Raw genomic sequence first — 57,671 nt, 5'->3', positions numbered from 1 at the left:
TGGGATACAAAAGGCACTAAAATCAAGGCGCTGGAAACCAACAGCCGCGTGACCGAGTATCTGGGTACGCACACGTACGCACCGAAGGAGCTGGCAAGCTTCACCACGTCGGATGGCCAGAAAATTGACATTTCGATTGTGAAGCCGGTTGACTTTGATGCGTCGAAAAAGTATCCGGTTCTGGTGGATATTTACGGTGGTCCCGGCGCGCAGTCGGTTTACAATGAGTTCAATACCGGCGGCTGGCATCAGTGGCTGGCCCAGCAGGGGTATGTGATTGTAAGTGTCAACAACCGGGGCAGCGGGGGCTACGGCCGTGATTTCGAGAAGATTGTCTATGAGCAGCTTGGTAAATATGAAAGCCTTGATTTTGCCGAAACCGCAAAATATCTGGCCACGTTACCGTGGATCGACGGTACCCGCATCGGTATCCGCGGACACAGCTATGGCGGCTACATGAGCAGCTACACCATGCTGACGCATCCGGGTGTGTTTAAGGTGTCGCTGGTCGGCGCACCGGTGACCGACTGGCGGCTTTACGACAGCATCTATACCGAGCGCTACATGGGCCTGATGCCTGAAAATGAGGAAAAATACAAAGCGAGTGCCTCCACGACTTACGCCAAAAATCTGGCCGGTAAGATGTTCATTGCCCACTCGACCATGGACGAAAATGTGCACGTACGCAATACATTCCAGCTGATGAATGCCCTGGAAGATGCCGGTAAAGACGCCGATCTACGGATTTATCCGCCGGGTGCCCATGGTGTTGCCTACAGCGGCACCACATCGCTGTTGCTCTACACGCAATACACCGATTACCTGTCGCGGAATTTATAAGCGGTTTGTACGGGCGACCCCACGTGGTCGCCCTTTTTATTTGCTTGCCCACGTGGGTGCCCTTTTTATTTGCCACATGGGGCGGGGCTTTTAAAAGGGCGACCACGTGGGTGCAAAAGGGCGACCACGTGGGGTCGCCCCTACGGGAGATCAATACAATAGAGGGAGATCATACAATAGACAGACCATCAATAAAATATATCTGATATGCACTTAACTGCCGGCCCGATTACCTTGCTATACGACAATGGATTCCCCCGCTATTTTAAGCTGGGTGACGATGAAGTACTGCGCCGCATCTACTTTGCCCTGCGCAATCAGGATTGGGATACGGCCCGCCTGACTTTCAGTGACGAATCCATTACCAAAAATCCGGAATCGTTCCGCGTCGATTATAACTGGGCGGCCGATGATCTGGGCATGCAGATGAACGGCCACGTCACGATCGAAGGCGCAACCGACGGGACTGTCACCATGAGCTGGTATGGCAAAGCGCTGAATACGTTCTGGCGCAACCGTGTCGGCTTCTGCGTGCTGCACCCGATTGACGGCGTGGCCGGGCAGCCTTGCCACATTCAGCATCCGGAAGGGCATGAATCGGTCGGGGACTTCCCAAGGCTGATTAAGCCTGATCAGCCGTTTCTGAACGTACAGGGCATGCGCTGGCAGACAACTGCCGGCCATGAACTGCAGCTGTCGTTTACGGGCGATGTCTTTGAGACCGAAGACCAGCGCAACTGGTCGGATACATCCTACAAAACCTACTGCACCCCGCAGGACCGCCCTAAACCGGCACAGGTTGAGGCGGGGACGGAACTGTTTCAGCAAATCGTTTTCCGGCCGATTGCCGCAGGCGAAGGTATCACAGCCGCCTCATTTGAATACGCCGTTGAACCACCTGCCAAACCACTGCGGATTGGCTTAGGGCATAACCCGTACGACGGGCCGCTGACCGCTAAAGAAATTGACCGGCTTCGGGCCGTGGGCTTTTCACACCTGCGGACCGATGTGTTTCTGACAAATCCGGCGTGGAAACCGGCATTTGACCGGGCGGTTGCTGATGCCGTAGCGCTTGCTCTGCCGCTGGAAGTTATGCTGTTTTTCGGTGACGATCCGGCGACGGAACTTGCCGGTTGGCTGGCCGAAGTAGCGGCGCAACAAGTTGTGCTGTATACTGTGGCGGTGTTTTGGGAAAAGAACCGGCTGACCGATGATACACTACTGACGGAGGTTGCACCTGCCTTACGGGAGGCCCTTCCCGGTATCTGGATTGGCGGCGGGACAGACGCTAACTTCGTAGATGTCAACCGCAACCCGTTCGACTACGCACAGATTGATTTCGTGACGTACTCAATCAACCCGCAATCGCACGCCACCGACGACCTGACGGTTATGGAAAACATCGGCGCTCAGGCCGATACGGTCCGCTCGGCGCGGGTGCTGTCGGGCGGTAAACCGGTGCACGTGTCGGCGGTGACGCTGAAGGGGCGTTTTAATCCGGACGCGGCCCTGTCGTCAGCACCGGTTGCGCCGCCTGCCGACCACCGGCAGCCGACAGACTTCGCTGCCGGTTGGCTGGCCCAAAGCCTGCAAACGCTCGAAAAGGCCGGCGCCGGTTCGGTGACGTATTTTGAAACACACGGCCCGCGCGGACTGATGGATGCCGACGGAGCCTTTCCGGTTTATGAGGTTCTGGCGGCTTATCACGGCGTAGAATAGGACACAAAAAAGACGTTCCTGGAGCTGACCCGGACGGGCAGAAAAATACCGGGCACGGTCATAGTCTGCTATGATTGTTCCGGTAAATTCCCTGCGATAACAGGCCGTATTTCGCGTTTTTAAACCACAAAGGCGTGAAGCACCGAAGCAGCACAAAGTGAAAAAGAAGAAACTTCGTGCCCCTTATCGTCTTCGCGTCTTGGTGGTAAATGTTTAAACCACAAAGGCGTTAAGCATCGAAGCAGCACAAAGTGAAAAGTAAAAACTTCGTGCCCCTTATCGTCTTCGCGTCTTGGTGGTAAATGTTTAAACCACAAAGGCGTGAAGCACCTAAGCAGCACAAAGTGAAAAAGAAAAAACTTCGTGCCCCTTATCGTCTTCGCGTCTTGGTGGTAAATGTTTACACCACAAAGGCGTGAAGCACCTAAGCAGCACAAAGTGAAAAAGAAGAAACTTCGTGCCCCTTATCGTCTTCGCGTCTTGGTGGTAAAAATAAAATCAACATCCATATGCCAGTTCATTTGCCGATTGTAAGCCCCGAAGAAGCGGTTGCCTGTATCCAGTCCGGAAACCGCGTATTTATTCATAGTGTTGCCCAAACCCCGCACCGGCTCATTGCCGCTATGGTTGCGCAATCCGACCGGCTGCGCGATGTGGAAGTATGCCACATTCATACCGAAGGGCCGCTGCCGTATCTGGAGCCTCAATACGAAGGGATTTTTTACCCGAATTCGTTTTTTATCGGGGCCAATATGCGGAAACAGCTTAATCAGGGGCATGGCGATTATGTGCCGATTTTCCTGAGTGAAATCCCGCTGCTGTTTACCCGCAAAATACTGCCGGTCGATGTGGCGCTGATTCAGGTCTCGCCGCCGGATGCACACGGGTACTGCTCCCTCGGCCCCTCGGTCGATGTGTCGCTCTCGGCTATCGTATCGGCGAAGTACGTGATTGCGCAGATTAACCCGAACGTGCCGCGTACGCACGGAGATGGCATGATTCCGGTCTCGACCATTCACGCGGCCATTGAGGTAGATGATCCGATTTATGAAGTACCGGCAGGAGCCATTTCGCCAATCGAGCAGCAGATCGGGAAAAATGTAGCCAGTCTGGTGGAAGACGGCGCAACCCTGCAAATGGGAATCGGCGGGATTCCGAACGCCACGCTTGCCGAGCTGGTGCACCACCGCAAACTGGGCGTTCATACCGAAATGTTCTCCGATGGGGTCATTGACCTGATTGAACGCGGTGTGATCACGAACGAATGCAAAAAGGTAATTCCGTACAAAACCGTAACTGGATTTGTGATGGGGAGCCGTCGGGTGTATGACTTTATCGACGACAACCCGGGTGTGGCCATGAAGTCGACGGCCTACACCAACGATACGGCCATTATCCGGCGCAATCCGAAAGTAACGGCCATCAACAGCGCCATCGAAGTGGACCTGACCGGGCAGGTGTGCGCCGATACCATCGGCACGTTTCAGTATTCCGGTGTCGGTGGCCAGATGGATTTTGTGCGGGGCGCATCGTTGTCGGAAGGTGGCAAGCCGATCATTGCCCTGCCCTCGGCAACAAAGTACGGGGAGTCGAAAATTGTGCCGTTTCTGAAAGAAGGAGCGGGGGTAACAACGACCCGTGCCCACGTGCATTACATTGTAACGGAGTATGGCATTGCGAACCTGTACGGGAAAAACCTCCGGCAACGCGCCCGTCTCCTGATCGACATTGCACACCCCGATCACCGCGAAGAACTCGAACGCCAGGCTTTCGCCCGCTTCGGCAGAATATAAAGGGATGTACGAATTACGATGTAGTTGAGAGAAGATGTGGATACATACGGCCGAAAGCCATGAAACGTCTACTGGCTTCGCTCTTTCGCTCTTTGTCCGCGCAGCGGCCACTCTTTCACTCTTTAAAAAGAAATGTCCGATATCACAACACGCGCCGATCTTGAGCAACTGATCGGGCAATTTTACGGGAAAGCCATGCAGGATGCAGTTATCGGGTTTCTGTTTACCGATGTGGCCAAACTGGATCTGGCGAGCCATGCGCCGGTTATCGTCGATTTCTGGGAGATGGTATTGTTGGGCGGGACGGCCTACCGGCAGAATCCAATTCCGGTCCATCTGTCCTTGAACCGGCAATCGCCGCTGACGGCGGCGCATTTTGACCGTTGGCTGGCACTCTGGCAGGAAACCGTCGATGAGCTGTTTGCCGGTAACACCGCCGAACAGGCCAAAATCCGGGCCTTGTCCATCGCAACGGTGATGCAGACGAAGATTTATAATGACAAATAAAGCACAGATGTAGCGGCAAGGCATACCCTTGCCGCTACGTTTTTTACGTTACAACGTCTTCTCCACGACGCCACCTTTGCGGCTGTCGACTTCGACGGTATATTTACCGGCGTTGCCTTTTACGACCCAGCGCACTTTGACGAAGCCCATGCCTGGAATGGTCGGTACTTCGATGGTGCCCGGCGTATAACGCTGCTCACGGGTGATGCCCATGTCTTCGTTATCGACGATCATACCAGCCAGCACATTGGCGCCTTTCAGCGTAATATAGTCCGGCCGCTCGATTTTGAACTTCACATCGTGGGTTGAGTGCGTCGGAATAACCCGCTGGTTTACAACGGTCGCCGTAACCTCCGTCAATCCGTTACCCAGTGATTTCGACGTAATGCTTTGCACGTCGAGTTTTGGCGTCTGGAAGGCGTGGAACAGCGTAAAGGCCATGTTCCGGTGCGCATCCTCTTCGAGCATAAAGCCGGGGTGGTTGCGGATGTAGTTTTTCTTAGGCCCACCGATTTCAATGTCTCCGTACTGCGGGTGCTTAAACGGTTTCCAAGGCACATACGCATCATCCATCAGCAGGTACTTGCTGAACTGGTTGAATTCGTCGTTCTGGAACCGGTCATCGTCCGATTTGCGGTTAAACAGTTTGTACGACGTCATCAGCTCGTTGGAGAACGTGAAAATACCGCGTCCCAGCGCAAACCAGTCGATCTCGCCGCCGTATACGGTATACAAATCCTTGTAAATAACGAAGTAGCGATAGCCTGGCAGCATTTTTTCGCCGGCTTTCCCCATGACATCATACACGGCAATGTCGGCCGGTGAGTAGTAAGGCACGTCCTCTTCGGAGCCCGGACCGCGCAGCATCATCCCGCCATAGTTGTGGTAGCTCTGGGCACCGGCAATATTCGGGTGCGCAAAGAAAAACTTCTTAACCGCCTGGGTCTCCGGCAGTGTGCCCGGATAAAACAGCGCCCCCCGCTGGATATAATCCGGTTGCCAGCCCCAGCCCCAGTCGCGGTTCGGGTCGTAAGAACCAACCAGATCTTCGTTGACCAGGCCGTCGCCGTCGTTGTCGAGGCCTTCGTAGCCCAGCATTTCATACTCACCCGGCTCGTCGGGTTTGGCCGGAATCATACGGGTCGGATCGCTCGGGTCCTGTTTCATGCGACCCAGCGGTGATTTGCGGCGCATCATGACAATGTTGCCGTCGCCGTCCAGATCGTCGTATTTGTCCTCGTCGACCTGCCCGTCACCGTCGTCGTCCATCGGCATCATACCCGAGCGTGGTGAGTTCGGGTTGTTCGGGTTGCGGATAAAATCCTCGCGGGCATCGGGGTTGATGGTTGGTGCGATGTAAAATACCTTATCCTGCAACAGCTCCTTGATGTGCGGCTGATCGGCGGCCGTTTCAACCAGATACCAGGCCGTGTACATCGCAATTTCGGAACCCTGCAACTCATTGGAGTGAATGTTTCCGTCGATGTAAAAACCAGGCTTGCGGTCGGCCTTGCCGGTTTTGGCATCCGTGATGACCAGTACCCACATATCCCGCCCCTGAAACGATTTACCCATCGATTCAAGCTTGACGTATTCCGGATAGGCCTTAGCCAGATCCTGACAGAATTTCGTGATCATGCCGTAATCATTGTAGTGATTCCAGCGCATGGGCACTTTCGGGTTTGCCGGTGAACCAACGGCGCGGGTGCCGTCGGACAAGGTGGCAGGCTTATTCTGCTGCGCAAAGGCAGGTATTGATAAGAGGCTGATGGCCAGTAAAAATATCTTTTTCACAGCGGATTATTTAAGCGTTAGTTCGGTTGATTTGATTCCGGTCATAGCATTGCCGGCTTCGAGTGTAACCTTGCCGGCCCCGTTGACCAGGAAATTAACGTCCATTGTTTCGCCCGCGGCCATCGCCCCGCGCAAAATCATCCGGCGACCGGAAAGGATCGTCTGGCCGTTCGCCAGCTTAAGTTCAACCTTCATTTTAGGCACGTACCGGACCCGGTCGCCCATCTCAGAGCCGGTCGGCAGCAGGCCACGGTTCACGACCTGCGCCGATACCCGCGTCAGTCCGTTGCCGAGTGCTTCCGTTTTTACGTTTACAATGTCGATGGCAGGCATCTGGGTAGCAAACGCCGTCAGGAATTTCAGGTGACGGCCGGCGTTGTCGTTCAGGAACTGTACCGGCGGATTGTTTTTGGCAAACGGTGCAATACCGCCAACTTCTGCTTTGCGGCCCGGAAAATCGGGATGCTCAACAGCGGTCCAGTTTGTGAAGGCAGCAGCGACCTTATTGGCATCGGCCCACTTCAGAAAGCGGACATCGTCGTTATCGCCGGTTGCCGGAGCCGGTCCGCGCCCTGTCTGCGCGCGTCCGCGGGCGGTATCGGCAGGGGCAGCGGTTTTCGGCGCCCACCAGCCCGGTGTCGAGAAGCTCAGACGACCGTAATGGTAGTAGGCAGTCTGGGCAAAATTACCGCGTGTGGGCGGCAGAACCGGAGCGTCTTTCAGGCTCGTCTGCCCGTTGTAGAGCTTTGACACCTGATCGCCTACAGTAGCGTCTTTCTCCAGAATACCGGTAATGATGCGGCGGGCGGTTTTGCTGCGGTCGAATTTCGGTGCCTCGCTCAGGTTGTTGTACGGTCCGAAGGTAAATACAGCATACACGTTCGGGGCTTTGTACAGGAAGTCAAGCAACGCACGGTTTTCCGGTTCAGAAACCGGCATTTCGCCCGCGCCCGGTGTAAAAAACGGGTAGTCGAACGTAAAGTTTTTGTCGATGGCTACACCACCGGGGCCGTCTTCGTTGAATTTGCCGTCCTTATCGTTGTCGATGCCTTCGGTAATAAGGATGTACCGGCCGGTTTCGCCTTTTGCCGGATCGGCTTTTACCAGCACACGCGGATCGTCCTTACCCTGAATATACTGACCTGTCGGGTCTTCAATCCGGATCTGGGAGATAATGCCGTCGCGGTTGAGGTCTTCGGCCGGGTCTTCGTTAACGCGGCCGTCGCGGTCATCGTCGGTCTCCTGATCATTGCCGCTCCGCTCAAATTTGAGGGAGGCAAACGCCTGACTTTGAGCGTCAGGGTTGACGAGCGGGAAAATGTACAGGGTTTTGGTATCCAGCAGGCGCTTAACGCTGTCGCTCTGGGAGGTCAGGAGCTTTTCGGCGAGCTGAATGGCCAGTTCGGTACCGGCCAGGTGACTGCCGTCAACGCCGGCTACGATGGCAAGGGCCGGTTTCTGAGCCGCCGCCCCGCGACCGAGTGTCAGGAGCCAGATGTCTTTGCCGCCAACCGATTTACCAACCGATTGTAGGTTAGCTGCGCCATTGGCCCGGGGGCTTAGCGAACGGAGCCGGTTGGTGAGTTGATTGTAATCGGCATACCCTCCGCTACTGTTCGGCGCGGGTTGGGCCATAGCCAACGCACTTGCCAATAAGGCAGGGGCAAGTCCGGTAATGAAGTGTTTCATGTAATCGGGGAAGATTATTTTGAAGGGTACAAGTTTACACAGAATATATATAACCTGTTTCTTTTCGGAGTAAAGAGTAAAAAAAGCAGCGGTCCGGCCGTTCTGCTGAGCAAACGACCGGACCGCTTTTTATATAGCTGTTGAGCAGGTGACTACTCTACTTTAAAGTCTGACTCCTTCAGGCCTTCATTGAAACGAACTTTGTCAATCGACGTTTCGCGGGCACCCTGCGGGGTTTCCTGGATCTGGATCGTCGGGTATTTCAGGCCCTTAAAGTCTTTGTATTTGCTGTACTTAACGGTTTGCAGCATCGGGCCGCCGCCACCTTGACGACCACCGCCCATTCCGCCGCCTTGTCCGCCACCCTGGCCTTGTCCGCCGCCGGGAGCACCGCCCTGACCCTGACCGCCGCCCTGGCCACCTTGTCCGCCGCCACGGCCACCCATACCACGACCGCCCATGCCGCCTTTGGATACGGTTTGTACTTTCAGTCCGCTGGCAACGTCATAAAATTCAGTCCAGCTTACCGAGCCGTCGGCATTGGCGAATGTCACTTTATACGCATCCTGACCATCCACTTTTTCCGTACCGTCGACAGTAGCTTTCAGTCCGAGTTCGGCGTAGTGGGCTTCCGGGAAAAGTGAATTTTGTAAAATATAGCTTTGAGCTGCCGGGCCTTCCATAGCCTGAGTACCGCGCATGCCGCCGGAAGCCGCTTTGGTGCCGTCGGATGTCATTTTCATAACCTCCATGCCGTTCATGTTAATCGTCATAGACGATTTGCTCGGGGCTTTGGCTTTGCGGGTAATCAGAGCCGTGTTGCCGTTGAAATCGGCCGACATTTCGATGCGCAGATCAGTAATGCCTTTGACGAAATCCTTGCCGCCGATGGCTGCAAGGTACTTATCCAGCACTTCGTCGGCAGACGGTGTTTGGGCCATGGCTGTGAAGAGTGCAGCCGGCGTAAGTAAAAGGGTTAAGATGAGCTTTTTCATGTGTTTTAACACTAAAACAAATAAGGGAATACGATTTTGCCAAAGGTAAAAATTCAAGTAAAAACCTGGCAATATTTTGATTATTTATTCCGGTTTAAGTTTAATCGTTTCAGTGAAAAAGCGCAAACTGGGCGAGGTAGATGCCGGCGCCGACTACATAGCCGATCAGGGCCAGCCAGCTGATTTTGCGGAGGTACCAGACAAAGTCTAAATGCTCCATGCCCATAACGGCAACGCCCGCCGCCGAACCGATCACCAGAATACTGCCACCGGTACCCGCGCAGTAGGCCAGAAACTCCCAGATCTTAGCGTCCGGCGGGAACGTCTGTATGTCGTACATGCCCATGGCTGCGGCCACAATCGGGACGTTATCGACTACCGCCGAAACGATACCGATCAGCAGTACAATCAGGTCGAGGTTGCCGACGGCTTTATCAAGCGATTGGGCCAGCGTGGTCAGTACGCCGGTTACTTCAAGCGTTCCTACGGCCAGCAGGATGCCCAGAAAGAACAGAATACTCGGTACGTCGATACGGCTCAGGGCGTAGGCAGCGGTAAACTTTTTCCGCTCAGCCTCATCTTTATCTTTGTGAATGAGCTCCGAAGCCACCCAGATGCAGCCCAGCACCAGCATCATGCCCATGTACGGCGGCAGGTGGGTAACCATCTTAAAGATCGGTACAAACAGCATACCGCCCAGACCAATTGACAGCATCAGTTTCCGGTTGCGGCGGGCTTCTGCCGTTACGTATGGCCGGCTGATCCCTTTCGTTGCAGAGGCTGTAGCAACCTGTGTTTCGGCCGGATAACTGAACGTAAGAATCGTCAGCGGTACCAGGAGCGCGGCCAGACTCGGCACAAACAAGGTCGTGATGATATTGCCGGTGGTTACCTGCCCGCCGATCCAGAGCATGGTCGTTGTTACGTCGCCGATGGGCGACCACGCACCGCCGGCATTGGCCGCAATGATGATCATGCCCGCGATGATTTTCCGCTGCTCCGCATTTTTGACCAGCTTACGGGCCACCGACACCATGACAATCGAGGTCGTCAGGTTGTCGAGCAGGGCCGACAGGAAGAAAGAAAGGAAACAGATAATCCAGAGCAGGGTGCGCGTATTGCGGCTGGCAATACGGTCGGTGATCAGCGTAAAGCCATCGTGGGCATCGATGAGCTCAACAACCGTCATAGCGCCCATCAGGAAGAACAGAATTTCGGAAACGCTGCCGAGGTGTTCGGTCAGTTGTTCTACAACCACGTGGCTGTCGCTTGTCATTAAGGCGTAGGTCGCCCAGCATAACACGCCCGTTATCAGCGCCGTTGCGGTTTTGTTGATCTGAATCGGGTGTTCTAAGGTAATCAGTAAATAACCAAGCAGAAAGATTGTGATGAGGGAGATGATCATGTCAGAAGCCGAAGCATACCCCGGCGTACAAATCTGTACCCCGCGGGTGAATGCCGTTGTTACCATTCCCAATAAGGCCAAAAATATTGTCAGATCCAAGCCAGAAAGGACCGACACGGGCCGAAAGACCAATTAAAATGGACTGGTTCAGATACGTAACAGGGGCTGCCAGGGTTATCAGTTTGGTATCATAGCGCGGTACTACCGATATCAGCGTTGGCTGGCGAACCGCCGCCGCCTGACTGCTCAGTACGTTCTGCCGCCAGACAAAACCTATTCCGAACTTATCGGTGGCCTGTAGGTCGGCGGTCAGGTTGAGGGCTGTCGGCAGGGTCATTCTGAAACGCCCGAGGCTGGTAGCCGGCGACAGATTCAGTTTTTCGCGGACGACATTGGCTACCTGTTCAGGGCTGGTAATGTTGACGTTGTTAAAGTCGCCCGGGGTGAATTTGACATTCTGCTCGTTAACGTCATACGACTCACCGTTATAAAAAATCGTACCGACGTCGGTCAGGCTCAGGCTTAGCTGCCAGACCGGCTGATCGTCTTCGACCTGATTCATGATCGCAATACCAAAATCGGCGCCCACACCTTTGCCGGGCACATTACCCGAAAAAAAGGTACTCATCGTCAGCCGTTTGTTTTGCAAATAGTTTGTAAATGCCATACGGGCATTAATCTGACTGACTTGAAGGTAGGGGTTATTGGGCGGGGTTGGCTCCGATTGCAGGGAATAATTCAGCTGGTCGTTGACCAGATAACCGGCGGTAAATCCGCGCAGGTATTTCAGGGTTGCACCGGCCAATACGCGGACTGCATCCGTTTCCGCAATGGGTTTGGCATAGGTCAGGGCATATTCCGAATACACGTTGGCCCCTATGTTAAACCGGTTATTCTGGTTTGGAATGCTGTACAGCGCATTATCGGCAAGGCTGGCACGGATCGCCGACAGTAAGTCTTCCGACGCACCCAGTACCTGAGCGGTACCCCGCAGGCGGGTACTCAGGGTCAGACTGGCATCGCCGCCAACGGGTAAACGCAGGGCAGGACCCCGTAATTCGCCCCAGACCGTTACGTTTTTAGGCTGGCCGTCGAGAATTTCCTTCGTGTAGGACGGTTTAAAGTCAAGGGATCCGTCAGAACGTTTGTACTGATCGGGAACATTGTTTGTCAGCAAGGTCAGGATCGAGTACGGCGCCTGATACCGGACAAAGTTGTTATTAACATGAATATTAGCCGCGGCTATATTCAGATCAAACTTATGCGGAGAGTCGGCGGATAAGGCCGGATTGATATAGGTGCGATGTGTGCCGCTACGCGGATTAGTCGACAGTCCCAGAAAATTTTGAGCCGGGCTTGCTGTTGCGAGAAACAACAGGCCCGGCCCCAACAAAAGCCTTACATTCATGCCTCAGGCGTTTTTTTGCCCCAAAATAAGTAAATCAGTAGCAGTTGGCAGCAGCTTCAGGGAATATTTTGTCATATTTACTGATGCTACTGCCGGAACCACTGCCACTGTACCACACCACTATTATACACCTTCAGCTTCTACTTGTTTGACTTCGGGCACCAGACGGGTCATCAGATTTTCGATACCTGCCTTGAGAGTCAGTGTCGACGATGGACAGCCGCTGCACGCGCCCTGAAGTAATACCTTCACAATGCCGGATTCCGGTTCGAAGGAATAAAAATTAATGGCTCCTCCATCTGATTCAACTGCCGGACGAATATATTGTTCGAGCACCGCCTTGATTTTTTGAACGGTTTCTGAGTCTGCATCAACCCGTACCGAGTTAGCATCAACCGTACGCTGGGCAAAAACCGGCTGCTTCTCATCGAAGTATTGCTTCAGAAACTGCTTTACCTCAAACATAATGTCATCCCACTCGGTCACATCATCCTTGGTAATGGTAATAAAATTGCCGGCAACAAATACCCGCCGCACAAAGTCAAAGCCAAACAAGGCAACCACAAGAGGAGAGGCTTTACCGTCGAGCAGGGCGTCACCTGGCTCGGCATAGTCGAATGAAAGTCCGTCGGGCACGAGTTCGACGTTCAGCACAAACTTCATTGAATTGGGATTCGGGTTTTGCTGCGCGTAAATCGATATAGGACGCTGGAGAAGATCGTTCATTGTCGGGGAATTGTAAAATCGCTTCGTATTTTCCGGTTCGGCTTACCTGACCTCAGGTTGAAACCGGCAGGACAGGAAGTTGTCTCAGTCAGAAACACACGCCCGGGCAATTTAGTTGCCATGTTCTATACGAAAAATCCCGCATGGGATACCATGCGGGATTTTTCAGTACCGTATGTCGGGTCGTGGCTGCTTATTCAGCAGGTACGATGTGAACATACGAGCGGTTGCTGCGGCCAGCCTGGAATTTAACCACGCCGTCAACCAGAGCAAACAGGGTATGGTCGCGGCCGATGCCTACGCCTTCACCCGCGTGATGTTTTGTACCGCGCTGACGCACGATGATGTTACCGGCGATAGCTTTCTGACCACCGAACAATTTAACGCCAAGGCGCTTGCTTATCGAGTCGCGGCCGTTCTTGGAACTACCTACACCTTTCTTGTGTGCCATTTTGTTTTGTGTTTAAGGCTTAACGTGTGTTAAGGCCAAACGTTACAGAGTTATATCTTCGATTAACACCTTCGTCAGGTACTGACGGTGGCCGTTTTTCTTTTTGTAGCCTTTCCGGCGTTTCTTTTTGAAGACGATTACTTTTTCGCCTTTCAGGTGTTCAACGATTTTCGCCGTGATAGAAGCACCTTCAACTACTGGAGCACCTACAGAGATGCTGCCTTCGTTATCAACAAGGAGAACTTTCACCTTGTCGGATGCAAGCACAGCGTCAGCATCACCCTCTAAACGGTGTGTATAGATAGAGCGACCTTTCTGAACTTTGAACTGCTGTCCTGCGATCTCTACGATTGCGTACATGATTCGTGTATAATTTTGGAAATGAGGGTGCAAATATAGGGAAATCTATTGATTAAGGCCAGTGTAAAGGCAGAAAAAAACTATTATAGGCGCGGTACGTGTAATATAATGCTCCGCACCAACAGTACGGACCCGTTAAACGCTAATTAGCAGCCTGTAACGGTCCTTTTGCATAGGTTCCTGCCTGTAGCCGGCGCTTTACAAAAACCTGCCGGCGGCGGGCCACTTCGACCTCATCGCCGTTGCTCAGCAACAGCCGCAGCCGCCGTGGCTGACTGGGTGTCGACAGTACAGCACGGATGTGCTGCGGGTTGACAATAGCATCTTTCCGGACCCGTATAAAATCAACCAGTTGTTCCTGATACCATTTGAGTGTGTAGGCGCTCATGCGCGTCGGTTTTCCCTGTTGATAAATGCGGGTGTAGTTCCAGTCGCCTTCCAGCCAGATAATGGACTGGGCGGCGATAGCTTGTTTGTCGAAGCGGATGTAGCTGGCAGAGGTTGTCGTGGTGTTTATCATATGCTTTAGGGGATTGTGTTTCAGGAAAAAGAGGCCGTATTTATGGACGTAGTATGCCGGAGCTACCGGACATGTATAGTGAGGGGGCAACGGATCGTGTACTCATGGGCCGGTTCAGTAAGTGAAATGCGTTAAAACCAGATGGCTGGCGCTTGCAGGAGAAGCGCTTACACGATGTAAAGTTTGGACAAGATCAGACGGGATGCTATCCCCCAATCGGGGGATTTATTCGGCTTTTTGACGAAAAGGGCCGGCCAGAGTGCGCCGATACGCTTTGGGCACTATTCGTGTATGCTGTGGAGCGGCAGGTACTCGTTTGCAAAGGCAATCAGTTCGGAAAGATGGGTAATCTCCAGCTTGCGGTAAATATTTTTCCGATGCGAACGCACCGTTTCATAACCAATGTGTAATTGGGCAGCCACTTGCAGGCTGGACAGCCCCTGCCGGATCAGGGTGATAATTTTCAGCTCGGTCGGGGTAAGTTTAAATTGCCGGATAAAAAAATCCTCTTCATGCGAGCTGATCAATTCTCCTTGCGGGAAACTGGTTTTTCCGTCATATACATCATGAATTGTTCGTATAATAAGGTCAATCCGCTCGTGCTTAAGGAGATAGCCTGCTACACCGATCTGGCGACATTGATCAATAAATTTGCGGTAGCCATACATTGTCAGCATAATGATGCGGATGGCGGGATAGGCGTCAAGTAACTGACGGGCGCAGCTAAGCCCGGTTTGCTGCGGGAGATTTATGTCCAGTAGCACCACATCCGGCTGTGTGCGGTGTACCGCCGGTAAAACATCATTTCCACGGAATACCTGCCCGACAACCTCAACAAGTGTGCCGGCATCAGAAAGCTGGAGGACTAAGCCGTCATTGAATAATATGTGGTCATCAACGATCAGAACGCGTATACGGGTTGTGTATTTCATCCGGCTGTGTGGGATAGGGTATATCAACAAAAACCGTGGTGCCTTCAGGGCTGGTGTCTACTGACAGTTTACCCCCCACCCATTTTGCCCTTAAAGATACATTTTTAAGTCCGATTCCGGACTTTGTATGAGCATGCACGTTGTCAAATCCTTTACCATTGTCTTCAACGGTAATATTGAGGTGTGTATGATGGTAGACAAGCTGCACAAAAGCTACGGTTGCCTGACTGTGTCGGACGACATTATGCATCAGTTCCTGAATGAGCCGGTAGATGATGAGTTCATGGGCGGGCGGGAGCGACACTCTGGTGCCGGACATTAGAAAGCAGAAACGAATACCGGATGTAGCGCCAAGGCGTCGTGCTACTTCTTCGAGCGCATCGGTTAATCCGAGATCGTGGAATTCGACCGGCATGAGGTTGTGGGAGATTGTTCGTATATCGTTAATCACTTTGTCCAGAATAGTTTGTGCTGCGGAGTTTGTGTTTAGGTATCCCCGCAGACTGGCTAATGTAGCCCCGACATCATCATGCAGGTCGGCTGCCAGCCGTTGTCTTTCTGTTTCCTGAGCGCTGATAATCTGTATATTCCGCAGGCTGCGTTCATTGTTTAATTGCCAGTCAGCTATTAAAGCTTTCTTTTTTTGCTGGTTCGCATAGAGTAACAAACCCAACAGCAGGAAGGCCAGCACCAGTGTGATCATCAGGAAAAGCAGTGTACGTTCATGAGCAGCGTTTTCAGTTTGGAGCTGTTTATTGTAAAGCGTCCGGATTCTGAGGTCTTTTTCCTGTACGCGTAGTTTCGTTTCAATTTCAGTAAACTTCTGACTCAGGTTATCGCGGCTGAGCGAGTCTTTTAACTGCTGATACTGCCGGCTGTGAACAAGTGCCTGCTGATAATTGCCCAGACCTTCATAAATCCGTGACATGGTTTCGTGGTGGGCAACCACATCGAACAGAGGGCGGTGAGGAAGTATGCGGCTATAGAGTGTCTGGTAATGCAATGCTTTTGGAAAGTCTTTTTTGTTACGGAGGAAGTACTGCCCCGATTCGTAAAGGACAACATGCAACAGATACCGCGCATAAGTACCCTGATCCGGATGAGTACGTTTCAGAAATGCCTCAAAATAAGCACGGGCTTCGTTGTCATGGCCCAGATGCAGGTTACAGATACCCAGATAGGCAAGATTAGTCCGGCGTCCTTCCATGTAGCGCAGATGTGGGCCGTCGGCATACTGCTTATAGAGAGCGGCCTGTTTCCGGTAATAGAACAGCGCTTTGCCGTATTGACCTTTGTGAATATGAAAATCACCCAGGTAATTGTATACCTGGTGTATTAATTCCGGATCATGTGTTTGCTCCCCGATCGCCAGCGCTGTTTGCATATCCTGCATGGCCTTATTCCACTCGTTCCTGGTGTTGGCCTGAACGTAAACCAGATCGACAGCCAATTCAATCAAGGCCAGCCCGAGCCGGTGCTGCATGTGTAATTGCCGGAACTGCTGAACGGCCTTCATCCGGAGGGGATAAGCGTCATCCGGTCTATGGTGGATATTAAGGGCGACTGATGCCTGCCAGTTCAGCGAAATGGCCATTCCCTCTTTCCAGCTATGGCGCCGGGCCAACCGGGTCAGTGAATCGGTAGTGAGTATAGCAAGACGCGCTTCTGCTGCGGGCGCTAACCCACGCTGTACTTTTTGATAATACAATGTCTCAAGCGTAAAGAAAATGGCTGTGTCGCGCGGGAACGAAACGGGTTGCCTGGATAGGGTATTGAGTTTAGTTGTTAGCCGGTTGATGAAAATCTCCCGCTCGGGTGGTTTCAGAAAGATAGGTTCTCCGGAAACCGAAAGAGCGAACAACCATGGTAAAAGTCCGCTAAGACAGAAGGCTTTCGTGTGCATATGATTTCTTGTGTGGGAATTCAGGACAGGTTCTGTGTGAGTGACAGTAAAGTACAAAAAAATACTAACCCTTCTGTTCGTTAGCGGGTGAACTAAGCAAAACAGAAGGGTTAGCGGATCATTGTCTGACGGCAAAACAGATTTACCGTGCGATCCAGATCACGCGTTGGGCGACCGGTGTTGTAACTTTCAGATAAAACGAACCATGTTGCGGGCCAAAACGCAGGGTATGCTGTTCGCTGGCACCTGCCTGCTCAGTGGTAAATTCATCCACGAGTTTATTTTCCGGATTGTACGCCTGTAACTGGAGACGTTGACCGGCCGCTCCCTCAACGGTAACGGATACCAGCTCGCCGGATGTCGGGTTACTGCTTAACCGGACCTTCAGGGCAGTGCCCGCTGATATGCCGGCTTTGTTTTTTGGAGCAATCAATCCTCTGGTACATTCCGACGAGACGCCGGTAGCGAATACCCCTGTAGGTAGCCCCTGATTATACACGGTCAGCGTGTAATTTCCCGGCTCAGTGATGCCGGTGGCCTGCACGTTGTACGTGCCGGGCGTCCGGAATACGTTGCTGTATACATAACCTGACGGTCCGCTGAAGGTAAACTCATTGCCCGTAGCAACCGCCGATAAGCCGGCCGTCGACTGTGGCTGGCCGGTTTCAGGACAAGACAGCATGTCGGACGGCACAAATGTATCCGGCACAAGCGGCGCATCAGACGGGTAAACACCTGCGAGCGCTGTTACATAACAGCCGCCGATATTCCGGGTGGCAATGGTATATAAGCCGACCTGATCAACCACAAAAATACCATTTGCGCTGACGGCACTGTACCCGCTCTGGCTGGTGAGGGTGTAGGCCGACGGATTCGCCAGCGATGCAACAATGGTTGCCGACGTACTGCTGCCGCCGATCTGACCCGAGACGGATACCTGCATAAACGTGTTGGTAAAGCTATCCTCGGCGCTGACAATGACCGCCGTAGCAGACTTACAGCCATTGGCTGCCGTAACAGTGACGGCATACATTCCCGGGTTGCCGACAATGGCCGTACCCGAATTACTGATCTGTGTAAAGCCCGGTCCGCTGAAGGCATACTGTACGCCCCCCGCCGCAACCAGCGTTACGGTAGGTACACTACAGGTTAAGGTCGCGTTGACCGGAGCCAGGCTGATGGCCGGCAGTACGTCATTCTGAATAACCGTTGCACTGGCCCCTGCCGTACATCCGTTAGCTCCCGTTACCACAACCGAATACGTACCCGCCTGATTGACTAAGATACTGCTGGTCCGGTCGTTTGTACTGAAGAGATAACCAGTGCCGCCGGATGCCTGCAATGTAACGGTCGGATTGGTACAGGTGATCGTTGCCGATGTTGGGGTTAGTCGTGCGGTTGGTGCCGTTTTGTTTTCGGTAACGGTCGTACTGGCGACAGAATTACAACCGGCCGTATTGGTTAACGTAACGGAATAAACACCGGTGGCGCTGACAGAAATGGCCGCAGATGTTACTCCGGTCGACCACCGTACATTGCCCTCTCCGGTAGCTGTCAGACTGGTTACCGGTGTGGTACAGTTCAGGCTCGTACCGCCTGCAATCAACACACCGGAGCTGGCTGTGTTGCTGCTGATCGTGATTGCCGTGGCAGCCGTACAGCCGTTGAGGGCAGTGGCTGTCAGCGAATACATTCCCGGCGTATTCACAACCAGTGTGTTGCCGGTAGAACCTGTTGACCAACGGAAACCGGTTGCTGACGACAGTGCTGTCAGGGTAATGCTGCGGACTGAACATGTCAATGTACTGCCACTTGCACCGATACTGACAGCCGGAATATCGCTGCTTTGGTAAACCGTTGCGCTGGCGGCAGCAGTACAGCCATTGCTGCCTGTGAGTACAACCGAATACGCCCCGGGCTGACTCACGATAATGCTTTGGCTGGTTGAGCCGGTGCTGAAGCGATAGGTGCCGGTGCCAACTGCCGAAAGCGTTACGCTCGGTACGGCGCAGGTCAGCGTTGCCGAAGAAGGCGCAAGGAGTACCGATGGCGCTGACTGATTGGCCGAAATACTGACAACCGTACTGGACAGACAGCCATTATTGCCCTGTCCGGTAACGGTGAAGTTGCCAGCCTGGCTAACGGTAACCGGATTGCCGGTGCTGGTACCGATGCCTGGTCCGGTAATGGTATAACTGGCTGCGCCGGTAGCTCCTATGGTCAGGGCTGGATTGCTACAGGTTAACACATTGCCATTGGCAGTTACGATACTCAGTGACGGTGATATAGTATTTCCGCTGACAGTGACACTCGTCGTTGAATAGCAGCCTGTGGCCAGATTCAAGGCAGTGACTGAGTATACACCGGCCTGCCCGATCACCGCCGTTGCACTGTTGCCGTTGAACCCGCTGATCGTAAGCGACGGTCCTGCAAAGGTAAACGTATGTGCCGACGGGCTGGTGGTGCCAACAGACAGGCGTACGGTAGGAGAAGCACAGGAAATAAGCCCCGCATTACTAACCTGGAATATATCGAAAGCTGGTAAGCTATTGCTGCCAATGACAGTCAGTGACGACTGACCAGCACAACCGCTGGGGCTCTGCGCTACTACGGTATAGCTCCCGGGCTGTACGGCTGTAAATACACCATTGATACTGCTGACCGAACCGGAAGCGCTAATCAGTAAATACCGGCTGACCGGTGAACCGCTGCTGGTGATGGTTACGGATTGATTGGCGCATGTAACTGTTGCACTTGTGGTATTGATGACAGGAGACGCCAGTACTGTGAAGCTGGTGGCGGCCGTAACCGGACTGCAGCCTCCGCCCACGGTGCAGGTGGCTGATACAAATACAGATCCCGCTGTGGTGGTCGAAACCGGTAATACCGTACCCGTCTGTCCGGTTGACCACGTAATGGCACCGTTGCAGCCGGTGGCAGTCAGGGTAACAGGCGTACTCTGGCAAATCAGCGGCGCGGGGCCGTTGATGGAAAGGGAGGCCGGCGGCGTTATGGTAACAGTGACGACCATTGTTGAAGAGCACAAGCCGGTTGAGCAACCCACCGGAACGTAGCTTGTTCCGGTGGCAGATGTAGACAGGGTAAGGGTGTTGGCTGAAACCGAAGCCTGATTACCGGGGGTATACAACGTGCCGGATGCGCAGAACGCTGTTACCGACAACGGACTGTATTGACAAACAGTGAAGCTGTTCCCGCCGATAAGGGTCGGGGCGGTGGGTTGCGTTACCACTGCCAGGTTTAAAAAGGCCGGAGAACTAAACTGTGCGCCGGTACTACATACAAGCGTGTAGCTATAAGTGCCGGCGTCAGCGTTGGCAGGGATCAGAATCGAATAGGTATTAGTGATACTGGTTGCCATCGGGAAACCATACATAACTGCATTGGTAGAATAAACCAGCGATGCGTTTATCCCGCAACTAACCGTTGCCGTTAACGAATTTCCCTGACAAACCGCTGACTGACTTAGCGCAATAACCGGAGCGGCAACAGACTGAACAACGGAGACCGGGAAAACAAAGCTCATGGAGCAGGTGGTGCCACTGGCCGGGCAGGAAGCTGTGTATGTAGTTGTGCTGGTAGGGGCAACAATGATCGAGGTACCCGACTGACCGGTTGACCATACAGGCGTAGACGCGCAGGTAGCGGCTGATAGGGTAAGCGACTGTCCGGCGGTAATGCTTGTCGAAGGCGTAACTGAGAGCGTACCTGCTGCAATGGTTACCGACACAATTACCGGACTGCTCGAACAGTAATTCCCGTTAGTATTCCGGACGCAGACAAGCGGCTGGTAATAGGGTCCGGTGTTATTCGTTGATAGTTGAACCACATTACCTGATACGTTTAAGGTTGAACAGCAGGGACTGGCAACTGTCGTGTTGACCGGACAGACGGCGGTTACCGAAAACGCTGTATTCTGACAGCGCACATAACTGTTCCCGCCAATAAGGGTCGGGGAGGTGGGTGGTGTCAGTACCGTGAGCGAGACCGTGGTGCCGGTTATTGAGTTCGGGCAGCTGAACTGGTAATTGTTAATACCTATAGACGTAGCGGTCATGCTTTGGACAGTGGTACCTGTCGGGCAGGTAACGGTTGCACTGACAATGCTGTTCAGGCAGACCTCATACTGACTGAGCGTAACGGTCGGGGAGGCCGGAGCTGTGGCGGTTGCTGAGTTGACTGTTCCGCTTACAAAAACGGGAGCTGTTCCGTTTAGTGTAGACCCGTTAAATTGTATTACACTGCCGCTGAACGTACCGGTTGTCGTGCCAGTCATACGCACAAACACCACATTCTGAGTCAGGTTTGGTGCTAAAGTTATAACGCTGGTGCTATACGGGCCAGTGACGTTGTCGCTTATTTCGAAACCGGAAGACGCCAATACATCAATGCCCAGAGGGCCGGCATTTGAAAAAATGGTATAGGCCTGCGGCGCAGATGGGGTGCCCTGGGTAGTTGTGAACGGACTGAGTGCCGATGTGGATACGGACATCGTTGGCCCGGTATTGATGTAGTTAACGTTGACAAAGGTCGTGAGTGTTCCGCTCGTTATCGTTAGCTGTGCTACCCGGCTACTGGCAATGGTGGGGTCCATATCCGGATTGGTAACATAGGTAACTGTAATATCCTGTGCTGTAGTAGACGAGGGAAGTGTAATCGGCGACTGACTGTATTGATTATCCTCTGTACCTGTTCGTTTTATAGTGATTCCCGGAAAGCCTGAGGGCGTTTGTACGATAATGGAATTGTTTAACCCATTGCCATACACCGTAAAAATTTTAGAGGATAGTGTTGCCCATTTCGTTTTAAAGCCCTGACCGATAGTGGTTAAACTGGTTGGCGAGGCCGTGAGTGTACCTGTGGTGGGCACGCTTGTTGTGATCGGGACATTGATACCCGCAGCACCTCCGCCAAACAGACGGAGATTAGCAGGCAAGGATCCTGTTCCATCGCCTCTTAAAAATATAGTTTGTGAATAACCGGAAAACGTAAAAGTTGAAAATAAAGGGTAAAAATTTGTTCCGTTTGTTGAAACAGAAAAACCAGTTGGCGGAGATAAAGTGATCAAACCGTTGGCTGTACCGCCAAGGCTAAATGTACTGGTAAAGGGCGCGGTTGAGCCCGTAAGTGAACCTGGTGTAGCTATAATTTGTGGTACGGCATTTTGTACACTGCTTACGGTTCCGAAAAGAGCGATAGTTTGTGATTGTCCATTAGACGTTGTAACTACCGCACTGCCGGTATAAGTACCCGCCGGTAAGCCGGCTTTCAGGCGAAGCGTAACCCCAACGCCGGATTGTGGGTTTACATTTGACGAAGTGAAGGGATTGGTAAACGATCCGCTTGTACCATCGCCAATGGTTATGTCAAAAGCATTGCCGCTGACATTGGTTGTTAGTGACCACGGACTGGATGCTCCATTCAAAAAAATAACTAAATTATAGGTCGCCGGCCCGCCCCCAGTCACATAACCCATGCTGACAAATGTGGTCGAAGGACTAACAGTAAGCGTCTGTGCGTGGCTTTTTAGTGGAATCGTTATAACCGCAAAAAACAGAGAACAGAAAATCAGAAATTGGTATAAAGGTAGTTTCATGAAACTTGTGGTGTCTTTTTGTGAACGGATAAGTTTAGGGCCGGCTGCCAGGGCTGCGGCGTATCTCGCCAGCGCCGGAGGTGCACGTAGTCGTACGTTGTTAATGAGGAATAACGGGTAAACAGTTTCTGATAACAGCATGATTAATAGCCGGAAAGGTCAATCGTCAGGCAAAAGTCAGTAGCTGTTCTTTGGCGCGCTATCCCCCAATTGGGGGATTTTTTTAAGCGGATACATCGCGTAGTTTTGGGAAAACCGTAGTGATGAAAACCAGCCTTAGATACCTGCATATCTGGCTTTTATGCCTGCTTGTGTATACATGCCCGGCGCAATACCCGCCTTTGCCCGATATCCGGCATGACCGGCGGGTTGAACTAAATTATCTGGATAGCCTTGCCCGGCTGGGTAAAGAGCGGTACCGTCTATTGACTAAGCTACCTGGGTCGGCACTAACGGACAGCTTGCGCTTCAGGACGCTTTTTTTTCTGAGCCGCGTCTATAAGAACTGGTACGGACGCCGCGATAGCGTGATGTACTACAGTGAGCAGATGATCCGTGAGGCCCGAAAAGGTAAGAATCTGTTTTTTGTTGTGAACGGATTGCTGTTGCAGGAAGAGTTTTATCGTGCTGCCGAAAAAGACCCGCCAAGAGCCTTGCGGCTTAATCTGGATATTCTGAAGATGATTCCTTCTCAGCCTGTTTACCGGCAGATCCGCTTTCAGACCAATGTTCGGTTAGGAAGCTTGTATGGTCTGATGAAAGCCTATCCGCTGGCAATTAGCCACATGGAGACCGCACGAGTAGTCGTCTGCCCTGATACACTTACCAGTCCGCGCATTACCTATAGCCTGCTGATTGATCTTGAGCAGCAAATGGGGGCAGTCTATCAGCAGCAAAATAACTTCATAGAGGCCGAAAAGCACTATCGCTCAGCTGAACGGATGTTGTTATACAGTAAATCAATAATTGAACATGGCTATGTATATGATGACCTGGCAGCGCTGTATCTAACATATAATCAGTTTGAGCGCGCCTTGCACTATGCTAAAAAGGCAGAAGCTATATGGAAAAAAGTAAGAACAGCCAATGAATCGCAGGGGTGGGGGACACTGGCTGTCGTGTATGCTGGATTAAAAAACGATAGCCTGGCTACGGTATATGCAATGAAGGTGCTGGCGCTGCCGAAACCGTCCCGCTTTATTCTGGAAGATGCTTACAAAACGCTGTATGAAGTTGCCGAACGAAGGCATAACTGGAAAGATGCATTTCGTTTTTATCAGAAATACAAAGATGTCCGCGATACAATTGATCTCAATAAACGTTCGTCTGAGCTGGCACTCATGCATAAGCAGGAAGAGTATAATAAGCTTGTTATCAGAACACAACAGGGATGGCAGTTGCAGGCGGAGCGATTAAGGAACATAAACAGGCAAACCGAACTGGTACGTTTGCGGGCAGATGCGCAGGCAAAAACCGCCAGACAGGAACGTTTACTGGCGCAGCAACGGACACAACTGCTGGTAATCAGACAGCAAGCCGAGCAAAAAATGCAGCAACAGACATTTCGGGAGCAGGCCTTGCAAAGTGAAAATAACCGGCAGAAGACAGTTGCTGTGTTTGGTGTGGTGTCGGGTTTGCTGGTCACCGGAATATTGATACTTGCGTTGATCGGAGCACAGCTTGCACGGGCAAACGCGCTTACCGAACTGAAACTGGCAGAGACGAAAAACAATGCCAATGTTCAGATACTGAATGCGCAGGAAACTGAACGCCGGAGGATTGCACAAGACCTTCACGACGGTATCGGGGTTTCGCTGATTACCTTACGCGGGAAGCTTCCGGAACAAGATAAGGACACTCAACTGCTGCTTAACCGGCTGATTGACGATGTACGTACGGTTTCGCATAATCTGATGCCGGATGAACTCAATACGCTGGGGCTGATCGGTGCACTGACCGAAACTACCCGACGGCTTGAGCAGGCAACCGACATTGCCTTTGTCTTTCTCTATGCCGGTGATATTGTCACGTTCTCTCCCTCTACTGAGCTTGCGGTTTACAGGGCTGTCCTGGAATTAATGAATAATGTCGTTCGGCATAGTCAGGCAACCGAAGCGATTGTTCAGCTTGTGTATCATACTAACCTGCTCAATATCACCATCGAAGATAACGGGAATGGATTTGTTAATAAAACTGAGGGAAAAGTAACCGGAATTGGCCTGAAAAATGTAGCTTCGCGGGCTGAATGGTTAGGTGGGCAGATGGCTATTGATACGTCAGTACACGGAACGACCATCAGGCTTGATATTCCATATTCATGAGTATTACGCCTACTGAAATGATCCGCATCTTGCTGGCCGATGATCACGCTTTATTTTGTGATGGCCTGACTCTGCAGCTTACGCAGGCAGACCCCTCCCTGAAAGTTGTAGGCCAGGTACTGCGTGGTATTGATGTATTACCGGCCGTACAGCAGTTGGCACCTCACGTTGTGCTCTTAGATATCAATTTGCCTGCTCCTAATGGTATAGAATGCGTCCGGCAACTGGTAGCCGGATTTCAGGAAGTCAAGGCTGTTATTCTGACAATGTATGATTATCAGCGGTTTATTCAGGAAAGCCGTGAGGCGGGTGCTGCCGGGTATCTACTGAAACATACCCATATCGCTGAAATTATCAGTACGATTTACCGCATACAGTCGGGTGAGCGGGTTTTTCCTGAAAAAGCCTTACCAGATTCCGCAAAAGCGGACTCCTCCTTTGTAACAGAGTTCAAACTGACGCCTACCGAAATTAATGTTATCCGGTTAATACGGCAGGGCTTCAGTAGTACACAAATCGGAGAACAGCTGTTTGTCGGGTATGAAACGGTGAAATCACATCGAAAAAATATTTATCGGAAACTTAATATCAAACACCTTTCCGAGTTGCTGGAGTTTGCCCGCGCCCATAATCTTTAGTGTTCCTAAAACGGCATCTTCACCGAGGTCTGAATCAGGTTCGTGGCCGCTTTGGCAATGATTTTACCGTCGGCAGACCGGATGACGCTTTCGGCGTGAATGATGTTTTTGCCGGTCCGGACGGCTTGTGCGGTGGCGGTGATGACCTCACCCAGCCGGGCGGCGTGCAGAAAATCAACGTTCAGGTTTACCGATGTATAGGCGTATTCCCGCCCGAGGGTAAAGACCATAGCCCCGGCAATGTCGTCCAGAATGGCTGCCGCCGCCCCGCCGTGTAACACACCCGCCGGATTCGTCAGCTCTTCGCGGACAATGTAGTCAACCACCAGTTTACCAAATTCGGCCTCCCGTAAAGTACCGTTCAGCCAGCGGCCAACCGGCGACGGACTGTTCGTCATTGACTGGCCGAGCATTGATTGAAAAAAAGTCAGACGGGCATTTGTTTCCATGATAATTCCTCAATTTTAACGGCACAAGTTTAGTTCATGGCTGCTTAACGGCGAAATTTGTACACAAATATATTCCCGTCGAGTCGATATAGTAGTTGGATTTAACCAGGCCAAATGGCGTTCGCTTGCTTATTTTTCTGTACTTTCCTGTGAGGTTTTCGGGAGTTGTGTTACTTTTGGGCGTTTTTTTTAAAAGATCTTCCCCTATACGAGCGGATGAACTATACACTGACGCAAATACCCGAGCGTACCGTGAAACCCCGTCAAAGCGGGTTGACAATGGTCATGGACAAGGGCTTGAGCATACGGCAGGTCGAAGACTTGTTAGCAACATCAGCCAGCTATATTGATATTGTGAAATTGGGGTGGGCAACCTCATTTGTTACCCCGAACCTGACCGAAAAACTGGCGGTCTATCGGGATGCCGGCATTCCCGTTTACTTTGGCGGGACGCTGTTCGAAGCCTTCGTGGTCCGGAATCAATTCGAAGATTATCAGCGCCTTCTGGACCGGTATGGCCTAAAGTACGCTGAGGTGTCTGACGGATCAATTGAGATGCCCCAGGATGTAAAATGTGAATACATCAGCAAACTGGCAAAGCAGGTAACAGTCCTCTCGGAAGTTGGCTCGAAAGACGAAGCAAAGATCATTCCGCCTTACAAATGGATTCAGCTGATGCAGGCCGAACTGCAGGCCGGTGCCTGGAAAGTAATCGGCGAAGCCCGCGAAGGCGGTAACGTCGGTCTGTTCCGGTCGAGCGGTGAGGTTCGTCAGGGGCTTGTGGAGGAGATTCTGACGCAGGTGCCGTTTGAAAGCATCATCTGGGAAGCGCCTCAGAAATCGCAGCAGGTCTGGTTTGTGAAACTGCTGGGTACGAACGTGAATCTGGGCAACATCGCTCCGCACGAAGTGATTCCGCTCGAAACCATCCGTCTTGGCTTACGCGGCGATACATTCTCTCATTTTCTGGATAGCGCAAAGCTGTAATCCACCAATTCACCCGCTGATCGCTACGGCATCGCGCAAACCAATGCAAACCAATGGAGCTGATTAAATCACTGATCGATTTTTTACTACACCTCGACCGCTACCTCGATGCATGGGCCAATGATTACGGCTTGTTACTGTATGCTATCCTGTTCCTGATCGTCTTTACGGAAACCGGTCTGATTGTGATGCCCTTGCTGCCCGGCGACTCGCTGCTGTTTGCTGCCGGTGCCCTTGCTGCCCGCGATACCAACGACCTGAGTGTCGGCGTCATTATTCCGTTGCTGATCGTGGCGGCCCTGATGGGGGATAACGTAAATTATTTTGTCGGGAAGAAACTGGGTGCCCAGATCAAAATGCGGGAGAGGATCCTGTTTTTTAAACGGGAATACATCACGGAGACTGAACAGTTTTACCAGAAATACGGCGGACGGACGGTAATTATCGCCCGGTTCATTCCGATTGTCCGGACCATTGCACCGTTTGTGGCCGGAGCCGGCAGCATGAACTACGGCACGTATATCCGGTTCTGTATCTTTGGTGCTGTTCTTTGGGTGGTGCTTATCACACTGCTGGGCTTTTTCTTCGGTAACATTGAAATTGTTCAGAAGAACTTTGAACTGGTCGTGTTCGGAATCATTGGCTTATCGGTGCTGCCAATGGTCTATGAAGTGGTTAAACGCAAAATGCGTCGTGCCGAAGCTTAGTCAGATTATTTCTGCAAAACCGTAGACTCATGAAAAAAGTATATTTAAGCGATTCCGGCCCGAAAGTAACCGAAGCGATCTATGGCTTCTGGCGCTGGGAAGATAAAGGTGCTGAAACGGTCGGCACCATGGAACGAGTCGTTAACCTGTGCCTCGAACTGGGTATCAATACCTTCGACCATGCCGATAACTACGGAAATGGTGCCATAGAAGGTTATTTCGGCCAGGTCATTAAGCAGAAGTCAATCCGTCGGGAAGACCTTGTGCTCTTCAGTAAGTGCGGTGTCCGGACGTCGGCAGCGGGTTTTACGTATTACGACAATACCCGCGAATACATCACCAAAAGCGTTGAAAATTCACTGCGTAACCTGCAGACGGATTACCTGGATATATTTCTGCTGAATCATCTGGATATGCTGAGCAATCCGGAAGAAACGGCGCATGTGCTGACGGAGATGGTGAATGCCGGAAAAATCCGTCATTTGGGGGTAAGCAACTTTTCGGTATTTCAGCACCAGCTGCTGGAGTCGAGTCTGCTGCAACCGATTGTGACTAACCACATTGAGCTGAATCTGGTAAATACATCGGCCCTCGAAGACGGCCGGATTGACTTCATCAAGCAGCGTTTCAGCAAACCACTCGCATGGGCTCCGCTGGCCGGTGGCCGTATTCTGAGCGGTAACGACCATAAAGCGGTACTGCTGCGGACAAAGCTGGAAGAAATCGGTCAGAAGCACAATGCGAACGTCGAGCAGATTGCGGTGGCCTGGCTGTATCAGCTTGGTACCTTGCCGATCATTGGTTCTTTGTCGGAGCAGCGTATCCGCAACGCCGTAAACGCGGCTGATATTAAGCTGTCGCACGAAGACTGGTACATGCTCTACGATCTGACCATGCTGAAATAATAACGTCTCATACAGAGTATTCAATGGCCTGTTTGTCTGCTTATGCACGACGGACAGGCCGTTTTGTTATAAAAGAAGAGCTGTAAATGGATTTAAAAATGCTTACCACATAGACACATAGAGCACATAAGAGAAACTATGTTTTCTATGTGCCTATGTGGTTAAAAGAGGTAGATCAGGTTTGGAGAAACGCCACAAGTTGAACGCTCATGTGTAAAATCAGCCATGATTATCCACCATCATTTTTCGTGAAACGAATTGGATGTGTTAGGGTAAAAGATTCACTGTTCTCCTTGTTAATACTGGCAAAAGCAGATAATCTTGCCGGAAATTTAACCGGTACACACGCGTATGACACGTTTCGGCCTGATTGGTTTTCCGCTGACCCATTCGTTTTCCCAAAAATATTTTACCGAAAAATTCGCCCGCGAAGGCATCACCGGCTGCCGCTACGACCTGTTCGAAATGCCGGACGTGGCAACAGCGCTGCCCGAACTGCTGGACTTGCCCAACCTGCGTGGTCTCAACGTAACCATCCCGCATAAACAAGCCGTGTTGCCATTTCTGACCCGGCTCGATGCATCAGCCGAAAAAGTAGGCGCGGTGAACGTCATCCGGCTTGAGGACGACGGCTCCCGAACCGGCTTTAATTCGGACTATTACGGTTTCCGCCAATCGCTGGAAGCGTGGATGGGCTTGGAGCATAGGGCGGAGAGCATAGGGCAGGGGGTGGCACACGCTAAGCCCTATGCTCTCCGCTCTCCGCTTCAAGCTCTGGTTCTTGGCACGGGTGGTGCGTCGAAGGCGGTCGTGGCGGCACTGACGGATTTGGGCATCAGCCACAAAATGGTGTCGCGTACCAAAACGGCTGATAACCTGACGTATAGTGAATTGCCGGCAGTCATTGCGCAGTATCAACTGATTGTCAACTGCTCGCCGGTAGGAACTTATCCGAACGTTGATGCCGCGCCGGAATTACCGTATGAGCAGCTGACGGACCGGCACTGGTTGTATGATCTGGTATATAATCCGGCCGAAACGCTTTTTATGAAGAAGGGCCTTGCGCAGGGAGCACACGTCATGAACGGACTGGAAATGCTGATTCTGCAAGCCGAGAAAGCCTGGGAAATCTGGCAAACTAACTAATACGATGATTTTTACGAATACCACGGTTTTTACCGGGAATGATTTAGTATCTAATGTCTTCGTCCGCGTAGCCGATGGCCGGATTACCGAAGTGGCTCCCATACCGGTCGACGGACTAGTTGTTGAGGAGGGTGAAGACGTGGTTGATCTACAGGGTGATTACCTCGTGCCGGGCTTTGTTGACCTTCAGCTCTACGGCGGGGCGGAGACTTTCCTGAACGAATCGCCGACGGCAGACACCGTACGGCATATCCTGGATACACACCGTTCGGCGGGTACTACATCGGTGGTACCCACGCTTTACTCAACGTCGCATGATGTCATTCTGCGGGCGATTGAGGCAGTGCGGGAAGTGCAGGCCGAAGAGCCGTTCGGCGTGTTGGGGCTGCATGTTGAAGGCCCGTACATCAACCCCGTTAAACGCGGTGCCCACAGCGCAAATTACGTGCGGCAACCCGATGAAGACGAGCTGGACGAACTGTTTGATAAGGGTGAGGGGGTTATCAAAATCATCACCATTGCAACAGAAGTTTTTGACGAAATGCAGTTGCTGCATATTCAGACCTACAAGCCTGAAGGATGTCTGCTGTCCCTGGGTCACAGCAATGCAACGTACGAAGAAGCAACGAGTGCCTTTACGGCCGGTATCCCGCTGGCTACGCACTTGTTCAACGCCATGCGTGGGTTTGAGAGCCGTGAGCCAGGCGTTGTCGGGGCTGTTTTCGACCATCCGACGGTTCGTGCGAGCCTCATTGCCGATAGTTTTCACTGTGATCCGGTAGCGATCCGGGTGGCGCACAAACAACTGGGCGACCGTCTGTTCCTGATTTCTGACGCGACTTTTGCCAGTCCGGGCAATCCGGCAGGCCCCCGCGCCAGTCTGGATTTTGAAGATTTTATCATCCGGTACGAGCAGGTAGAGCCTGGCCTCGGACGATATACCAACCAGGAGGGTAAACTGGCCGGTTCGTCGATTACGCTCTTGGATGCGGTAAAGGTCTGTGTCGAAAAGGCACGGCTACCGTTAATGGATGTTTTACGCATGGCCTCGACCACGCCGGCCGAAATCATTGGGATGGGCCATCAGCTGGGCAAAATTGCACCGGGCTACATGGCCAACCTCGTGCAGATCGACGCGAATCTGGGAATAAAAGGCGTCTGGGCCGTGTAACGATTGCTGGTTATTGGTGGCACGACCGAGTGTCAAAGTCGTGTCACCAATATTCGTCTACAAGGGCTTAACCAGCGTCCACAACTCATCGTCGCCGACCGGTTCGCGGCTGAGCAGCGTACCTTGTATAGTCGGGGCCTTAATGCCGCCGCCCAGCAGGTTCGGCGACCGGAAAACCCGCATCTCATCCCACAGACCGGCATAGAGCAACGAATTCAGCAGCGTGGTGCCGCCTTCAACCAATACCGATTGAACCTTCCGTTTGTATAGGTCAGCCAGTAGCTGCGGCAGAAATTCCTGATCCGGATTGAGTACAATAACCTCGCCCTGCCGGATATCCTGTGGTTGTGTCAATGCGTAGATCAGTGTCGGCTGCGAACCATCAAACAGGTGCAGTGTTGCCGGCAACGTGCCGTTTTTATCGATTACAATCCGGACAGGCTGTTGTTCGGGTTGGGCAGGCCACAGGCGTACGTTGAGCCGTGGGTTATCGTGCCGTGCCGTATTCGTGCCAACCATAATGGCATCTTCTTCCGTACGCCAGCGATGCACAAACCGCTGCGCCATCGGCCCCGAAATCTGCACTTGCCGGAAGTCAGGGCCAGCTAGATAACCATCGGCAGTCTCGGCCCATTTGAGCAGAATAAAGGGTCTTTGCTGCTCCATCACCGTAAAGAAACGGGCATTTAACCGGCGCCCCTGTTCGGCCAGCACGCCGGTCATCACCTCAATACCGGCATCGCGGAGTTTCTGAAAGCCTTTACCGGCCACCAGCGGGTTCGGGTCGTCGTTGCAGCAGATAACGCGCTTAACCCGCTTGCTGATCAGCAGATCGGCGCAGGGCGGTGTTTTGCCGAAATGAGAGCAGGGCTCAAGCGTTACGTATACCGTCGATTCGGGCAGCAGTGCTTCGTCTGCCGACGCCACCGACCGGACCGCGTTTACCTCAGCATGCCAGCTGCCGTATTGCCGGTGCCAGCCTTCGCCGATAATCCGTGGCTCCTGTCCCGGCGCTTCGTAAACGATAACACAGCCCACCATCGGGTTGGGGCTAACAAAACCGCGCCCGAGAGCGGCTAACTCAAGGGCGCGGAGCATAAACTGTTCGTGTATTGTCATCCGGCAATTGCCAATGGCCGATTATCAGTACTTATCATCATCATCGTCGTCATCGTCCTGGCCGAAGGCGCTGTCGGGGTTAAACATCGACCCCAGCAAATCCTTAAACTGAAGGCCGGTATCGAGTGCCTTTTTACCAATAAGCGAGTGCTCGGCAATGCCGTGCAGGGCAAACTCCATCATGAAGAGCTTTTCGGTTTTGGTCAGGCGCGGCATCAGGTCATCGACCAGATCGTCAAGGCCGTCGATGGTACGCAGACGGGCTTCATAATCGCGGTTCGGCAGATCACTCAGGATATCCATGGTGTTGCCGTCGCTGAACCAGTCCGTGATTTTCTTGTACGGGTTGCCGCGTTTGTCCTTTTTGGCTTTCTCCGGATTCGGGAAGTACTGCAGAAACTGGTTCCGGATGGCTTTTCCGATCAGGCTTTGTGCCACAATGACCGGCCCCTCTACTTCGCCTTCATAAACCAGCTCGACCTTACCGCAAATCGCCGGTACCACACCATAGAGATCCGATACGCGGACATAGGTTTCCTTTTCACCGTTGATCAGTGCACGCCGTTCGGCAGCCGACACCAGGTTTTCAAAAGCCGAAATGGTCATACGGGCCGATACGCCGCTTTTGGCATCAACGTATTCACTCTCACGGGCTTCAATCGCCACCTGTTCGATCAGATCAGCCACGAGGTCATTGGTTTTCACCATGCCTTTCTGCTCGGTCTTGATGATGGCTTCCTGCTGCGTAATTTTCCGCCCGATCTCAATCGACTTCGGATAGTGCGTCACAATCTGGCTGTCGATCCGGTCTTTCAGCGGCGTTACAATACTGCCACGATTGGTATAGTCTTCCGGGTTGGCCGTAAAGACAAACTGAATATCCAGCGGTAACCGGAGCTTAAACCCGCGAATCTGAATATCGCCTTCCTGAAGGATATTAAACAGCGACACCTGAATACGGGCCTGTAAGTCAGGTAACTCGTTGATAACGAACAGGCAACGGTGCGAGCGCGGAATCAGGCCGAAGTGGATGGTCCGTTCGTCTGAATAAGGCAGCTTCAGAGTCGCGGCTTTAATCGGGTCAACGTCACCGATAAGGTCAGCCACCGATACGTCAGGAGTTGCCAGTTTTTCGGTGTACCGGTCGTTCCGGTGCATCCACGAAACAGGCGTCTCATCGCCTTTTTCGGCAATCAGATCGTGTGCAAAACGCGAGAGCGGCTGCAGCGGATCATCGTTTAACTCAGAACCGTCGACCACGGGAATGTATTCATCGAGCAGGTTAATCATCAGCCGGGCAATCCGCGTTTTGGCTTGCCCGCGCAGACCCAGCAGGTTGATGTGGTGCATCGACAAAATGGCGCGTTCTACATCCGGAATAACGGTCTCTTCGTATCCCCAGATGCCCGGGAAGACAGCTTCCTTACGCTTTATTTTTTCGATCAGGTTGTCTCTGAGTTCCTGTTTAATCGAGCGAGGCTGATAGCCTGCTGCTTTCAATTCACCAAGGGTGTTGATTTTGAGAAGTTCTTTTGCTTTCAGGCTTCGGTAGCTCATGCGTTTAAAGATAGTCAACTACCTAACAGTGATTTTCCGGAAATGGTTTTCTGTACGCCCGGGGCGCTGAAATATGTACTTTATCGGCGTATACGGCCATCTGTTGATACATTGCAACCGTTTGTGGAAAATGGTGACGCCGGTCTTCCTGAACCGCTTTCTTTGTAAGGGCATAGACCAACACCCGCTCTGTACCGGTTGTTTTTTGCCTGGATACGTCAGAAGAACGATAGTTTTTATAAATTGCTCAAACACAGATACTAAACCCGATACGAACATGAAAAGGACCGCTTTATCCGTATGCCTGCTACTGGCCGGTTTTTCAGTAATGGCGCAAAGCTGGAAGTCAAGTCAGCACATTTCCGGTATCAACGGCTTGCAGGTAAGCCACGGTATTGACGTGTATTTGAGTCAGGGAAACCGCGAAAGCCTGAGTATTGAAGCTAAAGGATTTGATAAGGACGAAGTAAAAGTAGAGACTCGGAACGGCGTGCTGCGTCTGTCGACTGACCGGTCGTGGGGCTTCAACTGGGGCCGCGACCGGTATGTAAAAGTGTATCTGACGTTTAAACAGCTAAACAATATCCGCACCTCGGGCGGGGCCGACCTGTTTTCAGAAGGTACGTTGTCGTTCGATAATCTGTCGATTGACGCATCCGGCGGTTCAGACGTAAAACTTGATCTGAAGGCTGACCGGCTTGTCGTCGATATTTCGGGCGGTGCCGATGCTAAACTGCGCGGCTCAGCCAAAGTACTTACGGCCGAAAGCTCCGGTGGTGCTGATCTGGATGCGCGGCAGCTGACCTCCGAAATCTGTATGGTAAGCGCCAGCGGCGGCTCCGATGCCTATGTTCAGGCCACGAAGGAAATTAAAATGCGGGCTTCCGGCGGCAGTGATATTTACTACTATGGTTCACCAAAGGTAATTTCAAAAAGCGAATCGGGTGGGGGAGACATCACCCGGCGTGACTAAGGTTGAAAAACATCCGCAGTATGGGCATCCGATAATTGAACAAGACAACCGACCGGCTGTGAACCGGTTTCAAAAGCAGGCCATTAAAGCCGTGCCTAACTGGCGCGGCTTTTACATTTCCGCGGAATGTTGCTAACTTTTTAAGCCAAAAGCCTTCTTCTGTGGTTAGGGACAATGAAGTGTACCATCATTCCTGAACAATACGATTATGCCTTACGTTGACGTCGCACTGGCACTGTATGCCGGTTTTGTGATCTTCGGGTCTTTTGCGCACCTGATCCGGCTGGATTATTGGTGGATCCGTATCTGGGACTTTCCACATCTGCAGCTGGCCATTATGGGACTTATCGGCCTTGCCGCTTATTTGGCAGAGGGCTATGCCGGACAGTGGGGCGGGCTCTGGATACCGGTTGGGCTGGTTGCCGGACTGGGCTACCAGAGCTGGCTGATCTATCCGTATACCCCGCTGAAACCGGTACAGGTGCCGCGTTTTAAACGTATAAAGCAGGAAAAAGAGCGTGTAGAAGCCAACAGTATCCGGATTCTGACGGCCAATGTGTACATGTATAACACGCACATGCCGGAAGTTAAATCGCTGGTAAAGCGCTACGAACCGGATATACTGATGGTACTGGAGGCAAATAATGCATGGAAGCAGGCGCTTGATTCTATCGAAGAGCAGTATCCCTACCGCATCCTGATGCCGCTGGAAAACACGTATGGTATGCTGTTTTATTCAAAGCTACCCATCCGGAACGATGAGCTTCGTTTTCTGATTCAGGAAGATATTCCGTCAATTTATACGCAGGTACAGTTGCCGTCGGGTGTGTGGGTGAATTTTTACGGGGTACACCCGATGCCGCCCAGCCCGACCGAACACTACCGGTCAACGGAGCGCGATGCCGAGCTGGTACTGGTAGGGCGGGAGGCCCGGAAAAAGGCAGGCGCCGTTATTGTGGCCGGTGATCTGAATGATGTGGCCTGGTCACATACTACCCGACTGTTCCAGCGGCTCAGCGGCCTGTTCGATCCGCGCATCGGGCGGGGACTCTACAGTACGTTTCACGCCCGCTATTTTTTCATCCGGTGGCCGCTCGACCATATTTTCGTGTCGCACCATTTCCAGCTATTATCTCTGAAAAAGCTGCCTAACTGTGGGTCGGACCATTTCCCGATTCTGGCTACATTTATGTATGCACCTGATCCGGCCCGTGCGGCAGACCGGCCTGAACCCGAGGGAGATGATCTGGAAGAAGCGCAGGAGAAAGTTGAAAAGGCCCGTGAAGCTGAAGACTAATCTATACCCGTCAGGTACTGTAGCCGGTACCTGGCGGGTATAAACAAAAATCCCCGGGCTCAATGATGGCCCGGGGATTTTGTACCCACCGTAACTTGTACTTAACCTAAAATGAAACCACCTAAAATTGTTTGTACCACTAAAAAAGGTACCGCTATCTTGTTGATTGCCAAGGCAATCTATAGCATTAAGTTCTTTTTCAAACCCCTCGCCCGCGGATTAACCGAAGTAGCACCACGACAATCGCAATCACCAGCAGCACATGTATTAGATTTCCTAATCCAAACCCGCCAAAGCCAAAATACCCCAGCAGCCAAATGATGATCAGTATCACAGCGATTGTATACAAGAGGTTTCCCATAACGTTAACGTTGTTGAGTAAATCAGACTGACGTTGAGTAAATCAGTTTTGGGGTAAGTTCTACCACTCTGTCTCGCTTACAAAGACACATGTAGAAAAAGTTATGCCAACAATAGCCAATAGAGAAGAATTATAGGATATAGAGGGCTAAATACCTTGTAAATCAAACAAAAAGGGCCAAAAAAAATAAATAGTAACCAAATCATACAGCGGGTTTACCCGGCAAGAGTGTAGAAAAAAATCCACATGTGTAGAAACTAAAGTGTGGAGAATCGACGCGGTTGGGGTTTGTTTAATAAAACTTAAACAAGCATAAAGAATATAAAATTATGGCTAACTAGCTAGTATATTGGCATTTAGAAGCGATCAGGTGCTTTTTTTATGTGTACTTACATATTTAGGCACATTATTTAATAACACTATAACGAAGTACCGTAAAATATATGGCTTGTGGAGAGGACAATGGGAATAGGCGCGGGACAGCAATTTAGACCAGCCGTTGTAAGTAATATGAACACCGTAAAACGCGTCCTGATCGTCGATGATGAGGCTGATATTTGTTTATTATTATCAGGCTTACTCCGTCGGATGGGGTATCAGGCAACTTGTGCACATTTTTTAGAAGAAGGGCGTCGCTGCCTTCGGACACAGGATTTTGATGCTGTGTTTCTGGATCTTAACCTGCCCGACGGGCTTGGCTTTGATCTGCTGCCCAACATAAAAGGAACGCATAATGAAACAAAAGTCATTATGATCAGCGCTTTTGACGGGCTTGCAGAAAGAAGACGGGCATCCGAGCAGGGGGCCGACTTTTTTATCGGTAAACCTTTCACACGTAAAACTGTGGAAACTGCTTTACAATCCCTCCAGGTTTAAGTATTTTTGTTTGGCATGTTTAGCGTGAAAAACAGAATCAGGCGAGCCCGTAACGACGCTGATCAATGGCATCATTGGTCCGGTAATGTTATTACGATCCCACGGTACGTACCCTTTCCCCTCATCTGAAGTCCTGCCGGGCAACTGAACGTGGTAAGCGAACGAATCGGAGGTGTGATCGCCGAATGATTTTCAGGAAAAACGTCTTCCACTTCATACCCATCATCACCCATAACATGGAGCGTATTTTAATTATAGACGATAATAGCGACATCTGCTTATTACTTGAGCGGTTTCTGAGCAAGCAGGGTTACAAGACGGCTTCTGCTCTTAAAGGCGAAGACGGCCTTACTTTGCTGCGTAAAGACACATACGGGCTCGTTATCTGCGATTTTAAACTACCCGATATTGATGGCCTTGAAATGCTCCGGCGTATCAAGGTACTGAATCCGGCAACCGCCGTCATTATCATTACCGGCTATTCCGATGTCAGAATTGCGGTACAGGCCGTAAAATACGGTGCTTTCGATTATGTTACGAAACCACTGTATCCCGACGAAATTCTGTATACGATAAAAGGTGCTTTTGAGCGCCGTGCCCAGATGCTGGCACAACCTGCTGCACCGGCAGCTGCGCCGGCGTCCTCTTCGTCTGCGCCAGCGGGAAAATCGGTTGGCCGGCCCGCTAAAACAGCCTCGCTTGCGCCGAATGGCAAACGCTTCATTTTCGGTAAAAGCAAAGCCGCTGAACAGCTCCAGAAACATATTGAGTTGATTGCGCCGACAAATATGTCGGTCATTATCACCGGCGAAACCGGTACGGGTAAGGAATTTGTTGCTAATGCCATTCACCTCCGGAGTAAACGCGGCGACAAACCGTTTGTGGCAATTGACTGCGGTGCTTTGTCTAAAGAGCTGGCAGGTAGTGAGTTATTCGGCCATACGAAAGGCGCTTTTACCGGTGCCCTGAATGATAAAGCCGGTAGCTTTGAGTTTGCCAATGGCGGTACGCTGTTCCTCGACGAGATCGGTAACCTTTCTTACGATAACCAGATCAAGCTGCTGCGTGTCCTTCATGAGCGGAAAATCCGCCGGATAGGTAGTAATCAGGATATTTCGGTCGATGTCCGTATTATCTGTGCAACCAATGAAGACCTGCGCGACGCTGTTCGTCAGGGCCGGTTCCGGGAAGATATTTTTCACCGGCTGGATGAATTCCGTATTGAGCTGACACCTTTACGGGAACGCCGGAGTGACATCATGATTTTTGCTGATCACTTCCTTGAGCTCGCAAACAACCAGCTCGAAAAGGATGTCAAAGGGTTTGAAGATGAAGCCCGTGAAAAGCTGAAAGAGTATTATTGGCATGGTAACCTGCGTGAACTCCAGAACGTTATCAAACGTGCAGTGCTGCTGACTCAGGGTGATTATGTACTGGTAGAGGCCTTGCCGCACGAAATAGTGCATCCGACCTATCTGGTACCTGAGGAGCCTGTTATGCAGATGCCCCAACTGGTTGATACACTGCGTCCGGGAACATCTGTTATTACTCAGCCGGCCAGTAACCTGAAATCTGTTTCTGAAAATGCTGAACGGGCCGCAATTCTGAAAGTTCTTGAGAAAACAGGGTACAATAAAACAAAGGCTGCCGAAGTACTGAATATTGACCGCAAAACCCTCTATAATAAGTTGAAGGCATACGATATACATCTTTAGAATGAATAATTGACAATGAATAATGTATAATGAGAGTTTGCAGTGAATAGACTGACAAGCAGTATTATACATTATTCATTGACGCATTATCCGTTCCCTAATTCAGGCTTACCCCGAGAGAGATCATGCCGACGCCGTTCTTTGCGTTGCCCAGAATAGCGCGTGAGGCGTCTGAATTAGCAATCCGCTGAAGACCCTGGCCGTAACGTACGCCCAGAAATGCTTTTCCGAAATAAATATTCAGGCCGCCCGCTACTCCATAATCGAATTTGTTGAAAGCATCGCGGTTCAGCGTAGCAGTTCCGCTTCCGAAATCGCCGTTAGTGCTGACGTCCGAGTTAACCAGATAAGACGCGTAAGGACCTGCCTGTAACTCTACCGTGTTGCCGAGTTTAAATGTTGCCAGTACCGGCAGCTCGGCATAATTCATCCGGAACGTGTTACGGCCTGTGAAGCCTAAAACATTATAATTGGCCGAAGCACCTTTTGTGGTATACAACAGTTCGGGTTGAATGGCAAAGAATTCGCCGGCCGGAATCTGCGCAAATACACCGGCATGGAAGCCATAGCGTTCTTTCCGGTCATTTGCATTTGCGTTATCGTAGTACAGCGTACTGGCGTTAAAACCGCCTTTAATACCCGCACGGACTTTAGTTGTTGATTGTGCCTGCGTTTCCTGCACGGCCTGTGTGCCGGCAAAAACAACGGCACTCATTAGTAAGGCTTTACTCCAGTTTGTAGCCATTTTGGTGAGAAGTTTTATAGTTTTGAACTAATTCGCTGTCAGCCTTCCCTGTTGCAAATTCGTGCCAGAAACACATGCAGATGCCGGGTAGTTTACCGGAAGGTTTGATAGTCAGGGTTTTACTGATTTTGAAGTACCACTGATCTTTTAACAGACCGGACTGGGGCGGAATCTTTGGCGAGGAGCAGGTTCTACAGTTTGGGGAAGAACACTATCATTAGTGAATGAGTACGATAATGGTTTCCGAACAACAGGGCCTGCCGCTGGCACAGATGTTAGATTTATTACCGGACAGTGTGGTATACTACCAGGCTATCCGTTCTTCTGATAAGGAGCTTGTTGATTTTCAGCTGGTTTATTTTAATCAGCAACTGGCCGCTATGGCTGCAGGGCGCTACGAGGTATCCTTAGGCCTGCGGTTACTGGGCGACAATAAAATACATGAAGCCGAAATAAGGCCGCTTTTTGAACAATATAACGCCGTAATGGCCGGTGGTAAGCTTCTGGAGTACGACTATTTCGACCCTAACCTGCAGGGCTATTTTTCGCTGCGGATTAACAAGCTTAATGACGGCGTACTGGTAAGCAGCCGGTTGATCGACAAGACAGCCTCATTACAGATTGAGCAGCAGGCTACATTGCTCCGGAATGTACTGAACGGCTCAATTAACGGTATCATGGCCTACCGGAGTATCCGGAACGAAGCGGGTAAAATCGTTGATTTCGAATTACAGTCGGCCAACAAGGCCGCAGAAGAGATGCTTGGTCAGCAGGCGGGCGATATTGTCGGCAGAACATTACGCGAACTCTACCCCGAAGAAATTGAGATGGGGCTGTTTGACTGGTATTGTCAGGTGGTAGAGAGCGGTGAGCTAAAACGTACGCAGGCCCGCTATCATGAACCATTCGGCGTCCGCTGGCTTGATTTGTCAGCCAATCCGCTAGACGACGGTGTTGTAGTAACTTTTCTTGACATAACCAGTAGCCGCGGGGCTCAGGAGCAGATTGATAACCAAGCGAATCTGTTCCGGACAATGTCGCAGAGTGTTCCTGATCTGGGGGTCCTGGTCTGTGACCGCGATTACCGTATTCTGTTTGCTAACGGAGATCTGCCGGACATCTTTCTGCCGGAAATCGGGCACTTGATCGGGCATACGCTGGAAGAAACGCTGCCGGCCGAAATGGCGGGTTATGTCCGGCAGAACTTTTCGGATGCCCTGGCTGGCCGCAGCCGTTACATGAACGAAGAAATCGCGGACCAGTATTATGAGGTATTTGTCGGGCCGGTCAACGATTCGGAAGACCGGACGGTAATGGCTGTTGCGACCCTGCGGAATATCACAGCCGTAAAGCGGGCTCATCAGCAGCTGGAAGCATCGGTAAATGAGCTGAAGCGATCAAACCAGAATCTGGAACAGTTTGCCTATGTGGCTTCGCATGATTTACAGGAGCCGCTGCGGAAAATCCAGTCATTCGGCGACGTATTGCGCGACCGGTACGAAGAAGCACTGGGTGATCAGGGAGCGGATCTGATCCGGCGGATGCAGAGTGCTGCCGGCCGGATGTCCGTGCTGATTCGTGACTTGCTGATGTATTCCCGGATTGCTTCGTATAAGGAAGCGTTCGGGCAAATTGATTTGAATCAGGTACTAACCGAAGTGAAAGATGATCTCGAGGCAATAATTACTGACAAAAAAGCAGTTATAAAGGCTGATCCCTTGCCAATAATACAGGGTTCAGCCTTGCAGTTACGGCAATTGTTTCAGAACTTGCTGTCAAATTCCTTGAAATTCAATAGAGCTAATGTACCGCCGGTGATTGAGATCAGAACACAAATCCGGAGTGGTTCCGGGCTTGTTTCCCTACCCGATTCTGATAAGAAAGCAAGTGCATATGCCGCGATAACGGTCTCAGACAACGGCATTGGCTTTGATCCGGCTCAGGCAGAACGAATCTTTCATGTTTTTCAACGATTACATGGTCGCAGTGAGTACAATGGAACGGGTATCGGCCTGGCGATTGTTCAGAAAGTAATCGAAAACCACCATGGTAGTATACAGGCTACGGCGGTGCCGGGCGAAGGCGCTACGTTTACTGTTGTCTTACCATGCCGGTAGCAGAGAATAGGGAGTACTAACGGATTAACTTGCTTTACAACAGTTATTTAAAGAAAACGCCATCACAATATGTTAATATTAATTGCTGACGACGATGCGGATGATCGTATGTTCCTGGAACAGGCACTCCGACAGAGTGGCTATACGCATGACATTCGCACAGTCGAAGATGGCGAAGATTTGCTGGAGTATCTCCGGCAGCACGGAAAATACCAGGGGCAGGAAACGCCCTGGCCAACCCTGCTGATTCTGGATCTGAATATGCCCCGGAAAAACGGTTTTCAGGCCCTCTCCGAAATTAAGGATGATCAGCGGCTGCGTCGTTTACCGGTGGTCGTCATGACAACATCGGCCGCCGATGAGGATGTGATTAAAACCTATAACCTCGGCGTTAATTCATTTATCACCAAACCGTTTAATTTTAACAGGCTTGTCGAAATTATCAGCGCACTGAAAGTTTACTGGCTCGAAACCGTAAAGCTGCCGAAATAGACGCGCACAATCTGAAGAACTCAACGTTACTGTATCGCCGCCACCGGGCTGCCGGACCATAAGTGATATGGTACATAGCTTACATACTATGAATCAACTGGAGTTAACACTGGACATGACGACCAAAAAAGACAAAATTAATGTCTTACTGGTCGAAGATGATGAGGATGATTATGTCTTGACCCGTACACTGGTGTCGTCGCGGGAAAATGCCAATATCCGCCTTGACTGGGTGGATAGCTATGCGGATGCACTGAAAGCTGTTTGTAACAACAAATACGACGTTTACCTTGTCGATTACCGGCTGGGTGAGTATACCGGTATTGACCTGATTCAGGAAGCGTTCCGCCACGGTTGCCATGCGCCGATGATTCTGCTGACAGGGCAGGATGATTTCAGCGTTGATCAGTCGGCGCTGGAGCTTGGTGCTGCCGATTATCTGGTGAAAGGCCGGATTGATGCGCAGGTACTTGGCCGCAGCATTCGTTATGCACTTAAGCAGGCGGAAACGCTGGCAGAGCTGTCGAAAAATGAGAATAAATACCGGACACTGTTCGAACGGTCGATGGATGCCATCTTTGTGATGGATAATAAAATGCAGTTCCGTGATGCGAACCCATCGGTGGAGCAGTTACTGGGCTATTCCAGAGAAGAGTTACAGCAGCTGAACCCGGCGCGGTTGTTTGTCGGTCTTGATTTTCTGCGGCAGTTACGCGTAACGGTCCGGGAATTCGGACAGATCAAGGATTTTGAAACAACGCTGATTAGTAAAAACGGGCGCCGGCGCGTCTGTCTGATTTCGGTATGGTCGGTTGAGGATGTATTGGGGCAAACGGACTGGTATCAGGGCATCGTCCGCGATATTACGGAGCAGAAACGGGCGCAACAGGAACTGATTATTGCCGAAAAGCTGAGTATGACCGGTAAAATTGCCCGCAGTATTGCCCACGAAGTACGCAATCCGCTGACCAACCTCAGTCTGGCGCTGGAGCAACTGAAAGAAGAACTGCCGTCGGACGATGAGTACCTGACGATGTATACCGACATCATCAACCGGAACGTTAACCGGATCGGTCAGCTCATTACGGAAATGCTCAATTCATCGAAACCGCGCGAACTCGACCGTAAAGCCCAGAGCCTGAACGATGTCGTACGGGATACAATTGAGCTCGTAGCAGACCGGCTTAAACTGAAGTCGATGCAGTTAATTACGGACTTTACCGAAGAAAACTGTACCGTAATGATTGACCGCGAACAGGTGAAAGTTGCGTTACTGAACGTGTTTATCAACGCTGTGGAGGCCATGGAGCAGAACAAAGGTGTTCTGACCATCCGGACGCGTTGCAGCGACGATGATGAGCTGGTTTGTGTTATGGTATCAGACAACGGAAGTGGCATTACTGAAGAAAACCGTAAGCGTCTGTTTGATCCGTTCTTCACCGGTAAATCGAGTGGTATGGGCCTCGGCCTGACCACTACGCAGAACATCGTAAACAGCCACCGCGGTACTATTGACGTTGAAAGTCAGCTTGGCGAAGGCACGACGTTTAAATTGTGTTTCCCGAAATAAACAATCCCAGACAGGATTGATAATGGTCCGGTTTGTCTGAAAGCAGACAGCCGGACCATTATTTTTTATATCCGGATTTATTGTGTCCGTTAATAATATATAGTGACACTATAGGTTTTATTTACTGAACGTAGAAAGAGTGTGTAATTATCTCCCCAACGCTCCCCGTGAATTCCACAGCCAGAATAAATAATTAAAACAATTCTACAGTATCTGGCACGGATAAAATAAATAATAAGTGCCTTTTAGTCAGGAGGTTATTTATTTTTTGTTACTTCCTGAGGTTATCTCCGTCTACAATGGCACTAAATAAGCTATAGAGTTAATCAAAGAACAATACAGAGAAAGCTATGTGGAGCAATACTCATTTTCCGGCAGCCATGCGATCGCTAAATCCAAGCACACGTGAGAAAGCGATTGAGATAGCAAACTTCCTGATCACAAACGGAGAAGTTGATAAAGCGCAGGCCGTTGTCATCAGCATTGCTGAGGCACGCCGGCTGGCCCGTCAGGCACGGGTGGTTAATGAGCCCGCACCGGCTTACTCCTATACACGCCGGCTGTAACAGACAGTCAACAGCATTATCGTTCACCCGTTACCAACATCGAAAAATAACTTAACTTATGAACTGGAAGAAAAGTATCTACGACACCTTGACAAGCTGTGCCACATTATGTGATGAATCAGCAACGGCCTGTTCAAGAAAAACCGATATCGAAAACTGGTACCGCTATATCTTCCTTAACCTTGACTGTGCAGACGTTTGCCGTCAGGTAGCCATGTTATACGTACGGGGATCAGAAAATACCCGGTTACTGGCAAAAACCTGCATCGAAATCTGTGAAAAGTGTGCAGACGAGGCCGCTAAGTTCTCTACTGAAGAAAGTGCACAGGTGTTTGCCATGTGTCACCAAACTATCCGGAGCTGCGTTTCTATTCTTGAAATGGCTCATCAGGAAAGCATTGAAACCACTAATCCGGCAACAACACCTTCATCTTTGTTTTACGGAATCGACCTCCGCGAAACATTATATAACTAATCGACTGTAAACAGTTCGGGCCGGTTAAGCCGGTTAGGTCTGACATCGATAAAAATATCCGGAAGCAAGGGGTCATGGCAGGTAAGCAGATGTGGAGTGAGATCGTAGTTGCTGCCTGAATGCTGAAGCTGTAGAGGTAAGAATCAATAGCGGACAAAATCCTGCTATGATCCAACCCTTCCGGGTTTTATTACTCAACAGTAAATTACCGGCCTGACGGTCCGTGATTTACGTCTCTCAACGTTATGAATACGCAACAACAAAACAGTGAACACCTTAAAAAAGTCCGTGAACTGATCGACGATATCAAAATCGGTATGATGACGACAGTCGGCAGTGACGGCAAACTACTGAGCCGCCCAATGGCTACCATGCAAGTGGATCAGGATGGGTATCTGTGGTTCTTTACGAAGAAAAACTCTCCGAAAACAGAACAGATCGACAATCATCAACAACTGGTAAACGTCAGCTATGCTGATGTCAGCGATGCGTCGTATGTCTCGGTTTCCGGCCATGCCGAAGAGACAGATGACCGGGCGAAAATTGATGAGCTCTGGTCACCTGTTGCCAAGCCATGGTTTCCGGAGGGAAAAGAAGATCCGGAGCTTACCCTGTTGAAAGTAGAAATGGACACAGTAGAGTACTGGGACTCTACTTCCAGCCGAATGGTTCGTTTGTTTGAAATGGCCCGCGCCATTCTGACCGGCGACACCTACAAGGAAGGAGAAAACGAAAAAGTAGTATTACATTAATTATGGTTCCGAAGGTGAATGTTTACCAGAGCGTTTCACCACATAGCTTCCTCTTTTTAACGAAGCCACTCTGTAAAGGGTGGCTTTTTTTACGGAGCAGCAATTACTGACATGATTGTTAAACAGATTGATATAGGCTGGCAGATCATTCATCAGCAGGCACACGGGCTGCTGGCCTTTCAGCTTGCGCTGTGCTGGAAAAAGCGGCTCAGACCATCGCATTGGGTGGAAACGCTGATTGCCCTGACCGAGCACGACGACGGGCAGGATGTGTGGGCGAAGCGCAATCACCTGACTACTGCCGGTGCTCCGCTCGATTTTAAAATACTGGAATATTCTGTGGAACAATGCCGGAATATGATCCGGATCGGACTGGAAAAAAGCCGGTGGAACGCGCTGATGCTGTCCATGCATACCACATTCCTGTATACCGCTAAACGTGGGCAGGATAAGGCGCTTGATGCCTTTCTGGATGAGCAGGTAAAGAACCAGAAAACGTGGCGTGAAGCCTGTCTGGCGTCTCAGCAGGAAGCGGATTATGCCTATGCGTTCCTGCAATGGTGTGATGCGCTTTCCCTGATTTTGTGTCAGGATCTGCTGCCACCGGATGGCCGTCGCCTCGAAATAAGTAAAGGGCCGGACGGCAAACCCTGTTTTATTTTTCAGCAGCCACAAGGGCAACTTAGTGTAGACCCGTGGCCGTTCGAGCAGGATGCTTTTACCGTGCATGTCGAAGCGTATCAGGTCCCTCAGTTAAGTTTTGCCTCAGATGAAGAATTATACAATGCGATTCACGATTGCGAAGTAGTCCAACTGATGTGGGAGTTCGCAAAAGGGGGATAAAAAAACAGCCCGGGCGTTTAAACGCCCGGGCTGTTTTTCAGGACCTTCCAGGAAGTTATCAACTTCCTGGAAGGTCCTGAAAAAGATACTGCTATTACGACAGACAATGCAGCAACACCGATGATCGGGCCGGTAGGGTAAAGCCTTCGCCGCCACGAACTACTTTCTCTTTCGGATGCACCTGTCCTTTTGCCGTGTCGGCCAGAATATGCCAGCCCCCGCGGCTACCTTTCGGAATGTGGAAGGTCAGGTCTTCCCAGTACGCATTCATGAGCCAGAGCAGCATTTCTTTTTTGCCTTCCTTTTCGCCAATCTGCGTACCATCTTCATTCTGTTCGTCAACGGCTGATCCGTCAATCAGCAGACCAAGACAGCGTGTCTGACCGTTTTCGTAATCAGCTCCTTCCATTGGCTGACCATCGCAGCGCAGCCATGTAATCTGTTCTGTTGTATAGAACCGGCGGCGGCTCAAGAGCGGTGTTTCCTGCCGCAGCGCCGTTAATTGCGCTGTGAAGTCAAATAAAGCCTGTTGCTTGTCGTCCCACTGCCAGTTCATCCAGCTGATTTCGTTATCCTGACAATAGGCGTTATTGTTGCCGTGTTGTGTGCGACCACATTCGTCGCCCATTACCAGCATTGGCGTACCCTGACTAAAGAAAAGGGTCGTCAGGAAATTGCGTTTCTGGCGTTCACGCAGTTCATTGATCGCCTCATCGTCGGTCGGGCCTTCGGCACCGTGATTCCAGCTGAGGTTATCGTTGTGGCCATCGCGGTTGTCTTCGCCGTTGGCGTCGTTATGTTTATCGTTGTAGCTGACCAGGTCATTCAGCGTAAAGCCGTCGTGCGCCGTAATCAGGTTCACGCTATGGGCCGGTGAGCGGCCATCATTGGCATACATATCCGGGCTACCCAGCACGCGGCAGGTCATTTCATGGGCCTTGCCTTCGTCGCTTTTCCAGAAAGCCCGTACAGAATCACGGTAGCGACCGTTCCATTCAGCCCAGCGTACTGGGAAATTACCAACCTGATACGACTGGATATCCCATGGTTCGGCAATGAGTTTTACCGATGCCAGAATCGGGTCCTGGGCCACCGCATCAAGGAACGAGGACACGCGGCCGGTTTCTTCTTCGTCGCGGGTAAGGGCAGGGGCAAGGTCGAAGCGGAAGCCGTCGACGTGCATGTCAGTAACCCAGTACCGCAGGCTATCCATCACCAGCTGCAGCACCCGCGGATGAGTAAGATCCAGCGTGTTGCCCGTACCGGTATAATCCATATAAAACTCCGGCTGTGACTCAACAACGCGGTAATACGACCGGTTGTCAATGCCTTTAAACATCAGCGTCGGACCATACTGGTTACCTTCGCAGGTATGGTTGTAAACCACATCCAGAATGACCTCAATGCCTTCTTTGTGCAGGGCCTTCACCATTTCCTTAAACTCGGTTACCTGACCACCCATCATACCTGATGAGGTGTAGCCGTTGTGCGGCGCAAAGAAGCCGATTGAGTTATAGCCCCAGTAGCTGTCGTTGGCAAACTGATGTACCGGCAATAGCTCAACGGCTGTTACGCCCAGTTTTTTCAGATAACCGATACTTTCCGGCGTGCCCAGCGCTGCATACGAACCACGGATGTTCTCGCTGATGGTTGGATGCTGGTGCGTAAAGCCCTTCACGTGCATCTCGTAAATAACCGACTTATGCAGCGGAATGGCTGGTGGCGTGTCGTCGCCCCAGTCAAATGCCGGGTCCACTACCACACTTTTCGGAGCCGTCGGCCCGCTGTCTGAATCATTGAATACGCGGTGCCGGTTTTCATCCTGACTCATGAAATCATAGCCAAGCAAGGTATCATCCTGCGTGACCGGGGCATTGATAGCCCGCGCATATGGATCAAGCAGCAGCTTATTCGGATTGAAATAGTGACCGTTTTCCGGCTCATAAGGGCCTTCAACGCGGTAGCCGTATAATTGTCCTGGCTTTACATCATCGAGGTAAATGTGCCAGACCAGTTCCGTACGTTCAGTAAGGGGAATGCGGACTTTTTCCTGATCAGGTTTGTCGGCATCGTAGAGGCAAAGCCAGACGGCGGTTGCATTTTCACTAAAAAGAGCAAAGTTGGTGCCCTGACCATCAAAATTGGCACCACGGGGGTACGGCTTGCCCGGTTTCGACTGAATCGATTCCTGCGAAGCGTCTGCAGTTTCTGTATTTTTCATAACGTGTAGCGTTCCAGCCAAACTTATGTTGAGTGTTTGGTAAGAAAACTACACGTTCAGGCAGAATGTTTTATCGTAAGCCGTGTTTATACCGGTTATATTCCCGGAATAATGATTTAATAAACAGGCTTACAATAAAGGTTAATTAGCTTGTCAATTTTGCCGGTCTGTTCGTAAAGATAAGTTGGCAGATAAGCTTTATGATCAGCTGTCAGACCGTAATCAGAAAGTAGAAACAGGCTATACAGTTCGCTCATGTGTGACGGTATCCGTTTCATTTTCTTTCGTTTATCCCTTTGCGCCATATCGGGATCCTGCCAGATTTTATCATTGAAACTGAGTGCCTCTTCCATTTTCTGCTTACTCCATTTGGGTTCAATCAGAAACCGGAAACCAGCGTTTCGGGCGGCCATTAGTTTTTTCCGGCCTTCCCTGAATTCATACCTTGTCTGATTTCGCTGGTTTGTATCAGCAGGATAAATCATGTCGAGCGGAAACCAGATGGTTTCCGGATGCCGGATAGTGACTTCTTTTCCGTTGATTTCCATTTCCCACTCCATCGGTAACCGCTTTTGAATCTCAGCAAGCAGTTTGTCATCCGGTTGGACTGTCGATGGCGTTTGAGCCTGGAGCCGGGTGACAGAGAAACCGGCTGCGAGAAAAAATACACAGACAGCGCGTAGTATCCTGAAATCCATTACCGTGCAATCAATTGATACGTGATGTAAGGAGGTGGGTGTTTTCATAAAATGATTTGAAGGGTGCAAGGGAATAACGCTATGTATCGGGTAATTGATATGCATCAATATGAAATAAAAAAACGCTGAAGAAACCTGTGTTTCTTCAGCGTTTTTCGGGTATAACCAGCAGGTTTACAGCGCTGCCAGTGCCGCCGCTACTGTTTCGGCCAGTGGCGTTGTCGGGTGGCCGATCAGGCTGGATAGCTGATGGCCGCCGTCAAATAAATCGCCTTTGGACGCCGAAACATCCCAGCCGGCAATGGCATGGGTAAATCCTTCCGGAATGCCGAATGAAGCCAGAATCGCTGCGTACTCGCCTTCCGGCAGGTTTTTGTACGGAATGTCCTTTCCGGTCTGTTTCGAAATTTCAGCAGCCAGTTCTGTCAAGGTATAGGCCTGATCGCCGGCGAGTTCGTAGGTTTTGCCTTGATGGCCCTCTGTGGTCAGGACCACTGCGGCTGCTTCGGCAAAATCTTTACGGGCTGCCGACGAAATTTTGCCGTCGCCCGCGCTGCCTAAATATGCGCCCCCGGCCACTGCACCGGCTACCGAACCAGTGTAATTTTCGGTATACCAGCCATTGCGCAGCAATGTGTAGGGGATACCTGATTCAGCCAACAGCGCTTCCGTGGCAAGGTGTTCGCCGGCCAGACTGATGGTTGATGTATCGGCATGCAGCAGACTCGTATAGACAATCCAGGTAACACCCGTTTGTTTGGCAGCTTCAATAACGTTTTTGTGCTGAGCAGCCCGCTTACCGATTTCATTGCCGGAAATCAGAAGAAGTGTATCGACACTGGTCAGGGCAGTCACCAGTGTTTCAGGTTGTTCATAATCGGCTTCGCGTACCTCAACGCCAAGGTCGCCGGCTTTGGCGGCAGAACGTACGAGGGCAACAATGTTTTCGGAAGCTGTTTTCTCTGTTAAATAAGATAATACAAGACGGCCCAGCTGGCCGGTGGCTCCTGTCAATGCTATTTTCATGTGTTTAATTCGTTTAGCGTACTACTGATTTCGATGGCAAATTTCAGCATCAAACGGGGAGTAATAAAGGTAAAAAGCGGTTAAATGATGGTACTTTTGCTCCGTTAGCGGATAAGGTAGCTTCCTCTGAAGTCCGCGGGCGTTTTACCGCTATGTTTCCGGAAATACTTTCCGAAATAGGCAGGATCATCAAAACCAAGTTTATAGCCGATTTCCTTCACTGAAAAGCCGGTATGTACCAGCAGCCGTTTGGCTTCCAGCATAACACGTTCATCAATCAATGCCTTTGGCGATTTACCCAGCGTGCGGAGTGTAGCCGACGTGAGTTTTTTTTCGGAAATATTAAGCCCGCCGGCATAGCTGTTTACTGATTTTTGCACGGCAAACTGACGCTCCAGTAAATCCTTAAACTGAATTGTATAGGCGAGGTGCTGATCCTTTGCTATTTCAGTATAACCTGACCGTTTACGTTCGCGCTCGGCGCTTGTCAGCAGTGCGCTGAGCAGGCTGTGGACAATTTCATATTGATACGCATCATTCTCGTGGGTCAGCTCCGTTTCAATTTCATTAAAAATGGTCTGGAGTGAAGGGATATGTCCTACAGGCAGAGCCGTTGTTTCGAGCAGATCATTAAAAAGAATTGAACTGTGCAGTGAGGCGATATCATCTTCGGTCCTGGCAAAGAAATCGTCGGTAAACAGCAGTATTTTGCCGTCATGCGGGGTGTCGCTGGTAAGGGCTTTTACGCGGTCTTTGTTAATGAATAAGAATGCGTTTTCCTGAATCGTAACCGGCTCGAAATCAATCAGAAATGTGGCTGTGCCTTGCTGTACCCAAACAATATGGTAGAAGGTTGCCCGGTGGGGGCGGGTAATCGATTTATGGTTATGAAGGGTTTTACGGATCGGAATCACCTCAATTTCCATAGGGAGTCCGCCCTTAAAATTAACCTCGGTAATTTTTGACATGAGACCTTGCGCAAACGTATTACAATGAACCGTGAAAAACCTAATATAAGCGGTTGCTGCCAATTCCGGCGGGTGCCGAAAACAAAAAAGCCTGCACCCAAAGGGCGCAGGCTTTCCAATCCCACCATTCACTACACTACCAAGGCTAGACGAGACATCGACGTATGTGCTGATTCGATGCTCTCTTTCTGACGCAGCAGCAACTCACGGGTGCTGGCAGCCAGATCAGTTTCCTGTAAAACAGCCGTATAATCGTTCAGCGCTTCCTGATCGCCGCGCTTACATTCTTCAACTGTTGCTTTATCATCATCGCTCGCAAAAGCGGATTTAATGTTAATCCATGCACGGTGTAAGTTTGATAACACGCTCGTGCTGTTGTCCGGATCGCCGCCTAACGCGCGGACTTCGCGGTCTAATTCCATTGCATACTCTGCACGCTGACGCGACTGAGCCAGAAACAGGCTTTTCAGTTCAGCATCTTTAGCGTTTTCGGCTGCTTCCTGGTATCCTTTTTCGGCGTCGTGGCTACGGGTAAGCAGTTTGTTCAGTGCGTCGAGGATTTCACCCCGTGTTTCTTTAACAGTCATGATTTCGTTGAGTTAATTGTAATTGTTTTGAAGCTTGATAGACTTTATCTACAATTACAACGTAAAAGTTGGATAAATGTCTTGTAATGGCAACTAAAACCTATTATTTGGCCGGGTTATGCCCCCAGTTTTTGAGCGAATAGGCCCAGTTGCTTTCTTCCGGATGCGCCGGTTTCTGCGCAGAGTGTCGCTTGATGTAACTGACTACTGTTTGCATATGCTCGTAGTCGGCAGCATCAAGTTCACTCACCTTCTTTTTCAGAATGTGGATTATTTTTTTACCGGACTTATGGCCGATTGATTCGGTGCTGTCGCCCTTTTTCTGGCCCACAGCCTTTGACTCATCGGTTTTAAGCCAAGATTCAATCTGTTTTGGTGTCATGTTGACCAATTGGTCAAATTTGGCGCGGATGTCCTTTTTTTCTTTGTCGTCTACTGTATTCGTTGCCATACCTACTGTTTTTTGACTTCGCTGGCTGACTTTACTACCTCATTACCATTCTCCTGTCTGATTACCAGCGCAGGTTCGTCGGCTGAGCCTTTTCGCTTTATCTTTTTGCCCTTGATGGTTTTTGTTACATCATGTTCCGACACGTTGGTTACTTTGCCACTGGCAGTACCAGTGGCAAAGTTCCAGGTAACCTCATCTCCTTTCTTCAGAGCTGGCATAACATTACTGATTATAATTAATCAAGTTCACCGTTTTTAGCGGCCTTCTTCATCTTGTCATTGGCGAAGACGGCAATGTCAACCCGGCGGTTTTTAGCCCGTCCTGATTCTGTATCGTTGTCTGCTACCGGCTGGCTTTCACCGTATCCTTTTTCATCAATCCGTGCGTTTTTTACACTTCGTGACTTCAGATACCCTGCTACGGCGTCGGCGCGTCGGCGTGACAGTTTCAGGTTGTAATCGTCGGCTCCGGTTGCATCAGCGTGGCCTTCGATAACGATATCTGTGTCGGGATATTTGTTGAGCGTTTCGGCGAAATCATCCAGCTGCCGTTTTGTGGTGGACTTCAGGTCATATTTGTCCACATCAAACAGAATATCGGAACCGAATGTAATTTTTATGCCTTCACCGACCCGCTCGACGGTTGCGTTAGGTAACTCGCGCTGCATCTCCTCTGCCTGCTTATCCATGCGCCGTCCGATTACTGCCCCTGCTGCGCCACCAACGGTTGCACCCAGGATGGCACCAATGGCCGTATTACCTGATCTCCGTCCAATAACACCACCAATTACTGCCCCTGAGCCCGCTCCGATAGCGGCTCCGCGCTGTGTTTTGTTTGTGTTATTCTTTATGTTTTTGCAGCTCATCAATACATCTCCGGTGACTAAACTAACGGCCAGTGCAACGATGGCTACTTTCTTGCTGTGCTTCTTTGTGATCGTGTCCATAGTGGGGTAATGATTTGTTGATTTACCTGACCAAAGGCCAAATGCTGTACCAAATTTTACCGGATCACGATGTAAAAAAAGCCGATAAAAGAGTAACGTTCTGATCTATAGCGATTTGTGTTTTTGCTGAATGCTCTGAAAGTACGGGAACGGGAATGTGTGCCAAACTGATCCGGATGCATAGCTGAACAGACTTTCCTCATTCTTGTGGAATCAATTCTACAAAAAAAGTAGAGTATTTTAGGGGCTTCGGGAGGACTAATAAGAGGTAACTGCTTATGGGGTGGACTGAAAAAGCTTACCAGATTAACTGCACAACGCCATCATAAAGCCGGAATTTTTCATCGGCAGAGATCACGGGCCAGTTTTCGGCCAGGGCAGTGGCGAGAATTAGCCGGTCGAAGGGGTCGCGGTGCTGTTCGAAGAGAGGAATAAGTTGGTAACTTAAGATATGCGTATCTGTGACAGGATAAATATGGATACGTTCACTATTTAAATCATCAATGAATCCTTTAATACCTCTCCTTATTTTTAGCTTTCCGATTTTTATTTTTATGGCAATCTCAAATAACGAAATTCTGCTAAGAACAATCGTATTATCATTATCCTGAATACAGCGTTTAGCTGTCGAAGAAAGTGCAGAGCTACTTTCAATAAACCAGATTGCTGCTTGCGTATCAAGTAAATATGTCATGTTACATATAATCTTTCAGATCTTCGAGAGGGTCATTGAAATCGTCAGCTATCCATATTTGCCCCTTCATGGATCCTCCTTTTCTACGTTTTCCGGCTTGTGCCGGTTGTTCTGACTCTTCCAGAAAGGTCACAATTACTTTGGCGCGCTTTGTTGCAGGAGGTGTCTCTTCCCAGATGATTTTACCGTCTTCATAAATGGCTTCAATGGTCGTCAACATAGATTTGTTCGTTAGTTCGTCTCCAAATATAACAAAAAAGCAGGACACGTGTCCTGCTTAAAAGTCAATGTCGGTGAACTCGAAATCGCGTTTGAGGGTGATGATACCATCCTGCATGCCGGGGTGGTAAATGATCTCTTCCGGCTGTTCGAGACGCTGAATATTTCCCGTATCCCGCCGTCGGTTGCCGTTGGTATCGATAATAAGCCGGAGCCGGTAACGGCCGGGCTTGAGCTTTGGAAACGAGTAATTCTGTGTATTGTAGGCCGTTCGGATGACCTTGTAGTTTTCGTCGGTAAGCTCAATGATAAAGTTTTTTTCCGGCCGGTTGATGCGCCCCGCAATTAATCCGTAATCATCGGCTTCCAGTACCCTGTATACATATTTCTGCCGTGCCAGTGTGTCATCCTGTATGCTGAAAAACGCACCTTTCTGGATCAGTAAAGTCATTGTGTCGCGCAGGGTGGTGGTACGGGTAATACGTAACCGCGATGAGCGGTTACTCCACGTCAGATTTTCGGCCGTCAATGGCTGGGTTTTGGTGCTGTCGGTGCGGTAGAGCCGGATTTTTGATACATCCGTCCTGGTGACCGGCTTATTAAAAGTGATATTAATCTCTACGGCTTTATCTACGCTTTCGCCCGATTTAGGCGTAACATCGGCGTTCAATTTTACCTTGTCCTTTGCGCGTGATTTCAGTGTCGAGAAATAAAGCCGTTCCTTAAACTGGTTGCGGTTGCCGGTCGAGTCTTCCGTCGTAATCAGTACATGGACGGTATCTGTCGCCGCTTTGGCGGGCTGTTTGTAAAGCCGGATGAGGGTAGGGCGTTCCAGAAATGACACCAGCGTATCCGACGGACTGGCCAGTACAGTGGTGTCGCTGATCGATTTCAGGTACCGGACCGAGTAGCTTGCCATACCACTGCTGAATTCCAGCCCGACGGTTTCGTCGGTTCGTTCGCGGCGGCTGATGCGTGGCTTTACGTAACTCTTAAAGGCCTTAAGGTTAATATTGCTCAGGTTTTTGTTCAGGTCGATCACCGAATCGCGGAAGGCAATGCGCTCGCCCGGCTGGTTATTAACCAGATTCAGGTCCTTGTCTTCGAACGCATAAATCTGATACAGGTCCGATTTGACGTTTTCGAGCAGGTAATTACCGCTGCTGTCGGTGCGCGCAAAATACTGCGGCCGTTTCCGCTGGATCGGCAACGTATCTTTCGGACTGAATAAACCAACGACCATGCCCAGAATCGGCTTGCGGGTTTCGGCATCTTCGACCGTCCCGCTGATTTGCAGGGAGTCAATGGAATTTCCGGTGCTGAACACGATTTTCGGGTTTTTAGCAATATTCCGTTCCGTAATGTCGCGGATGGCATCGGCAAAGCTGATGGTATAGGTCGTATTGGGCTGGAACGGTTTATTAAAGGTCAGGCGGATACCCTCCGGCATAATTTTGGGCACAAAGGTGTTGCTGTCCTGTGGGGTAATCAGCACTTTCTGCACCAGATTTTCCGCGTTGATGTATTCGTTGAATGTCAGTTCAATAGTTTTGCCCCGGTAATTAAGCTCGCGGTTAGCCGGAATACTTTGCAGTAATACGGGGGCCAGCGAATCTTTTTTGCCACCCGGAGGCTGGGCCACCTGCGCGCACCGGCTCAGCAGGACGGGTAGCGAAAACAGAAAAAGTATAACAAGCAGTCTGTAGTTCATAAATAGCAATCGACTTCGTAGCTGCACCGCGATTAAGCGTTGGCCGGGCAACATCCGGAGTAATCCGGCTACAAAGGTAAACGCTAACCCGACTATTTTTGATGTTAATACTTCTTAAACAAAAAAGCCGCCGGAGAAAACGTACCGGCGGCTTTTTAAATTGAGGTTAGTTTTAACTAGAACGTCGACACGTTGAGGCGGCCGCCGGTAACGGTTTTGCCGGCCAGTGAAGGTGTTGGCGTAGCTGCGTTCAGGATAGCGGCTTTAATCTGGGCCGCTGTAGCTGACGGATTAATGGATTTATACAAGGCCGCGGCACCGGTCACGTGCGGCGTGGCCATCGACGTACCGCTGTAAGAACCATAGGTCGATTTGCTACCGGCTGCCGGAAGCGTTGAATAGATAGCTGAACCCGGAGCACCGATGTCTACCTGCGTAGCGCCGTAGTTTGAGAAGCTTGACAACGCACCGGCACTGGTGATAGAGGCTACCGCAATTACATTACTGTTCGGGTAGTTAGACGGATAATTGGCTACTGCGTCGTTATTGTCACCAATTCCGTCGGTACCACCGTTTCCGGCAGCTGCGATGAATAACACACCTGCCTGATTGGCACGTTCGATTGCGTCCTGAAGTGCCTGCGAGAAACCGCCGCCGCCCCATGAATTATTGGTGGCTACGATGTTCAGACCTTTTTTCTTCAGGTTTGTGAAGTAGTCGATTGCTTTAATTGCGTTGGCGGTTGTTCCGCCGTTTGCGCCCAGAAACTTACCGGAAAGCAGTTTAACGGTCCAGTTTACACCGGCCACGCCCTTGGCATTGCCACCGACTGCACCGATTGTACCGGCTACGTGGGTACCGTGGTCATCGGCCGTTCCGTCAAAAACCGTATTATTATTACCGGCGAAATCCCAGCCATACACGTCGTCAATGTAACCGTTAGCATCGTCGTCTTTCTTGTTGCCGGCAATTTCAAACGGGTTGGTACCGGCATTGGCGGCCAGATCTTCATGGGTATACATATACCCTTCGTCGATAATGCCGACGTAGACCGTATTTGAACCGGTCTTATTATTTGCCCAGGCTGTGATGGCCTGGCTGCCATATACGTTACCGCCGGCTGACATACCCCATAAGTTAGACAGGTACGTATCATTGGAGGTGGCGTTGTGCTGGTAGATGTAATTGGGCTCGGCAAACTCCACTTCCGGAAGTCCCTGAAGTGCATCAATCGCTTCCAGAACATCAAGCGACGTGCTTACCAGCGCGATACCTTCCGTATCACCGCTCTGCTCCATCAGTTTTGTCAGGATCTTCTCGGCAACCTGCCCTTTTACTTTGGTCAATGCGTTCAGACGGCCTGCTAATCCTGCTGTTTTTGAGAACTTTACGATCAGTTCGCCTGGCACATAATTTGCTCCTGCGGCCACGCGTGCGGCGCCTGCCGGGTCTTTGGGGAGCTGAAGCTCAATAGATGATTCGCAGCTATACAGAAAAGCGCTGGTTGCCAGACCGATAGCTATAAGGCCGGCACGTTTAGTAAACATTTTGTGAAGCATAAGATAAGTTTAGGTTTTAATTGCTTTTGCCAAGATAAACAAAAACTTGTTTTGTCAATAGTGACACTAAGAATAGTGAGGTGGTCCGGTTTAGCGGCACACTGAACTTGCAAGTTTAGTATAATACTCCTGCTCAAACTGTTCAGGGCTTTT

51 protein-coding genes (1 of these 51 running past the window's edge) are annotated in these 57,671 nt (G+C 50.8%); 22 read left to right on the top strand and 29 right to left on the bottom strand.

The window, feature by feature from the left end; all coding sequences use genetic code 11:
- From AC23NW_RS31045 to AC23NW_RS31030, 4 genes are all read left to right on the top strand, one after another.
- Positions 1–840, top strand: the end of a protein-coding gene (locus tag AC23NW_RS31045; protein WP_487454421.1) for a S9 family peptidase. Its footprint begins 1,359 nt before the window's first position; the window shows 840 of its 2,199 coding nt (coding positions 1,360–2,199); its start codon lies off the left edge, out of view; it ends in the stop codon at positions 838–840.
- Positions 841–1,047: 207 nt separating this feature from the next.
- Positions 1,048–2,559 carry a D-apionate lactonase family protein gene (locus AC23NW_RS31040; RefSeq protein WP_487454419.1) on the top strand — a complete coding sequence of 504 codons (1,512 nt, stop codon included), beginning with the start codon at positions 1,048–1,050 and terminating at the stop codon, positions 2,557–2,559.
- A 509-nt stretch (positions 2,560–3,068) separates the two neighbouring features.
- On the top strand, positions 3,069–4,352 hold the full coding sequence (locus AC23NW_RS31035; protein ID WP_487454417.1) for an acetyl-CoA hydrolase/transferase family protein: 1,284 nt from the start codon (positions 3,069–3,071) through the stop codon (positions 4,350–4,352).
- 132 nt (positions 4,353–4,484) lie between these two features.
- A complete protein-coding gene (locus tag AC23NW_RS31030) occupies positions 4,485–4,859 on the top strand; it encodes a group III truncated hemoglobin (protein WP_293842570.1) in 375 nt (124 codons plus the stop codon).
- A gap of 48 nt (positions 4,860–4,907) precedes the next feature.
- Here the strand turns inward: AC23NW_RS31030 and AC23NW_RS31025 are convergent, their stop codons facing one another.
- The 12 genes from AC23NW_RS31025 to AC23NW_RS30970 all read right to left on the bottom strand — a co-directional run bounded on the left by AC23NW_RS31025 (position 4,908) and on the right by AC23NW_RS30970 (position 21,996).
- Positions 4,908–6,653 (bottom strand): M14 family metallopeptidase, encoded by a 1,746-nt coding sequence (locus AC23NW_RS31025; protein WP_487454415.1) that lies wholly within the window; start codon positions 6,651–6,653, stop codon positions 4,908–4,910.
- A gap of 6 nt (positions 6,654–6,659) precedes the next feature.
- Positions 6,660–8,342: a M14 family metallopeptidase gene (locus tag AC23NW_RS31020; RefSeq protein WP_487454413.1), complete on the bottom strand. Its 1,683-nt coding sequence runs from the start codon at positions 8,340–8,342 to the stop codon at positions 6,660–6,662.
- Positions 8,343–8,494: 152 nt separating this feature from the next.
- Entirely contained in the window at positions 8,495–9,337 is an 843-nt protein-coding gene (locus AC23NW_RS31015) for a hypothetical protein (protein WP_487454411.1), read from the bottom strand.
- Between the two features lie 109 nt (positions 9,338–9,446).
- Positions 9,447–10,742, bottom strand: coding sequence for a sodium:proton antiporter NhaD (gene nhaD / locus AC23NW_RS31010; RefSeq protein ID WP_293842582.1), 1,296 nt, complete (start codon positions 10,740–10,742; stop codon positions 9,447–9,449).
- A 1-nt stretch (position 10,743) separates the two neighbouring features.
- Positions 10,744–12,150 (bottom strand): DUF5723 family protein, encoded by a 1,407-nt coding sequence (locus AC23NW_RS31005; protein ID WP_487454409.1) that lies wholly within the window; start codon positions 12,148–12,150, stop codon positions 10,744–10,746.
- Between the two features lie 123 nt (positions 12,151–12,273).
- Complete coding sequence (locus tag AC23NW_RS31000; protein WP_487454407.1) at positions 12,274–12,876, bottom strand: NifU family protein; 603 nt, start codon at positions 12,874–12,876, stop codon at positions 12,274–12,276.
- Between the two features lie 193 nt (positions 12,877–13,069).
- A complete protein-coding gene (rpmA, locus tag AC23NW_RS30995) occupies positions 13,070–13,327 on the bottom strand; it encodes a 50S ribosomal protein L27 (protein WP_293842591.1) in 258 nt (85 codons plus the stop codon).
- Positions 13,328–13,369: 42 nt separating this feature from the next.
- Positions 13,370–13,687 (bottom strand): 50S ribosomal protein L21, encoded by a 318-nt coding sequence (rplU, locus tag AC23NW_RS30990; protein WP_293842594.1) that lies wholly within the window; start codon positions 13,685–13,687, stop codon positions 13,370–13,372.
- A gap of 142 nt (positions 13,688–13,829) precedes the next feature.
- On the bottom strand, positions 13,830–14,207 hold the full coding sequence (locus tag AC23NW_RS30985; RefSeq protein ID WP_487454405.1) for a LytTR family DNA-binding domain-containing protein: 378 nt from the start codon (positions 14,205–14,207) through the stop codon (positions 13,830–13,832).
- A gap of 281 nt (positions 14,208–14,488) precedes the next feature.
- A complete protein-coding gene (locus AC23NW_RS30980) occupies positions 14,489–15,139 on the bottom strand; it encodes a response regulator transcription factor (protein WP_487454403.1) in 651 nt (216 codons plus the stop codon).
- Positions 15,102–17,042: a tetratricopeptide repeat-containing sensor histidine kinase gene (locus AC23NW_RS30975; RefSeq protein WP_487454402.1), complete on the bottom strand. Its 1,941-nt coding sequence runs from the start codon at positions 17,040–17,042 to the stop codon at positions 15,102–15,104. The genes AC23NW_RS30980 and AC23NW_RS30975 overlap by 38 nt, the downstream gene beginning before the upstream one ends.
- 142 nt (positions 17,043–17,184) lie before the next feature.
- Positions 17,185–21,996: a beta strand repeat-containing protein gene (locus tag AC23NW_RS30970; protein WP_487454401.1), complete on the bottom strand. Its 4,812-nt coding sequence runs from the start codon at positions 21,994–21,996 to the stop codon at positions 17,185–17,187.
- Positions 21,997–22,919: 923 nt separating this feature from the next.
- Here AC23NW_RS30970 and AC23NW_RS30965 point away from each other — a divergent pair.
- Both AC23NW_RS30965 and AC23NW_RS30960 read left to right on the top strand, forming a co-directional pair.
- Positions 22,920–24,977: a tetratricopeptide repeat-containing sensor histidine kinase gene (locus AC23NW_RS30965; RefSeq protein ID WP_487454400.1), complete on the top strand. Its 2,058-nt coding sequence runs from the start codon at positions 22,920–22,922 to the stop codon at positions 24,975–24,977.
- Positions 24,978–24,994: 17 nt separating this feature from the next.
- Entirely contained in the window at positions 24,995–25,615 is a 621-nt protein-coding gene (locus tag AC23NW_RS30960; RefSeq protein WP_487454398.1) for a response regulator, read from the top strand.
- Positions 25,616–25,620: 5 nt separating this feature from the next.
- On the opposite strand, the gene AC23NW_RS30955 is transcribed toward AC23NW_RS30960, so the two are convergent.
- Positions 25,621–26,064, bottom strand: coding sequence for a PaaI family thioesterase (locus AC23NW_RS30955; RefSeq protein ID WP_293842600.1), 444 nt, complete (start codon positions 26,062–26,064; stop codon positions 25,621–25,623).
- A 216-nt stretch (positions 26,065–26,280) separates the two neighbouring features.
- Between AC23NW_RS30955 and AC23NW_RS30950 the strand changes: the two genes are divergently transcribed.
- The 5 genes from AC23NW_RS30950 to nagA all read left to right on the top strand — a co-directional run bounded on the left by AC23NW_RS30950 (position 26,281) and on the right by nagA (position 30,980).
- Entirely contained in the window at positions 26,281–27,051 is a 771-nt protein-coding gene (locus tag AC23NW_RS30950) for a phosphosulfolactate synthase (protein WP_487454396.1), read from the top strand.
- A gap of 53 nt (positions 27,052–27,104) precedes the next feature.
- Entirely contained in the window at positions 27,105–27,758 is a 654-nt protein-coding gene (locus AC23NW_RS30945; RefSeq protein ID WP_487454394.1) for a DedA family protein, read from the top strand.
- A 29-nt stretch (positions 27,759–27,787) separates the two neighbouring features.
- Complete coding sequence (locus AC23NW_RS30940) at positions 27,788–28,663, top strand: aldo/keto reductase (protein ID WP_293843575.1); 876 nt, start codon at positions 27,788–27,790, stop codon at positions 28,661–28,663.
- A 351-nt stretch (positions 28,664–29,014) separates the two neighbouring features.
- A complete protein-coding gene (locus AC23NW_RS30935) occupies positions 29,015–29,809 on the top strand; it encodes a shikimate dehydrogenase family protein (protein WP_487454392.1) in 795 nt (264 codons plus the stop codon).
- A gap of 4 nt (positions 29,810–29,813) precedes the next feature.
- Complete coding sequence (gene nagA / locus AC23NW_RS30930; RefSeq protein WP_487454391.1) at positions 29,814–30,980, top strand: N-acetylglucosamine-6-phosphate deacetylase; 1,167 nt, start codon at positions 29,814–29,816, stop codon at positions 30,978–30,980.
- Positions 30,981–31,037: 57 nt separating this feature from the next.
- Here the strand turns inward: nagA and ribD are convergent, their stop codons facing one another.
- Positions 31,038–32,099, bottom strand: a complete 1,062-nt coding sequence (ribD, locus tag AC23NW_RS30925) for a bifunctional diaminohydroxyphosphoribosylaminopyrimidine deaminase/5-amino-6-(5-phosphoribosylamino)uracil reductase RibD (protein ID WP_487454390.1) — start codon at positions 32,097–32,099, stop codon at positions 31,038–31,040.
- A gap of 24 nt (positions 32,100–32,123) precedes the next feature.
- Positions 32,124–33,656, bottom strand: coding sequence for a P-loop NTPase family protein (locus tag AC23NW_RS30920; RefSeq protein ID WP_487454388.1), 1,533 nt, complete (start codon positions 33,654–33,656; stop codon positions 32,124–32,126).
- 277 nt (positions 33,657–33,933) lie between these two features.
- On the opposite strand from AC23NW_RS30920, the gene AC23NW_RS30915 reads away from it, so the two are divergent.
- Both AC23NW_RS30915 and AC23NW_RS30910 read left to right on the top strand, forming a co-directional pair.
- Positions 33,934–34,629: a head GIN domain-containing protein gene (locus tag AC23NW_RS30915; protein WP_487454386.1), complete on the top strand. Its 696-nt coding sequence runs from the start codon at positions 33,934–33,936 to the stop codon at positions 34,627–34,629.
- Positions 34,630–34,837: 208 nt separating this feature from the next.
- Positions 34,838–35,926 (top strand): endonuclease/exonuclease/phosphatase family protein, encoded by a 1,089-nt coding sequence (locus tag AC23NW_RS30910; protein WP_487454385.1) that lies wholly within the window; start codon positions 34,838–34,840, stop codon positions 35,924–35,926.
- A gap of 199 nt (positions 35,927–36,125) precedes the next feature.
- On the opposite strand, the gene AC23NW_RS30905 is transcribed toward AC23NW_RS30910, so the two are convergent.
- On the bottom strand, positions 36,126–36,287 hold the full coding sequence (locus AC23NW_RS30905; RefSeq protein ID WP_293843563.1) for a lmo0937 family membrane protein: 162 nt from the start codon (positions 36,285–36,287) through the stop codon (positions 36,126–36,128).
- Positions 36,288–36,797: 510 nt separating this feature from the next.
- Between AC23NW_RS30905 and AC23NW_RS30900 the strand changes: the two genes are divergently transcribed.
- The gene (locus AC23NW_RS30900) at positions 36,798–37,163 is read left to right on the top strand and encodes a response regulator (RefSeq protein ID WP_293843562.1); all 366 of its coding nucleotides are present in this window, start codon (positions 36,798–36,800) and stop codon (positions 37,161–37,163) included.
- A gap of 236 nt (positions 37,164–37,399) precedes the next feature.
- Positions 37,400–38,878: a sigma-54-dependent transcriptional regulator gene (locus AC23NW_RS30895; protein WP_487454382.1), complete on the top strand. Its 1,479-nt coding sequence runs from the start codon at positions 37,400–37,402 to the stop codon at positions 38,876–38,878.
- A 97-nt stretch (positions 38,879–38,975) separates the two neighbouring features.
- On the opposite strand, the gene AC23NW_RS30890 is transcribed toward AC23NW_RS30895, so the two are convergent.
- Positions 38,976–39,593 (bottom strand): porin family protein, encoded by a 618-nt coding sequence (locus AC23NW_RS30890; RefSeq protein WP_487454440.1) that lies wholly within the window; start codon positions 39,591–39,593, stop codon positions 38,976–38,978.
- 254 nt (positions 39,594–39,847) lie between these two features.
- Between AC23NW_RS30890 and AC23NW_RS30885 the strand changes: the two genes are divergently transcribed.
- The 7 genes from AC23NW_RS30885 to AC23NW_RS30855 all read left to right on the top strand — a co-directional run bounded on the left by AC23NW_RS30885 (position 39,848) and on the right by AC23NW_RS30855 (position 46,438).
- Complete coding sequence (locus tag AC23NW_RS30885) at positions 39,848–41,740, top strand: sensor histidine kinase (protein ID WP_487454380.1); 1,893 nt, start codon at positions 39,848–39,850, stop codon at positions 41,738–41,740.
- A gap of 69 nt (positions 41,741–41,809) precedes the next feature.
- Positions 41,810–42,232 carry a response regulator gene (locus AC23NW_RS30880; protein WP_293844687.1) on the top strand — a complete coding sequence of 141 codons (423 nt, stop codon included), beginning with the start codon at positions 41,810–41,812 and terminating at the stop codon, positions 42,230–42,232.
- A gap of 88 nt (positions 42,233–42,320) precedes the next feature.
- On the top strand, positions 42,321–43,802 hold the full coding sequence (locus AC23NW_RS30875) for a two-component system sensor histidine kinase NtrB (protein WP_487454378.1): 1,482 nt from the start codon (positions 42,321–42,323) through the stop codon (positions 43,800–43,802).
- A 380-nt stretch (positions 43,803–44,182) separates the two neighbouring features.
- Entirely contained in the window at positions 44,183–44,368 is a 186-nt protein-coding gene (locus AC23NW_RS30870; protein WP_293844692.1) for a hypothetical protein, read from the top strand.
- Between the two features lie 58 nt (positions 44,369–44,426).
- On the top strand, positions 44,427–44,843 hold the full coding sequence (locus tag AC23NW_RS30865) for a four-helix bundle copper-binding protein (protein ID WP_293844694.1): 417 nt from the start codon (positions 44,427–44,429) through the stop codon (positions 44,841–44,843).
- A 245-nt stretch (positions 44,844–45,088) separates the two neighbouring features.
- Positions 45,089–45,595 carry a pyridoxamine 5'-phosphate oxidase family protein gene (locus AC23NW_RS30860; RefSeq protein WP_293844697.1) on the top strand — a complete coding sequence of 169 codons (507 nt, stop codon included), beginning with the start codon at positions 45,089–45,091 and terminating at the stop codon, positions 45,593–45,595.
- A gap of 111 nt (positions 45,596–45,706) precedes the next feature.
- Positions 45,707–46,438: a DUF3891 family protein gene (locus tag AC23NW_RS30855; protein ID WP_487454377.1), complete on the top strand. Its 732-nt coding sequence runs from the start codon at positions 45,707–45,709 to the stop codon at positions 46,436–46,438.
- 94 nt (positions 46,439–46,532) lie between these two features.
- On the opposite strand, the gene glgX is transcribed toward AC23NW_RS30855, so the two are convergent.
- The 12 genes from glgX to AC23NW_RS30795 form a co-directional block, all read right to left on the bottom strand.
- The gene (gene glgX, locus AC23NW_RS30850; RefSeq protein ID WP_487454375.1) at positions 46,533–48,659 is read right to left on the bottom strand and encodes a glycogen debranching protein GlgX; all 2,127 of its coding nucleotides are present in this window, start codon (positions 48,657–48,659) and stop codon (positions 46,533–46,535) included.
- A gap of 116 nt (positions 48,660–48,775) precedes the next feature.
- Entirely contained in the window at positions 48,776–49,405 is a 630-nt protein-coding gene (locus AC23NW_RS30845; RefSeq protein WP_487454374.1) for a hypothetical protein, read from the bottom strand.
- A 126-nt stretch (positions 49,406–49,531) separates the two neighbouring features.
- Positions 49,532–50,383 carry an SDR family oxidoreductase gene (locus AC23NW_RS30840; protein ID WP_487454373.1) on the bottom strand — a complete coding sequence of 284 codons (852 nt, stop codon included), beginning with the start codon at positions 50,381–50,383 and terminating at the stop codon, positions 49,532–49,534.
- A gap of 104 nt (positions 50,384–50,487) precedes the next feature.
- On the bottom strand, positions 50,488–51,351 hold the full coding sequence (locus AC23NW_RS30835) for a helix-turn-helix domain-containing protein (RefSeq protein ID WP_487454371.1): 864 nt from the start codon (positions 51,349–51,351) through the stop codon (positions 50,488–50,490).
- Between the two features lie 131 nt (positions 51,352–51,482).
- Entirely contained in the window at positions 51,483–51,938 is a 456-nt protein-coding gene (locus AC23NW_RS30830) for a ferritin-like domain-containing protein (protein WP_487454369.1), read from the bottom strand.
- 103 nt (positions 51,939–52,041) lie between these two features.
- Positions 52,042–52,389: a DUF3140 domain-containing protein gene (locus tag AC23NW_RS30825; protein WP_487454367.1), complete on the bottom strand. Its 348-nt coding sequence runs from the start codon at positions 52,387–52,389 to the stop codon at positions 52,042–52,044.
- Between the two features lie 2 nt (positions 52,390–52,391).
- Positions 52,392–52,607: a hypervirulence associated TUDOR domain-containing protein gene (locus AC23NW_RS30820; RefSeq protein WP_487454366.1), complete on the bottom strand. Its 216-nt coding sequence runs from the start codon at positions 52,605–52,607 to the stop codon at positions 52,392–52,394.
- Between the two features lie 17 nt (positions 52,608–52,624).
- Positions 52,625–53,335, bottom strand: a complete 711-nt coding sequence (locus tag AC23NW_RS30815; RefSeq protein WP_293834768.1) for a YiaD family glycine zipper/OmpA-like lipoprotein — start codon at positions 53,333–53,335, stop codon at positions 52,625–52,627.
- Between the two features lie 298 nt (positions 53,336–53,633).
- Positions 53,634–54,029 carry a type II toxin-antitoxin system VapC family toxin gene (locus AC23NW_RS30810; RefSeq protein ID WP_487454364.1) on the bottom strand — a complete coding sequence of 132 codons (396 nt, stop codon included), beginning with the start codon at positions 54,027–54,029 and terminating at the stop codon, positions 53,634–53,636.
- 1 nt (position 54,030) lies between these two features.
- Positions 54,031–54,249 carry a DUF2281 domain-containing protein gene (locus AC23NW_RS30805; protein WP_487454362.1) on the bottom strand — a complete coding sequence of 73 codons (219 nt, stop codon included), beginning with the start codon at positions 54,247–54,249 and terminating at the stop codon, positions 54,031–54,033.
- A 57-nt stretch (positions 54,250–54,306) separates the two neighbouring features.
- Entirely contained in the window at positions 54,307–55,959 is a 1,653-nt protein-coding gene (locus tag AC23NW_RS30800) for an Ig-like domain-containing domain (RefSeq protein ID WP_487454360.1), read from the bottom strand.
- Between the two features lie 176 nt (positions 55,960–56,135).
- Positions 56,136–57,506, bottom strand: coding sequence for a S8 family peptidase (locus AC23NW_RS30795; RefSeq protein WP_487454359.1), 1,371 nt, complete (start codon positions 57,504–57,506; stop codon positions 56,136–56,138).
- Between the last annotated feature and the right edge of the window lie 165 nt (positions 57,507–57,671).

The sequence above is a fragment of the Arsenicibacter sp. R0_47 genome (genome assembly GCF_057652235.1).
The sequence above is the reverse complement of the archived record's forward strand: the minus strand, read 5'-3'. Positions and strand labels throughout refer to the sequence as shown.

Coding starts and splice junctions, on each gene's coding strand:
- AC23NW_RS30985 (WP_487454405.1), bottom strand. CDS start 14,207: ATGATAAACACCACGACAACCTCTGCCAGCTACATCCGCTTCGACAAA.
- AC23NW_RS30980 (WP_487454403.1), bottom strand. CDS start 15,139: ATGAAATACACAACCCGTATACGCGTTCTGATCGTTGATGACCACATA.
- AC23NW_RS30800 (WP_487454360.1), bottom strand. CDS start 55,959: ATGAACTACAGACTGCTTGTTATACTTTTTCTGTTTTCGCTACCCGTC.
- AC23NW_RS30815 (WP_293834768.1), bottom strand. CDS start 53,335: ATGGACACGATCACAAAGAAGCACAGCAAGAAAGTAGCCATCGTTGCA.
- AC23NW_RS30975 (WP_487454402.1), bottom strand. CDS start 17,042: ATGCACACGAAAGCCTTCTGTCTTAGCGGACTTTTACCATGGTTGTTC.
- AC23NW_RS30950 (WP_487454396.1), top strand. CDS start 26,281: ATGAACTATACACTGACGCAAATACCCGAGCGTACCGTGAAACCCCGT.
- AC23NW_RS30880 (WP_293844687.1), top strand. CDS start 41,810: ATGTTAATATTAATTGCTGACGACGATGCGGATGATCGTATGTTCCTG.
- AC23NW_RS30940 (WP_293843575.1), top strand. CDS start 27,788: ATGAAAAAAGTATATTTAAGCGATTCCGGCCCGAAAGTAACCGAAGCG.
- AC23NW_RS30900 (WP_293843562.1), top strand. CDS start 36,798: ATGAACACCGTAAAACGCGTCCTGATCGTCGATGATGAGGCTGATATT.
- AC23NW_RS30845 (WP_487454374.1), bottom strand. CDS start 49,405: ATGAAAACACCCACCTCCTTACATCACGTATCAATTGATTGCACGGTA.
- AC23NW_RS30920 (WP_487454388.1), bottom strand. CDS start 33,656: ATGAGCTACCGAAGCCTGAAAGCAAAAGAACTTCTCAAAATCAACACC.
- AC23NW_RS30960 (WP_487454398.1), top strand. CDS start 24,995: ATGATCCGCATCTTGCTGGCCGATGATCACGCTTTATTTTGTGATGGC.
- rplU (WP_293842594.1), bottom strand. CDS start 13,687: ATGTACGCAATCGTAGAGATCGCAGGACAGCAGTTCAAAGTTCAGAAA.
- AC23NW_RS30905 (WP_293843563.1), bottom strand. CDS start 36,287: ATGGGAAACCTCTTGTATACAATCGCTGTGATACTGATCATCATTTGG.
- AC23NW_RS30890 (WP_487454440.1), bottom strand. CDS start 39,593: ATGAGTGCCGTTGTTTTTGCCGGCACACAGGCCGTGCAGGAAACGCAG.
- AC23NW_RS30830 (WP_487454369.1), bottom strand. CDS start 51,938: ATGACTGTTAAAGAAACACGGGGTGAAATCCTCGACGCACTGAACAAA.
- AC23NW_RS31040 (WP_487454419.1), top strand. CDS start 1,048: ATGCACTTAACTGCCGGCCCGATTACCTTGCTATACGACAATGGATTC.
- AC23NW_RS30870 (WP_293844692.1), top strand. CDS start 44,183: ATGCGATCGCTAAATCCAAGCACACGTGAGAAAGCGATTGAGATAGCA.
- nagA (WP_487454391.1), top strand. CDS start 29,814: ATGATTTTTACGAATACCACGGTTTTTACCGGGAATGATTTAGTATCT.
- AC23NW_RS30965 (WP_487454400.1), top strand. CDS start 22,920: ATGAAAACCAGCCTTAGATACCTGCATATCTGGCTTTTATGCCTGCTT.
- AC23NW_RS31020 (WP_487454413.1), bottom strand. CDS start 8,342: ATGAAACACTTCATTACCGGACTTGCCCCTGCCTTATTGGCAAGTGCG.
- glgX (WP_487454375.1), bottom strand. CDS start 48,659: ATGAAAAATACAGAAACTGCAGACGCTTCGCAGGAATCGATTCAGTCG.
- AC23NW_RS30835 (WP_487454371.1), bottom strand. CDS start 51,351: ATGTCAAAAATTACCGAGGTTAATTTTAAGGGCGGACTCCCTATGGAA.
- AC23NW_RS31030 (WP_293842570.1), top strand. CDS start 4,485: ATGTCCGATATCACAACACGCGCCGATCTTGAGCAACTGATCGGGCAA.
- AC23NW_RS30860 (WP_293844697.1), top strand. CDS start 45,089: ATGAATACGCAACAACAAAACAGTGAACACCTTAAAAAAGTCCGTGAA.
- AC23NW_RS30865 (WP_293844694.1), top strand. CDS start 44,427: ATGAACTGGAAGAAAAGTATCTACGACACCTTGACAAGCTGTGCCACA.
- AC23NW_RS30935 (WP_487454392.1), top strand. CDS start 29,015: ATGACACGTTTCGGCCTGATTGGTTTTCCGCTGACCCATTCGTTTTCC.
- rpmA (WP_293842591.1), bottom strand. CDS start 13,327: ATGGCACACAAGAAAGGTGTAGGTAGTTCCAAGAACGGCCGCGACTCG.
- AC23NW_RS30820 (WP_487454366.1), bottom strand. CDS start 52,607: ATGCCAGCTCTGAAGAAAGGAGATGAGGTTACCTGGAACTTTGCCACT.
- AC23NW_RS30945 (WP_487454394.1), top strand. CDS start 27,105: ATGGAGCTGATTAAATCACTGATCGATTTTTTACTACACCTCGACCGC.
- AC23NW_RS30855 (WP_487454377.1), top strand. CDS start 45,707: ATGATTGTTAAACAGATTGATATAGGCTGGCAGATCATTCATCAGCAG.
- AC23NW_RS31015 (WP_487454411.1), bottom strand. CDS start 9,337: ATGAAAAAGCTCATCTTAACCCTTTTACTTACGCCGGCTGCACTCTTC.
- AC23NW_RS30875 (WP_487454378.1), top strand. CDS start 42,321: ATGAATCAACTGGAGTTAACACTGGACATGACGACCAAAAAAGACAAA.
- AC23NW_RS30885 (WP_487454380.1), top strand. CDS start 39,848: ATGAGTACGATAATGGTTTCCGAACAACAGGGCCTGCCGCTGGCACAG.
- AC23NW_RS31005 (WP_487454409.1), bottom strand. CDS start 12,150: ATGAATGTAAGGCTTTTGTTGGGGCCGGGCCTGTTGTTTCTCGCAACA.
- ribD (WP_487454390.1), bottom strand. CDS start 32,099: ATGACAATACACGAACAGTTTATGCTCCGCGCCCTTGAGTTAGCCGCT.
- AC23NW_RS31000 (WP_487454407.1), bottom strand. CDS start 12,876: ATGAACGATCTTCTCCAGCGTCCTATATCGATTTACGCGCAGCAAAAC.
- nhaD (WP_293842582.1), bottom strand. CDS start 10,742: ATGATCATCTCCCTCATCACAATCTTTCTGCTTGGTTATTTACTGATT.
- AC23NW_RS31035 (WP_487454417.1), top strand. CDS start 3,069: ATGCCAGTTCATTTGCCGATTGTAAGCCCCGAAGAAGCGGTTGCCTGT.
- AC23NW_RS30805 (WP_487454362.1), bottom strand. CDS start 54,249: ATGTTGACGACCATTGAAGCCATTTATGAAGACGGTAAAATCATCTGG.
- AC23NW_RS30810 (WP_487454364.1), bottom strand. CDS start 54,029: ATGACATATTTACTTGATACGCAAGCAGCAATCTGGTTTATTGAAAGT.
- AC23NW_RS30840 (WP_487454373.1), bottom strand. CDS start 50,383: ATGAAAATAGCATTGACAGGAGCCACCGGCCAGCTGGGCCGTCTTGTA.
- AC23NW_RS30955 (WP_293842600.1), bottom strand. CDS start 26,064: ATGGAAACAAATGCCCGTCTGACTTTTTTTCAATCAATGCTCGGCCAG.
- AC23NW_RS30895 (WP_487454382.1), top strand. CDS start 37,400: ATGGAGCGTATTTTAATTATAGACGATAATAGCGACATCTGCTTATTA.
- AC23NW_RS30910 (WP_487454385.1), top strand. CDS start 34,838: ATGCCTTACGTTGACGTCGCACTGGCACTGTATGCCGGTTTTGTGATC.
- AC23NW_RS30825 (WP_487454367.1), bottom strand. CDS start 52,389: ATGGCAACGAATACAGTAGACGACAAAGAAAAAAAGGACATCCGCGCC.
- AC23NW_RS30915 (WP_487454386.1), top strand. CDS start 33,934: ATGAAAAGGACCGCTTTATCCGTATGCCTGCTACTGGCCGGTTTTTCA.
- AC23NW_RS30795 (WP_487454359.1), bottom strand. CDS start 57,506: ATGTTTACTAAACGTGCCGGCCTTATAGCTATCGGTCTGGCAACCAGC.